This is a genomic window from Streptomyces sp. NPDC037401 (genome assembly GCF_055602345.1).
The window spans coordinates 124,622-165,703 of the sequence record NZ_JBVJWO010000007.1 but is presented as its reverse complement, the minus strand read 5'-3'; the positions used below and the strand labels follow the sequence as shown (position 1 = coordinate 165,703).

Here is a 41,082-nt window from a genome sequence, read left to right as displayed (position 1 = left end):
CCTGCCGCAGCAGCGGACCCCCCCCCCCCCCCCCCCCCCCCCCCCCCACAACAACCCCCCCCCCCCCCCCCCGCTCCCCCCCCCCGCTTCTCGTTGTGCGGTCGTCCGAGCGGACGCCGGGAGCGCTGCGGTACCCTGGCGCCATGCGTGCCGTACGCCTTCTGCTTACCGAGCCGCGCTGATCAGTCCCGGCTGGCCACCGATGTGGTGAGCGCAGCCGGCATCGGCGCGGCGTCCCCTCCTGTGCGAGGGGTTTTTTCGTTTGGGCAGGCAGAGACGGCAGAGACGATCGATGGAGCTTCAGGAATCATGAGCGAGACGAACACCCCGGCCCCCGAGGCGGCCGAGGCGCACCGTTACACGGCTGCCATGGCCGCCGACATCGAGGCACGCTGGCAGGACGTCTGGGACGCGCAGGGGACGTACGAGGCCCCGAACCCGACCGGCGACCTGGCGGGCGACCCCGCGGTCGTCGCACGGCCCAAGAAGTTCATCATGGACATGTTCCCGTACCCGTCCGGTGCGGGACTGCACGTCGGTCACCCGCTCGGGTACATCGCCACCGACGTGTTCGCCCGCCACCAGCGGATGACCGGCCACAACGTCCTGCACACCCTGGGCTTCGACGCCTTCGGCCTGCCCGCCGAGCAGTACGCCGTGCAGACCGGCACGCACCCCCGCGTGTCGACCGAGGCGAACATCGAGAACATGAAGGTCCAGCTGCGCCGGCTGGGTCTGGGCCACGACCGCCGCCGCTCCTTCGCGACGATCGACCCGGACTACTACAAGTGGACGCAGTGGATCTTCCTGCAGATCTACAACTCCTGGTACGACGCGGACGCGAAGAAGGCCCGCCCCATCGCCGAGCTGGTGTCCGCCTTCGAGGCCGGCACCCGCGAGGTGCCGGGCGGCCGTGCCTGGGAGGCCCTGAGCGCCGCCGAGCGCGCCGAGGTCCTGGGCGCGTACCGCCTGGCCTACTCCTCCGACGCGCCCGTCAACTGGTGCCCCGGGCTGGGCACCGTACTGGCCAACGAGGAAGTCACCGCCGACGGCCGTTCCGAGCGCGGCAACTTCCCCGTCTTCAAGGCGCGGCTGAGCCAGTGGAACATGCGCATCACCGCGTACGCCGACCGGCTGCTGGACGACCTGGACGCGCTGGACTGGCCCGACGCCATCAAGCTGCAGCAGCGCAACTGGATCGGGCGCAGCGAAGGCGCCCGGGTCGACTTCGCCCTGGGCGACGAGGCCGTCACCGTATTCACCACCCGCCCGGACACGCTGTTCGGCGCGACCTACATGGTCCTGGCGCCGGAGCACCCGCTGGTGGAGAAGTTCATCCCGGCCGCCTGGCCCGAGGGCACCCACGAGGCGTGGACCGGCGGGCACGCCACCCCGGCCGAGGCCGTCGCGGCGTACCGCGCCTTCTCCGCCGCCAAGTCGGACGTCGAGCGGCAGGCCGACGCCAAGGAGAAGACGGGCGTCTTCACCGGCGAGTACGCCGTCAACCCGGTCAGCGGCGACAAGGTCCCCGTCTTCATCGCCGACTACGTCCTGATGGGCTACGGCACCGGCGCGATCATGGCGGTGCCGGCGCACGACAGCCGCGACTTCGAGTTCGCGCGCGCCTTCGAGCTGCCCATGCGCTGTGTCGTGCAGCCCTCCGACGACCGCGGCACCGACCCGTCGTCGTGGGACGAGGCATTCGTCTCGCACGACGCGAAGCTGGTGAACTCCACCGGCGCCGGGATCTCCCTGGACGGCCTGGGCGTCGTCGACGCCAAGGCCGCCATCACCTCCTGGCTGGAGGAGCGGGGCATCGGCGCGGGCACGGTCAACTTCCGTCTGCGCGACTGGCTGTTCAGCCGCCAGCGCTACTGGGGCGAGCCCTTCCCGATCGTCTACGACGAGGACGGCGTCGCGCACCCGCTGCCCGAGTCGATGCTGCCCCTGGAGCTGCCGGAGGTCGACGACTACTCGCCGCGCACCTTCGAGCCCGACGACGCCACGTCCCAGCCGGAGACCCCGCTGTCGCGCCGTGAGGACTGGGTCAACGTCGACCTGGACCTGGGCGACGGGCGCGGTGTCCGCCGCTACCGCCGCGAGACCAACACCATGCCCAACTGGGCGGGTTCCTGCTGGTACGAGCTGCGCTACCTGGACCCGCACAACGCGGACCGCCTGGTGGACCCGGAGATCGAGCAGTACTGGATGGGGCCGCGCGAGGGCGCGCCGCACGGCGGCGTCGACCTGTACGTCGGCGGCGCCGAGCACGCGGTGCTGCACCTGCTGTACGCGCGCTTCTGGTCGAAGGTGCTGTTCGACCTGGGCCACGTCTCCTCGGCGGAGCCGTTCCACAAGCTGTTCAACCAGGGCATGATCCAGGCCTACGCCTACACCGACGAGCGGGGCGTGTACGTCCCGGCCGCCGAGGTCGAGGAGCGCGACGGCGCGTACTTCTACGAGGACAAGCCGGTCAAGCGCGAGCACGGCAAGATGGGCAAGTCCCTGAAGAACGCCGTCACGCCGGACGAGATCTGCTCGGAGTACGGCGCCGACACGCTGCGCCTGTACGAGATGGCGATGGGTCCGCTGGACGTCTCGCGCCCGTGGGACACCCGGGCCGTGGTCGGCCAGTACCGGCTGCTGCAGCGCCTGTGGCGCAACATCGTCGACGAGGAGACCGGCGCGGTCACCGTCGTGGACGCGGAGCCGGGCGAGGACACGCTGCGCGCCCTGCACAAGGCGATCGACGGGGCCGGCGCGGACCTGGCCGCCCTGCGCTTCAACACGGCGATCGCGAAGATCACCGAGCTGAACAACTTCCTGACGAAGGCGGGCCGGCCGCTGGAGCGCTCGGTGGCGGAGCGGCTGGTGCTGCTGGTCGCGCCGCTAGCCCCGCACATCGCGGAGGAGCTGTGGCACCGGCTGGGCCACACCGACTCGGTGGTCCACCAGGACTTCCCCGTCGCGGACCCGGCGTACGTCGTCGACGAGACCGTCACCTGCGTGGTGCAGGTCAAGGGCAAGGTGAAGGCCCGCCTGGAGGTGTCGCCGTCGATCTCGGAGGGTGACCTGGAGAAGCTGGCGGTGTCCGACCCGGGAGTGGTCGCGGCACTGGGCGGCGCGGAGATCCGCAAGGTGATCGTGCGCGCGCCGAAGCTGGTCAACATCGTCATCTGACGGCCGCGGCGCGAGTAGGGGACATCCCGTACGGGCAGGTTGGGGGTTCGATTGGAACCCTCGGCCTGCCCGCGCCGTTTACGGTTGAGGTATGCCGAGCAGGCAGAGCACGTAGGGAAGCACCGGGGAAGGGGCTCTCATGGAGGCCGCGTTGATCATCTTCGCGCTGATGCTGTTCGCCTTCTTGGGCCTGGGGGTGTACGTGACGGCCAAGGTGATCGGGGCAGCGAAGCGCGGCGTCGACCGGACGATCACGCAGGCGCGCAGGACCGTCGAGGACACCACGCTGAAGGCCAAGAGCTTCGGCCAGATCGGTGTCGGCAGCACGCTCGCCCAGCTGCGGCTGGACCTGCGGACGTCGATGAGGGCGACCCAGGAGGCGCTTCAGCAGGGCGTTCAGCAGGACGCCTCGCTGCGGGAGACCATCGGGCTGTTCGAGCGGCTCAGCGCCCACGGCCACGAGCTGGACGGGGACCTCAAGCGCCTGGAGACCGAGCCCGACAAGGCCAGGGTCACGGCGCTGCTCCCGGAGCTCAAGGAGCGCACCGAGCGCATCACGCAGGCCGCGGACTCGCTGCGCTGGGCGGCCCGCGACCGGGCCCGCACCTTCGCCGCCGACGACCTGGACGGCCTGACGGCCGAGATCGAGATGGAATCGGGCGCACTGCGCGACTGGTCCAAGGACCGCCTGGACGACCTCGGCACCTGGGAGCCCCAGCCCGCCGCCCCGTCTGCGCCGCCGGCATCTCCTTCCCCGACCCCGCCGAAGGCCGTGACCCCCCCGACCCAGCAGTGGACCACCACCTACCCCTGGGAAAAGTCCCCCCGCCCCGAAAACACCCCTTGATCCGGGTACAACCCGGCCTGGCCGGGCTCGTGACCCCGGTACGGAGCAGCCTCGCCGGCGTTTGAGGCGCGGGGTCCGGGGCGGAGCCCCGGGGTGCGGGGGCGGAGCCCCTGCGAGCCGGTCCGGGGCGCAGCCCCGACGGGGTCCGGGCCGGGCCCGGTTCCGGGAAGGTGCGGGGTGGGGAGACACTCCCCGAGCCCCGCGCAGCGGACCGGGCTGCCGCGAACGCCCCGCTCCCGGTAACCTCCCGCTCATGTCCCGCCATGTCGCGATCGTCACCGATTCCACGGCCTACCTGCCCCAACCGGCGATCCGGCGGCACGGAATCACCTCCGTCCCCCTCACCGTCGTCCTCGGCGACGAGGCCCTCGAAGAAGGCACCGAGATCTCGGCGCGCTCCCTGGCCCTCGCCCTCCAGAAGCGCCGCCCCGTGACGACGTCCCGCCCCAGCCCCGAGGATTTCGTCCGCGCCTACCAGGCGGCCGCCGACGCCGGAGCCGCCGGAATCGTCTCCCTCCACCTGTCCGCCGAGTTCTCCGGGACCTACGACGCCGCCTGCGTCGCGGCCAGGACGGCCCCCGTGCCCGTACGGGTCGTGGACACCGGCATGGTCGCCATGGCGCTCGGCTTCTGCGCACTGGCCGCGGCCGAGGCCGCGGAGGCCGGCGGCTCCGTGGACGAGACGGTGGCCGCCGCCGAGAAGCGGGCCTCGGGCATGTCCGCCTTCTTCTACGTCGATACGCTCGACTACCTCCGCCGCGGCGGCCGCATCGGCGCCGCGCAGGCCCTCCTCGGCTCTGCCCTCGCCGTGAAGCCGCTGCTCCAGCTGGAGGGCGGCCGGATCGAGATGCTCGAGAAGGTGCGGACCGCTTCCAAGGCCATCGCGCGGCTGGAAGAGCTCGCCGTGGAGCGGGCAGGGGCCGCCGCCGTGGACATCGCGGTGCACCACCTGGCGGCTCCGGAACGTGCCGAGCGGCTGGCCGAGCGGCTGCGCGAGCGCGTACCCGGACTGGTCGAGCTGCACGTCAGCGAGGTGGGCGCGGTCATCGGTGCGCACACCGGTCCCGGTCTGCTCGCCGCCGTCATCTCGCCGCGGTAGCCGGAACGGGTGACCGAGTTGTCCACAACGGCTCCGTCATCCACGGAAATCGTGCGGTTGAAGCAGTAACTTTCCCGGCTGCCTACCGTCTGGGGCATGACTCTCCGACAGCCCCGCACCTCGCGTACGTCCCGCACCTCGCGTACGTCCCGCACCTCGCGCAGGCCCGCCACGAGCGGGCCGGGCCGTGGTCCCGCCTCCGACGGCCGGCTCCGGCACCGGCGCGGTCCGGATCCCGTCGCCGTCAGGCTGCGGGCCCAGGCCCTGCTGGCCGGTACGCCCCCGGGCGCGCACGGGTCGGGACCGCCCGCAGCACTCCAGGCCGCCCCGCCCGCCCTTCCCTCGCCTCCGTCCGGCCCGTCGCCTTCGGCTGCGCCGCCCGACCAGCCTCCGGAGCCTCCTGCGGCGCCTCCCCCGTCCTCCGCCCGGCTGGCCTTGCAGGAACGGCTGCCGGTGTGGCTCCAGCCGAGCTGCGGATTCGAGCTGCGGACCGTGGCAGCCGTCGTGGTCGTCCTCGTCATCGCCGTCGGCTTCGCGGTACAGCACTTCTGGTCGGGGCGGCCGCGGCCCGTCACCGCGCCCGAGGTGGTGGTAGCGGGAGCTGCGGCCACGCCACCGGCAGCCGCGCGGATCGTCGTGGACGTGTCCGGAAAGGTCCGCGACCCGGGTGTCCGGCGACTGCCCGCGGGGTCGCGGGTGGAGGACGCGCTGGCGGCGGCGGGCGGGGTACGGCCGGGGGCGGACACCAGCGGGCTCAACCGGGCCCGGGTGCTCGTGGACGGCGAACACGTGGTGGTCGGCGTCCCGGCACCCGCACCGGGGGCAGCCGGGGTGGGCGGCGTACCCGTCGCACCTGGCGCACCCGGCGGGCCGCCGGGCCGGACCGCGCCGCTGAGCCTCAGCGCCGCCACGGTGGAACAGCTCGACGCCCTCCCCGGCGTCGGACCGGTCCTCGCCCGTCACATCGTCGAGTTCCGCACCGCGCGCGGCGGCTTCCGCTCCGTCGAGGACCTGCGGCAGGTCGACGGCATCGGTGAGCGCAGATTCGCCGAACTCCGCCCTCTGGTACTGCCGTGAGCCGGGCTCGGGGCCCGGCTGGGGCGGCGGGTCCGCCGACCGGCTCGACCGGCTCGACCGGGTCCAGCGGTCCCGCCGGGCCGGACGGCGCGGGACCGGCCGACCTGCGGCTGGTCCCGCCCGCCCTCGCGGCCTGGGGCGCGGCCGCCCTCGCCCTCGCTATCCCGGGAGGCTGGACCGCGGCCGGGGCGGCAGGGTGCACGCTCCTCGCCGGAGGGCTCCTGGCCCTGGCCGCCGCCGGGCGGGCCCGCAGACTCGGGATCGCCGCGGCCGCCGCCCTGCTGTGCGCCGCTGCGGGAGCCGGGGTCGCCGGCCTCCATGCGGCGCAGGCCCGCGGCGGGCCGGTGGCGGCGCTCGCCGACGAGCACGCCCGGGTGACCGCGGAGCTGACCGTGGCCTCGGACCCCCGGCGCACCCGCAGCGGCCCCCCGGCCGTACTGGTCGACGCCGTGGTGACGCGGGTGACCGCACCCGGCGGTGCCGCGACCGCCACCCGCACCCCGGTCCTGGTGCTGGCGCGGCACGAGGACTGGGCGCGGCTGCTGCCGTCGGCCCGGGTCCGGGTGACCGCCCGGCTCGCCCCGCCCCGGCACGCGGCGGACCGGGCCGCGGCCGTGGTCAAGGTCGCGGGCAGCCGCCCGCCCGAGGTGCTCGCCGGACCCGACGGGCTCCAGCGCATCGCGGGCGGCCTGCGCGCGGGGCTGCGGGAGGCCACCGAAGGGCTGGCGCCCGACGCCCGCGCCCTGTTGCCGGGACTGGTGGTCGGGGACACCTCCCGGGTGCCCGCGGACCTGCACGAGGCCTTCCTCGCCACCGACCTGGTGCATCTGCTGGCCGTGTCCGGGTCCAACCTGACGATCGTGCTGTTCCTGCTCATCGGGCCGCCGGGCACGGCGCTGCGCGCGGAGCGGGGCGGGCTGGCACCGCGCGTGGGGCTGTCGCTGCGGGGCACCGCGCTGTGCGGAGCCGCCCTGATCCTCGCGTTCGTCCTCGTGTGCAGGCCCGAGCCGAGCGTGCTGCGCGCCGCCGCGTGCGGGGCCGTCACCCTCCTGGCGATCGGCACGGGCCGCCGCCGATCCCTGATCCCGGCCCTCGCGGCAGCCGTCCTGATGCTGGTGCTCTACGACCCGTGGCTCGCCCGGAGCCACGGATTCCTGCTGTCGGTCCTCGCCACGGGCGCGCTGCTCACCCTCGGCCCGCGGTGGAGCGCCGCGCTCCAGCGCCGCGGGATGCGGCCCCGGCTCGCCGAGCCGCTGGCCGCGGCCGCTGCGGCGCAGGCCGTGTGCGCGCCGGTGGTGGCGGTACTGGCCGCCCGGGTGAGCCTGGTGGCCGTGCCGTGCAACCTGCTGGCCGAGCTGGCCGCGGGCCCCGCGACGGTGCTCGGGTTCGCCGCGCTCGCCGCGGCCGCGGTGTGGATGCCGGCCGCCCAGGTCCTGGCCTGGTGCGCCGGGGTGCCCGCGGGCTGGATCGCGTCCGTGGCCCGCACCGGGGCCGGGCTGCCCGGAGCGGAGGTGCACTGGCCGGGCGGGCCGGCCGGCGGGCTGCTGCTGGCCCTGGCCACCCTCGGTTCCGTCCTGCTGACCGCCCGGCTGGCCCGGCACCGCACGGCGTTCGCGGCGGTGGCCCTGGCCGTGGCGCTCGTACTGGTCCTCGCCGTGCTGCGTCCGGCGCCGCTGACCCGGGTCCTGGCGGGCTGGCCGCCCCCGGACTGGCGGTACGTGCAGTGTGCGGTGGGCCAGGGCGACGCGGGGGTGCTGGCCGCGGGCCCCGGTACGGCGGTCGTGGTCGACGCGGGACCCGAGCCCGGTCCGGTCGACCGCTGTCTGAGCCTCCTGGGGGTCTCGCGCGTTCCGCTGCTCCTGCTGACGCACTTTCACCAGGACCACGTCGGCGGGCTCGCCGGGGTGCTGCGGGGCCGTTCGGTCGGGCTGATCCAGACCAGCCCCCTCGAAGAGCCCCGGGGACAGGCCCGGTCGGTCCGGCGCACGGCAGCCGCAGCGGGAGTGCCGCTCGTGCCGGCCGTGGCGGGGGAGCGGCGCCGGAGCGGACCGCTGGAGTGGCAGGTCCTGTGGCCGCAGGCGGACCGGCTGCTGCCGGGCGGCGGGCCGAACGACGCCAGTGTCGCCTTGCTCGCCCGGGTGGCGGGGCTGAGCCTGCTGCTCCTCGGGGACCTCGAACCGCCCGCCCAGGAAGCGCTGCTGAGGGAACGTCCGGAACTGGGCCCGGTGGACGTGCTCAAGGTCGCCCACCACGGCTCCCCGCACCAGGACCCGGGGCTGTCCGCCCGGGTCCGCCCCCGGCTCGCCCTGATCCCGGTCGGCGCGGAGAACCGCTACGGCCATCCGGCGCCGCGAACGGTCCGCCTGCTGAAGGGAGTCGGGGCGGTGGTGCTGCGCACGGACACCGACGGGTCGGTCGCCGTCACGGGGGCGGGGCCGCAGCTGCGGGCGTTCCCGGCGGGACGGCGCAGGCCGCCCTCACGGGCACCCGGGCAGGGCGGTCCTTACAAAGGACGTCGGGTACCTGCCCGGCCATTCCGGGTTCGACCATTCTGTTTGCCCCGAACCCGACAGCATGATCGAATGCGTCTTCGCCAGAGGGGCCCGATTACAGACAGCACGGGGGTGCATCAACCATGTTCGGTCGCCGGCGGGGGAATGAGACGGCCGGAAGTTCGCATACCGACCAGACACCGGCCGTTCCGCCCGAAGCGGGAGTGCTGAGCTGTCGGGTCCTGGACCAGTTCCACCAGCCCGTCCGCCAGGCGCGGTTCGAGGTCACGGACCTGATCGGCCGCCGCATCGTCAGCGGTGAGACCGATCCGTACGGCGGGTTCACCGTGACGGTGCCGGAGGGCGAGTACCGCTTCGCCGTCACGGCCGAGGGCTTCGCGCCGTACCACGCGGCCACCCACGTCTCGGCGGACTCCGGTCCGGCGTCCGGGGACATCCTGCTGGAGGCCGTCGACCCGCCACTGCTGCCCGCACCGGGCCACTGGGAGGTGGAACCGACGCACTCCTCCATCGCCTTCACGGCACGTCACATCGGACTGGCCCGGATCCGCGGCCGGTTCAACACCTTCGCCGGGGCCGTCCGGATCGCCGACCGCATGGAGGACTCCTCCATGCACGTGATCATCGACGCCGGGAGCATCGACACCGGTGTGCGGATGCGGGACGACCACCTGCGCTCCGGCGACTTCCTGGACGCGGCCCGCCACCCGACGATCGAGTTCTACAGCGAGCGGTTCATCCACCGCGGCGGCAGCCGCTGGGCGGTGGCGGGCGCCCTGACCCTGCACGGCGTGAGCCGGTCCGTCACCCTCGACACCCAGTACCTGGGCACCGGCACCGGGCTGGAGGGCGAGGCGCGGGCCGCCTGCCGGGCGACCACCGAGCTGCACCGCGAGGACTTCACCCTGACCTGGCAGTCCCTGCTGGCCCACGGCATCGCCGCCATCGGGTCGAGCATCGACGTGACGCTCGACGTACAGATAGTCCACAAGAACTGAACGGGCAGCCGGCCGCCGCTACGGGGCCTCCAGCCAGCCCTCGTGCTCCGCGGCGAGAGCGTCCAGCGCCGCGGGGTCCAGGCGGGCCTCCGGGTCCTCCACGACGACCAGCCACTGGGCGTCCTCGGCATCGTCCTCGCCGGCCAGGGCGTCCCTGACGAGCTGGGGTTCCTCGGCGACCGCGAAGCTGTCCGAGAGCTCCTGCGCCACGTCTTCCGCGGCATCGCGGTCCGGCAGTACCAGTACATGTCGTGCGTTCACGGCGCCCATTCTCGTGCATGGCCGCGACGGCGTTTTCTTGCGCTGTCAGTGGGGCGTGGGATGCTGGACCGCGATGGCCACCAGGAAGAACCCCACCGACGATCCGCTCGCCCCGCTCACCCTCGCGGTGGGTCAGGAGGAGCTGCTGCTCGACCGCGTCGTACGGGAGGTGGTGGCGGCCGCCCGGGCCGCCGACGCCGACACCGACGTGCGCGACCTCGCCCCCGAGCAGCTCCAGCCCGGCACGATGGCCGAGCTGACCAGTCCCTCGCTCTTCGCCGAGCGCAAGGTCGTCGTCGTCCGCAATGCCCAGGACCTCTCCGCCGACACGATCAAGGACGTCAAGGCGTACCTCGACGCCCCGGTGGAGGAGATCACGCTCGTCCTGCTGCACGCGGGCGGGGCCAAGGGCAAGGGCCTGCTGGACGCCGCCCGCAAGGCGGGTGCGCGCGAGGTGGCCTGCCCGAAGATGACGAAGGCGGCCGACCGGCTGGCCTTCGTGCGGGGCGAATTCCGCGTCCTCGGCCGTTCCGCGACCCCCGCGGCGACCGAGGCGCTCGTGGACGCCATCGGCAGCGACCTGCGCGAGCTCGCCAGCGCGGTGACCCAGCTGTGCGCCGACGTCGAGGGCACCATCGACGAGACCGTGGTGGGCCGCTACTACACCGGCCGCGCCGAGGCCTCCAGCTTCACCGTGGCCGACCGGGCCGTCGAGGGCCGGGCCGCGGACGCCCTCGAGGCGCTGCGCCTGTCCCTCTCCACGGGAGTCGCGCCGGTGCTGATCACCAGCGCGCTGGCGCAGGGAGTACGGGCCATCGGCAAGCTCGCCTCCGCCCCGCGCGGCGCCCGGCCGGGCGATCTGGCCCGGGACCTCGGCATGCCGCCGTGGAAGATCGACCGGGTCCGGCAGCAGATGCGCGGCTGGTCCGCGGACGGGGTGTCCGAGGCCCTGCGCGCGATCGCGGAGGCCGACGCCGGGGTCAAGGGCGGCGGAGACGACCCCGAGTACGCACTGGAGAAGGCCGTCGTGGCCGTGGCCCGCGCCGCCCGCCCGGCCCGCCGCGACCAGTACTGACCTGCTGCGACCAGTGACCCGCCGCGACGAGTACCGACCCGCCGCGACGGGCACGGCACCGCGTCCGGGCCCGCCGACGGTCAGCCCTGGGTGTCCTGGGGGCGGGCGTCGACCTCGCGGAGACGGCGGTCGGTGAGCTGCTCACGGGCCTCCGTGCGGTGGGCCCGGGCGATGTAGTCCCGCACGACGGCCTCGACCGCGTCCTGCGGGGATCCGACCCCCGCCAGGACCATCACCTCCACCACCAGCTCCGCGTCCAGGCTGATGTTCACCTTGGCCTGCTTGGCCTGCTTGGCAGACTCGCTCATGCGTCCCCCTCTCGTCCGGGCCTGGACTCTAGCTGCCCGGTGATCAGGGCGCCGGGAAACGCCGAAGGCCCCGGTCCCGTCCTGGGGAAGGACGGGACCGGGGCCTTCGGTGCACGCTTTGTGCCCCACACCCGCGTGGCGAACGCAGGCCGCGTGTGGGGCGGGGTGCCGGTCAGGAGCGGAAGAGAGGGCCCGCTGGGTCCTTCCCGGCTTTCACATCGAGTAGCTCAGCCCTGAAGGGGGGCAACCTTGGCAGCCAGCGCCGACTTCTTGTTGGCGGCGGCGTTCTTGTGGATGACACCCTTGGAAACGGCCTTGTCCAGCTTCCGCGCGGCGGCACGAGTCGCCTCGGTGGCCTTGGCGGCGTCACCGGCGGCGATGGCCTCGTTGGCCTTGCGGATGAAGGTCTTGAGCTCGGACTTGACGGACTTGTTGCGAAGGCGGGCCTTCTCGTTCGTCTTGTTCCGCTTGATCTGGGACTTGATGTTCGCCACGAAAGAGCCTTTTCAGGTTCAGAGGTTGATCTTCGGATTGTGTCCCGCAGCTGAGAGGGCACACGAGACACAGCTGCCCAGGCTACCAGGCGCGCTCGGACCGGCCCAAACCGAGCACAGTCGCGCAGCCATGGGACCATGGGAGCCTGCGTATCCATGCGACATCGCCCGAGAATCAGGAACTTGCGTGCCCGCGATCCCCAGCCACGTGCCCGAGCCGAGCCGTACCGACCCGGCGCTGATCCGCAATTTCTGCATCATCGCGCACATCGACCACGGTAAGTCGACGCTCGCCGACCGGATGCTCCAGCTCACCGGTGTCGTCGACCAGCGGCAGATGCGAGCCCAGTATCTCGACCGTATGGACATCGAGCGCGAGCGCGGCATCACGATCAAGTCCCAGGCGGTCCGGCTGCCCTGGGCCCCGACCGAGGGGGAGGGGCAGGGCAAGACCCACATCCTCAACATGATCGACACCCCGGGCCACGTCGACTTCACCTACGAGGTGTCCCGGTCGCTCGCGGCCTGCGAGGGCACCATCCTGCTGGTCGACGCGGCCCAGGGCATCGAGGCCCAGACCCTCGCCAACCTGTACCTGGCGATGGAGAACGACCTCGCGATCGTCCCCGTCCTGAACAAGATCGACCTGCCGGCCGCCCAGCCGGAGAAGTTCGCCGAGGAGCTGGCGAACCTGGTCGGCTGCCAGCCCGAGGACGTCCTGCGCGTCTCCGCGAAGACCGGTCTCGGCGTCGACGCCCTGCTCGACAAGGTCGTCGCCACCGTCCCGGCCCCGGTCGGCGTCAAGGACGCCCCGGCCCGCGCGATGATCTTCGACTCGGTCTACGACTCGTACCGCGGTGTCGTGACGTACGTACGTGTGGTCGACGGCCAGCTCAACAAGCGCGAGCGCATCCGCATGATGTCCACCGGCGCGACCCACGAGCTGCTGGAGATCGGCGTCTCCTCCCCGGAGATGACCCCGGCCGACGGCATCGGCGTCGGCGAGGTGGGCTACATCATCACCGGCGTGAAGGACGTCCGTCAGTCCAAGGTCGGTGACACCATCACCAGCCTGCACAACGGCGCGACCGAGGCCCTCGGCGGCTACAAGGACCCGAAGCCGATGGTCTTCTCCGGTCTGTACCCGCTCGACGGCTCGGACTACCCGGACCTGCGCGAGGCCCTGGACAAGCTGCAGCTCAACGACGCCGCGCTGGTCTACGAGCCGGAAACCTCGGCCGCGCTCGGCTTCGGCTTCCGCGTCGGCTTCCTCGGCCTGCTCCACCTGGACGTGGTGCGCGAGCGCCTGGAGCGCGAGTTCGGCCTCGACCTGATCGCCACCGCGCCGAACGTCGTCTACCGCGTCGTGATGGAAGACGGCAAGGAAGTCACCGTCACCAATCCGAGCGAGTTCCCCGAGGGCAAGATCTCGGACGTGTTTGAGCCGGTCGTGCGCGCCACGATCCTCGCGCCCAGCGAGTTCATCGGCTCGATCATGGAGCTCTGCCAGACCCGCCGCGGCACCCTCCTCGGGATGGACTACCTCTCCGAGGACCGCGTCGAGATCCGCTACACCCTCCCGCTCGCCGAGATCGTCTTCGACTTCTTCGACCAGCTGAAGTCCAAGACCCGCGGCTACGCCTCCCTCGACTACGAGCCCACCGGCGAGCAGGCCTCCAGCCTGGTCAAGGTCGACATCCTGCTGCACGGCGACAAGGTCGACGCCTTCTCCGCCGTCACGCACAAGGACGCCGCCTACGCCTACGGCGTCCGCCTGGTCGCCAAGCTGCGCGAGCTCATCCCGCGGCAGGCCTTCGAGGTGCCCATCCAGGCGGCCATCGGCTCCCGCGTCATCGCCCGCGAGACCATCCGCGCCATCCGCAAGGACGTCCTCGCCAAGTGCTACGGCGGTGACATCTCCCGTAAGCGGAAGCTGCTGGAGAAGCAGAAGGAAGGCAAGAAGCGCATGAAGATGGTCGGCTCCGTGGAGGTCCCGCAGGAGGCCTTCATCGCGGTGCTGTCCAGCGACGAATCCGGCGGCGCCAAGGGCAAGAAGTAGCCAGAACCAGCCTCCGGACAAGCAGTGACGTACGGGCCCCCATGCCGCAGCATGGGGGCCCGTTCGTTATAAAGCGGCCGCTCGCGGCCTCTTACGCACCGGGCGGACAGCCTCTAGCCTGATCACTGCTCGATGGTTACTCGCCAGTTAACCCACGTCTCACCGCGTGGTCCGGAGGATGTCGTGAGCGACACACAGACCTTGATCGAGAACCGCCCGCCCTCCGTGGCGGCCCTCTTCCTTGAGCGCGTCGCCGCCACCCCGGACGCGGAGGCATACCGGTTCCCCGTCCCCTCGGCCTCGGGCCAGGGGCCGGACGACTGGAAGTCGCTGAGCTGGGGACAGGCCGCGGAGCGCGTGTTCGCCGTCGCCGCCGGCCTGATCGACCTCGGCCTCGGGTCCGAGGACCGGGTCGCGCTGGCGTCCAACACGCGGGTGGAGTGGATCCTCGCCGACCTCGGCGTCATGTGCGCGGGCGGGGCGGTGACGACGATCTACCCGAGCACCAACGCCGAGGAGTCGGCGTTCATCCTCTCCGACTCCGCGAGCAGGGTGCTCATCGCCGAGGACGCCGCACAGCTCGCCAAGGCGCGCGAGCGCCGCGCCGACCTGCCGGGCCTCACCCACGTCGTGGTCATGGACCCGGCCGGTGCCGAGCCCGCCGAGGGCGACCCCGAGGGCTGGGTGCTCACCCTCGCCGACCTGGAGGCCCGCGGCAAGGAGTACCTCGCCAAGCACCCGGAGAGCGTGAAGGAGCGCATCGCCGGCATCACCTCCGGCCAGCTCGCCACCCTGATCTACACCTCCGGTACGACGGGCCGCCCCAAGGGCGTCCGCCTCCCGCACGACAACTGGTCGTACATGGCAAAGGCCATGGCCGCCACCGGCCTGATCGGTCCGGACGACGTCCAGTACCTGTGGCTGCCGCTCGCGCACGTCTTCGGCAAGGTCCTGACCTCCGGCCAGATCGAGGTCGGGCACGTCACCGCCGTCGACGGCCGCGTCGACAAGATCATCGAGAACCTGCCGGTGGTCCAGCCGACCTACATGGCCTCCGTCCCGCGCATCTTCGAGAAGGTCTACAACGGCGTCGCGGCCAAGGCGCGCGCCGCCGGCGGCGCCAAGTACAAGATCTTCCAGTGGGCCGCCGGGGTCGCCCGCGAGTACGCGAAGGTCTCGCAGGACAACTTCCGACGCACCGGCACCGCCTCGGCGCCCTTCGGCCTGACCGCCAAGCACAAGGTCGCCGACGCCCTCGTCTACTCCAAGCTGCGGGCGGCCTTCGGCGGCCGGCTGCGCGCCGCCGTCTCGGGCGCCTCGGGCCTGTCCCCCGAGATCGGCTACTTCTTCTCCGGCGCGGGCATCCACATCCTCGAGGGCTACGGCCTGACCGAGTCCAGCGCCGCCAGCTTCGTCAACCCGGGCGAGGCGTACCGCACCGGCACCGTCGGCAAGCCGCTCCCCGGCTGCGAGGTCCGCATCGCCGACGACGGCGAGATCCTGCTGCGCGGCCCCGGCATCATGGAGGGCTACCACGGCCTGCCGGAGAAGACCGCCGAGGTGCTGGAGTCCGACGGCTGGCTCCACACGGGCGACATCGGCGAGCTGTCCGCCGACGGCTACCTGAAGATCACCGACCGCAAGAAGGACCTGATCAAGACGTCGGGCGGCAAGTACGTCGCACCGGCCGAGGTCGAGGGCCAGTTCAAGGCGGTGTGCCCGTTCGTCTCGAACATCCTGGTGCACGGCGCCGACCGGAACTTCTGCACGGCCCTGATCGCGCTCGACGAGCCCGCCCTGCTGGCCTGGGCGAAGGACAACGGGCTCGAGGGCAAGTCGTACGCCGAGGTCGTGGCCGCCCCGCAGACCCGCGAGCTGATCCAGGGCTACGTCGACACCCTGAACGCCGGTCTCCAGCGCTGGCAGACGATCAAGAAGTTCGCGCTGCTGCCGCGTGACCTGGACGTCGAGCACGGCGAGCTGACCCCCAGCCTCAAGCTGAAGCGGCCGGCGGTCGAGCGCGAGTACAAGGCCCTCATCGACGAGATGTACACGGGCACCCGCGAGGCCTAGCCACCGCGGACGGTCCGGTGCCGCCGGGCAGTGCGGGAGAATGGCCCCATGCCTTCCGTACTGCCCGATGGTGAGCCCATGCCCGACGACGGGGCACTGCCCGCACACGCCCTGGCGGGCGCGGGGGACCGGCCGCTCGGGTTCTACCTGCACGTCCCGTACTGCGCCACGCGCTGCGGGTACTGCGACTTCAACACCTACACCGCGACCGAGCTGCGCGGTACGGGCGGCGTCCTGGCCTCCCGGGACAACTACGCCGAGACGCTCGTCGACGAGATCCGGCTGGCCCGCAAGGTGCTCGGCGACGACCCCCGCGAGGTCCGCACGGTCTTCGTCGGCGGCGGCACGCCCACCCTCCTGCCCGCGGCCGACCTGGTGCGGATGCTGGCCGCCGTGCGGGACGAATTCGGGCTGGCGCCCGACGCCGAGGTGACCACCGAGGCCAATCCGGAGTCGGTCGACCCGGCGTACCTGGCGGAGCTGCGCGCCGGCGGCTTCAACCGGATCTCCTTCGGCATGCAGAGCGCCCGGCAGCACGTCCTGAAGGTCCTGGACCGCACGCACACCCCCGGGCGCCCCGAGGCGTGCGTCGGCGAGGCCCGTGCGGCGGGCTTCGAGCACGTGAACCTCGACCTGATCTACGGCACCCCGGGCGAGTCCGACGACGACTGGCGGGCCTCCCTCGACGCCGCGCTGGGCGCCGGCCCCGACCACGTCTCGGCGTACGCGCTGATCGTGGAGGAGGGCACGCAGCTGGCCCGCCGGATCCGGCGCGGCGAGGTCCCGATGACGGACGACGACGTCCACGCGGACCGTTACCTGATCGCCGACTCGGTGCTCGCGGAGGCGGGGTACCACTGGTACGAGGTCTCGAACTGGGCCACCTCCGAGGCCGGCCGCTGCCTGCACAACGAGCTGTACTGGCGCGGGGCGGACTGGTGGGGCGCCGGCCCCGGCGCCCACAGCCACGTGGGCGGCGTGCGGTGGTGGAACGTGAAGCACCCCGGCGCGTACGCCGCCGCGCTCGCCGAGGGCCGCTCGCCCGGCGCGGGCCGCGAGCTGCTGGCGGCGGAGGACCGGCGCGTCGAGCGGATCCTGCTGGAGCTGCGGCTGCTGGAGGGCTGCCCGCTGTCCCTGCTGGCGCCGGCCGGACTCGACGCGTCACGGCGCGCGCTGGCCGACGGGCTGCTGGAGGCGGGGCCGTACGAGGACGGGCGGGCCGTGCTGACGCTGCGCGGGCGGCTGCTGGCGGACGCGGTGGTCCGGGACCTGGTGGACTGAGGGGGCTCCGCCGCCGCGCCCCCTTCCCCGGGGCTCCGCCCCGGACCCCGCGCCTCAAACGCCGGCGGGGCTGGGGGGTACCGGGCCGGCGTCCGGCGGCGCCTCAAACGCCGGCGGGGCTGGGGGTGCGCCGGGCGGGGCCGGGCCGGCCTCCGGGGCGGGCCTGGGTTGTCTCAGGACGGGGCCGTGACGAAGTCGATCAGTTCTTCCACACGGCCCAGGAGGGACGGCTCCAGGTCCTGGTACGTGTGGACGCGGGACAGGACGTGCTGCCAGGCCGCGCCCGTGTTCTCCGGCCAGCCCAGGGCCCGGCAGACGCCCGTCTTCCAGTCCGTGCCGCGGGGGACGGACGGCCAGGCGGCGATGCCCAGCGAGGACGGCTTCACGGCCTGCCAGACGTCGATGTAGGGGTGGCCCACGACCAGGACCTCGGGGTGCACCACCGAGGCCGCGATGCGGGACTCCTTCGAGCCCGGGACCAGGTGGTCGACCAGCACGCCCAGGCGCGCGTCCGGGCCGGGGGCGAACTCCGCGACGATCTTCGGGAGGTCGTCGACGCCCTCCAGGTACTCCACGACCACGCCCTCGATGCGCAGGTCGTCGCCCCACACCCGCTCGACCAGTTCCGCGTCGTGGCGGCCTTCCACGTAGATCCGGCCCGCGCGGGCCACCCGGGCCCGGGCGCCGGGCACGGCCACCGAGCCCGAGGCCGTGCGCAGCGGCGCGGCCGGGGCGCGGGACGGGCGGACCAGGGTCACCACCGCGCCCTCCAGCAGGAAGCCCCGCGGTTCCAGGGGGAAGACGCGGCGCTTGCCGAAGCGGTCCTCCAGGGTCACGGTGCCGCCCTCGCAGGCCACCACCGCCCCGCAGAAGCCGGTGCCCGCCTCCTCGACGACCAGGTCGGTGTCCGCCGGCACCTGCGGCACCGGCCGGGCGGCGCTGCGCTTCCAGGGCGGGGTCAGGTCGGGTGAATACTCGCGCATTCGGACGACACTAAGGAGGGCCGCCGGTTCAGGAAGGCGACACGCCGAAGCGCTCGGCCAGTGTGGCGCGTTGCGCACGGACGAAAGTCGCATCCACCACCGCACCGTGCCCCGGCACGTAGACGGCGTCCTCGCCGCCCAGCGAGAGCAGCCGGTCGAGGGCGGCCGGCCACTGCCTCTTCACGGCGTCCAGCCCCGCTTGCGGCTCGCCGGACTCCTCCACGAGGTCGCCGCAGAACACCACCTCGCGGCTGCCCGGTACGAACACCGCCAGATCGTGCCGGGTGTGCCCGGGGCCGACGTTCGCCAGCAGCACCTGCACGCCGCCCAGCTCCAGCGTCCACTCGCCCGAGACCAGGTGGCGGGGCGGGATCAGCAGCTCCGTCGACTCGGCGGCCTCCTCGGCCGCCAGCCCGTGCCGGACCGCGCTCTCGCGGAGCAGCTCGCGGCCCGTCATCAAGGAGGAGTCCAGGCCCACCGCGCCGAACACCTCGGCCCCCGAGAAGGCCGCGGCACCCAGAACGTGGTCGAAATGTCCGTGCGTGAATGCGATATGGGTCACGCGCCGACCCGCCATCCGCTCCGCCTGGGCGCGGATCTCGGCGCCCTCGCGGACGCACGATCCCGGGTCGATCAGGAGCACGGAGTCGTCTCCCACCACCAGTCCCACCGTGCAGTCCCACACCGGGAGCCGTCGCCGGCCGGTGCGACCGGTCAGCCCTTCCCAGCCTGCCTCTTCCCAACGGACGTCCATGCGGCGACGCTACCCTGACGGGCCGCCCTTGCTAGGGGCGTACCTCCCCGCCGTACACTGACCGGGGGATCTCTGGCACTCGTACGCCCCGAGTGCCAGTCGGAACCGGATCCGGTACGGCAGCGGAAAACGAACAGGCATCACAGCTGGAGGTGTGCGCGGGTGCTCAGCGAACGCAGACTCGAGGTGCTGCGCGCCATCGTCCAGGACTACGTCGGGACGGAGGAGCCGGTCGGCTCCAAGGCGCTCACCGAGCGCCACAAGCTCGGCGTGTCGCCCGCCACCGTGCGCAACGACATGGCGGTGCTGGAGGACGAGGGCTACATCGCCCAGCCGCACACCAGCGCCGGACGCATCCCGACCGACAAGGGCTACCGGCTCTTCGTCGACAAGCTCGCGGGCGTCAAGCCGCTGTCCACTCCCGAGCGCCGGGCCATCCAGAACTTCCTGGACGGCGCCGTCGACCTCGACGACGTGGTCGGGCGCACGGTGCGGCTGCTCGCGCAGCTGACCCGGCAGGTGGCCGTGGTGCAGTACCCGTCGCTGACCCGTTCCACGGTCCGCCACGTGGAGCTGCTCGCGCTCGCGCCCGCCCGGCTGATGCTCGTCCTGATCACGGACACGGGCCGGGTCGAGCAGCGGATGGTCGACGCGCCTGCGCCGTTCGGCGAGACCTCCCTCGCCGACCTGCGGGCCCGGCTCAACAGCCGGATCGTCGGCCGCCGGTTCGCGGACGTGCCGCAGCTCGTCCAGGACCTGTCGGAGTCGTTCGAGCCGGAGGACCGGGCGACCGTCCAGGTCGTGCTCGCCACGCTCCTGGAGACCCTGGTCGAGGAGACCGAGGAGCGGCTGATGATCGGCGGTACCGCCAATCTCACCCGCTTCGGACACGACTTCCCCCTGACGATCAGGCCGGTGCTGGAGGCCCTGGAGGAGCACGTCGTGCTGCTCAGGCTGCTCGGCGAGGCCAACGAATCGGGCATGACCGTACGCATCGGGCATGAGAATGCCTACGAAGGACTGAACTCCACGTCCGTCGTCTCGGTCGGCTACGGTTCGGGCGGCGAGGCAGTCGCCAAACTCGGCGTGGTCGGACCGACCCGCATGGACTACCCCGGAACGATGGGAGCGGTACGCGCAGTGGCACGTTACGTCGGACAGATCCTGGCGGAGTCGTAAGTGGCCACGGACTACTACGCCGTACTCGGCGTGCGCCGCGACGCATCGCAGGACGAGATCAAGAAGGCCTTCCGGAAGCTCGCGCGCGAGCTGCACCCGGACGTGAACCCCGATCCCAAGACGCAGGAGCGTTTCAAGGAGATCAACGCCGCGTACGAGGTGCTGTCGGACCCGCAGAAGAAGCAGGTCTACGACCTCGGCGGCGACCCGCTCTCGGCCTCCGGCGGCGGGGGCGGCGCGGGCGGCTTCGGAGCCGGCGGCTTCGGTAACTTCTCGGACATCATGGACGCCTTCTTCGGACAGGCCTCCCAGCGCGGTCCGCGCTCGCGCACCCGCCGCGGCCAGGACGCGATGATCCGGCTCGAGCTGGAGCTCGACGAGGCGGCCTTCGGGACCACCAAGGACCTCCAGGTCGACACCGCGATCGTGTGTACGACCTGTTCCGGCGAGGGCGCCGCGCCCGGCACCTCCGCCCAGACCTGTGACATGTGCCGCGGCCGCGGCGAGGTCTCCCAAGTCACCCGCTCGTTCCTGGGCCAGGTCATGACCTCGCGCCCGTGCCCGCAGTGCCAGGGCTTCGGCACCGTCGTCCCGACCCCGTGCCCCGAGTGCGCGGGCGACGGCCGGGTCCGCTCCCGCCGCACCCTCACGGTCAAGATCCCGGCCGGTGTGGAGAACGGCACCCGGATCCAGCTCGCGGGCGAGGGCGAGGTCGGCCCCGGCGGCGGCCCCGCCGGCGACCTGTACGTCGAGATCCACGAGCTGCCGCACCCCACCTTCCAGCGGCGCGGCGACGACCTGCACTGCACGGTGACCATCCCGATGACAGCGGCTGCGCTGGGCACGAAGTGCCCGCTGGAGACGCTGGACGGGATGGAAGAGGTCGACATCCGGCCCGGCACCCAGTCCGGCCAGTCGATCCCGCTGCACGGGCGGGGCGTCACGCACCTGCGCGGCGGCGGCCGCGGAGACCTCATCGTGCACGTCGAGGTGCAGACGCCGAACAAGCTGGACCCGCAGCAGGAGGACCTGCTGCGCCAGCTCGCGAAGCTGCGCGGCGAGGAGCGCCCGCTGGGGCAGTTCCAGCCCGGTCAGCAGGGGCTGTTCTCCCGGCTGAAGGACGCGTTCAACGGCCGCTGACGGAGCCGCCGGAAGCCTCTGATCCGGCGGTGGCGGGTTCCGTCCGGCGGACTATGCCAGACGAATGCCCCGATTCGGCCTGGTGCGGGGGACATGGCACGATGCGGTCATGTCCTCCGCGCTGAACGGTCTCTACCAGTGCCCGATCGTGCAGGCTCCCATGGCAGGCGGCGGTTCCTGCCCCGAACTCGCCGCCGCCGTCTCGGGCGCGGGCGGACTCGGCTTCCTCGCCGGCGGCTACAAAACTGCCGACGGCATGTACCAGGAGATCAAGCGGCTGCGCGCGCTCACCGGCCGCCCCTTCGGCGTCAACCTCTTCATGCCACAGCAGGCACAGGTGGACCCCGCCGCGGTCGAGGCGTACCGCGGACAGCTCGCCGGCGAGGCCAGCTGGTACGAGACCCCGCTCAGCACGGACGTGTTCGCCTGCAGCGACGACGGCTACGACGCCAAGATCGCGATCCTGCTCGACGACCCCGTGCCCCTGGTCTCGTTCACCTTCGGCTGCCCGGACCCCGCGACGCTCGCCGCGCTCGGGCGGGCGGGCACCCGTACCGTCGTCACGGTCACCTCGGCCGAGGAGGCGCGCGCCGCGCAGGCCGCCGGGGCGCACGCCGTGTGCGTGCAGGGGATCGAGGCGGGCGGCCACCAGGGCACCCACCGCGACGACCCCCAGGCCGACGGCACCGGTTTTGGACTGCTTCCGCTCGTGGCGCAGGTACGCGAGGCCGTCGCGCTCCCGATCATGGCGGCGGGCGGGCTGATGCGCGGCGCGCAGATCGCCGCCGTGCTCGCCGCGGGCGCCGAGGCCGCCCAGCTGGGCACGGCCTTCCTCGTCTGCCCCGAGTCCGGCGCCAACTCCCTGCACAAGCAGGCGATGACGGACCCGCTGTTCGTCCGCACGGAGCTGACCCGGGCCTTCTCGGGCCGCCCGGCGCGCGGACTGGTCAACCGCTTCATGCGCGAACACGGCCCCTATGCTCCGGCCGCCTACCCGCAGGTGCATCATCTGACCACCGGGCTGCGCAAGGCCGCGGCCGAGGCGGGCGACCCGCAGGGAATGGCCCTGTGGGCCGGACAGGGCCACCGGCTGGCCCGCGCCCTGCCCGCCGGGCAGCTGGTGGAGGTGCTCGCGGCCGAACTGGCCGAGGCACAGAGTGCGTTGCAGATGAGGAGTGCGTCATGACCGCCCCCGTGTTCGTGGTCGAGAAGGTGCCCGTTGCCGGGCCCGGATTCGTCCTGGACGGTCCCGAAGGCCGGCATGCCGTTGCCGTGAAGCGGCTGGAGCCGGGCGAGGAGGTCGTCCTCACGGACGGCCTGGGCGACTGGGCGGAAGGCGTCGTGACGGCGGCCGAGGGCAAGGACCGGCTGGTCGTCGACGTCCGGGCGGCCGGCACCGAACCGGAGCCCGCGCCCCGGATCACGGTCGTGCAGGCCCTGCCGAAGGGCGACCGGGGCGAACTGGCCGTCGAGACCATGACGGAGACCGGCGTCGACGCCATCGTGCCCTGGCAGGCCTCGCGCTGCATCACGCAGTGGCGCGGCGACCGGGGCGCCAAGTCCCTGGCCAAGTGGCGCAACACCGCCCGCGAGGCCGGGAAGCAGTCGCGGCGCGTCCGCTTCCCCGAGGTCGCGGAGGCGATGTCCACCAAGCAGGTCGCCGCGCTGCTCGCCACCGCCGACCTCGCCGTGGTGCTGCACGAGGACCGAGACCTGGACAGCGGCGCGCTCGCCGCCGCCGAGCTGCCGCGGACCGGCTCGATCGTCGTGGTCGTCGGACCGGAGGGCGGTGTGTCGCCCGAGGAGCTGGCGGTGTTCGCGGAGGCCGGGGCGGGCCCGTACCGCCTGGGGCGCTCCGTCCTGCGCACCTCCACGGCCGGCACGGCCGCAGCCGCCGTCCTGCTCGCCCGCACCGGCCGCTGGTCGTAGGTCGTCGTCGGACCGGTTCCGGCCGGGCCGCAGTCGCACTCGAGAGCGGCCTGAGGCGGACCCCGTCGACCGCCGGGCGCGGGTGGGCGGGCGGCTACGATGCCCGTAGCCGATCAACGCTACGGGAGGCGAAGCCAATGGCAGGCGAACCGCAGGCAGACTGCCTGTTCTGCAAGATCGTCAAGGGGGACATCCCGGCGACCGTCGTGCGCGAGACGGAGACCACGGTCGCGTTCCGCGACATCAACCCGCAAGCCCCCACCCACGTCCTCGTGATCCCCCGGGCGCACTACCCGGACGCCGCCTCGCTCGCGGCCGCCGAGCCCGCCCTCGCCGCGGACGTGCTGCGCGAGGCCGGCGAGATCGCCGCCGCGGAGAAGGTCGACGGCAGCGGGTACCGCGTCGTCTTCAACACCGGCGCCGGCGCCGGCCAGACCGTCTTCCACGCCCACGCCCACGTCCTCGGCGGACGCGGCCTCGAGTGGCCGCCCGGATAAGCAGCCGTGTCCGTACGCGAATTCGTGGTGCTCGGGACCGCCAGCCAGGTCCCGACCCGGCACCGCAACCACAACGGCTACCTCCTGCGCTGGGACGGGGAGGGCATCCTCTTCGATCCCGGCGAGGGCACCCAGCGGCAGATGCTGCGCGCCGGAGTGGCCGCGCACGACATCAACCGGATCTGCATCACGCACTTCCACGGCGACCACTCCCTCGGCCTCGCCGGGGTGATCCAGCGGATCAACCTCGACCGGGTCCCGCACCCCGTCACGTCCCACTTCCCGGCAAGCGGGCAGAAGTTCTACGACCGGCTGCGCCACGCCACCGCGTACCGCGAGACCGTGGTGATCGACGAGGAGCCGGTCGCCGCGGACGGGGTGCTCGCGGACGGCCCCTCGTACCGGCTGGAGGCCCGGCGGCTGAGCCACCCCGTCGAATCCTTCGGGTACCGCATCACCGAGCCCGACGGCCGGCGCATGATCCCCGAGCTGCTCGCCCGGCACGGGATCGCGGGCCCGGACGTCGGCCGCATCCAGCGCGAGGGAGAGCTCGGCGGCGTCACGCTCGCCCAGGTCAGCGAGGCCCGGCCCGGCCAGAGCTTCGCGTTCGTCATGGACACCAGGCTCTGCGAGGGCGTGGACGCCCTCGCCCAGGGCTGCGACATGCTGGTGATCGAGTCCACCTTCCTCGACGCGGACGAACGGCTCGCCACCGAGCACGGCCACCTGACCGCGGGGCAGGCCGCCCGGGTCGCGCGGGAGGCGGGCGTACGGCACCTCGTACTGACCCACTTCTCGCAGCGCTACCCGGAACCGGACGAGTTCGAGCGGCAGGCCCGCGCGGCCGGCTTCGAGGGCGAACTGACCGTCGCCCAGGACCTCCTGCGGGTCCCGCTGCCCAAGCGGAGCTGAGCGCCTCCCGACGGCCGGGGCCGGCGGGAGGTGGATGAAAAGCGGGGAGACGAGAGATTCGGGAGTGATCTGAGCCACACTGTGTTTGGGTCGGTCTTGTGAGGGAAAGGCCGACGGTCTTCCTGGCGCATTTCTGGCCCTGCAGAAACGACCCCTCAGGACGGGGAACACAACGTGACCAGTCGGAACGGACAGCACCACCCGCCCCGCGTGCCCGTGGACCCGCTGAGACGGCTGCGCGCCCCGCAGGACCCCGGCTGCGACGTCTTCCTCACCGGCACGGTCTTCCTGGACATCATCTTCACCGGCCTGGACTCCGCCCCGGTGCGCGGTACGGAGTCCTGGGCCCGCGGCATGGGCTCCAGCCCCGGCGGCGTCGCCAACATGGCCACCGCACTGGCCCGCCTGGGCCTGCGCACCTCACTCGCCGCCGCCTTCGGGGACGACCACTACGGCGAGTACTGCTGGGACGCCCTGGAGCAGGGCGAGGGCATCGACCTCTCGATGTCCCGGACCATCCCCGGCTGGCACTCCCCGGTCACCGTCTCGATGGCCTACGAGGGCGAGCGCACGATGGTCTCCCACGGCCACGAGGCACCCCCGCCCGCCGGGCCGGGCCCCTTCCCGGACTGCCCGCCCCGGGCCCGCGCCGCCGTCGCCTCCCTCGAGCCCGGCCGCCAGGAGGAATGGCTCGCCTCCGCCGCCGGCCGGGGCGCCCGGATCTTCGCCGACGTCGGCTGGGACGACAGCGGGCGCTGGGACCTCGACGCGCTGCGCGGCCTGGAGCACTGCGAGGCCTTCCTGCCGAACGCCGGCGAGGCGATGCGCTACACCCGCACCGACTGCCCCCGCGCGGCCGCCCGCGCCCTGGCCGAGCGGGTGCCGGTCGCCGTCGTGACCATGGGCGCCGAGGGCTCGTACGCCGTGGACGGGCGCACCGGCGAGACGGCCGAGGTCCCCGGGATCACCGTCGAGGCCCTCGACCCCACCGGCGCCGGTGACGTCTACGTGGCCGGTTTCGTCACCGGCACGCTCGCGGGCTGGCCGCTCGCCGAGCGGCTCGCCTTCGCCGGGCTGACGGCCGCCCTGTCGGTCCAGGAGTTCGGCGGCTCCCTGTCGGCCCCCGGCTGGGAGGAGGTCGCGGCCTGGTGGCGGCAGGTGCCGCCCGAGCTGCGCGGCCGGTACGCCTTCCTGGAGGACCTGCTGCCCTCGGAGAGCCCCTGCTCGCCGCGCCCCCGCGCGGTCCCGACCATCGGCTTCCGCCACTCCGCGTGACCGCGGTCCCCGCCCCTCCGGGGGGCGGGAAAACCCCTCGGGATCGGTCCGGCGGCGTCGTACGCTTGGAAGTCACAGAGGTCGTCGAACGGCGAGACCTCATGACGGGAGGTATGTGCAGGCCACAGAGCCGGCCCATGACTCAGACACCCACGGACAGGATCCCCGCGCCGGGACAGGCACGAGCCCACTTCACCGTTCCCGCGAAGCACCCGATGGTGATGGTGCTCGGCTCGGGTGACGCCCTGTTGCGCGTGATCGAGAGGGCGTTCCCCGCCGCCGACATCCACGTGCGGGGCAACCAGGTCAGCGCGATCGGCGACGCGGCGGAAGTCGCACTGATCCAGCGCTTGTTCGACGAGATGATGCTGGTGCTCCGCACCGGGCAGCCGATGACGGAGGACGCAGTGGAACGCTCGATCGCCATGCTCCGGGCCAATGGCAGCGACGGCGGCGAGGCGGTGCAGGAAACCCCGGCCGAGGTGCTCACCCAGAACATCCTCTCCAGCCGCGGCCGCACCATCCGCCCCAAGACCCTCAACCAGAAGCGGTACGTCGACGCGATCGACAAGCACACGATCGTGTTCGGCATCGGTCCCGCCGGTACCGGCAAGACCTACCTCGCCATGGCCAAGGCGGTCCAGGCCCTGCAGTCCAAGCAGATCAGCCGGATCATCCTGACCCGGCCCGCCGTCGAGGCGGGGGAGCGGCTCGGCTTCCTGCCGGGCACGCTCTACGAGAAGATCGACCCGTACCTGCGCCCGCTGTACGACGCCCTCCACGACATGCTCGACCCCGACTCCATCCCGCGCCTGATGGCGGCGGGCACGATCGAGGTCGCGCCCCTGGCTTATATGAGGGGCAGAACGCTCAATGACGCCTTCATCATCCTGGACGAGGCGCAGAACACGAACCCCGAGCAGATGAAGATGTTCCTGACCCGGCTGGGCTTCGATTCGAAGATCGTCATCACCGGTGACGTGACCCAGATCGACCTGCCCGGCGGGACCAAGTCCGGGCTCAAGCAGGTCCAGGAGATCCTCGAGGGCGTCCCGGACGTCCACTTCTCGCGGCTCACGTCCCAGGATGTCGTCCGGCACAAGCTCGTCGGCCGTATTGTCGACGCGTACGAGCAGTACGACAGCCGCAACGGGAAGTAGTACGAGAAGCACATGTCGATCGACGTCAACAACGAGTCCGGAACCGAGGTCGACGAGCAGGCGATCCTGGACATCGCCCGCTACGCGCTCACCCGCATGCGGATCCACCCGCTGTCCGAGCTGTCCGTGATCGTGGTCGACGCGGCGGCGATGGAGCAGCTCCACATCCAGTGGATGGACCTGCCCGGACCGACGGACGTCATGTCCTTCCCGATGGACGAGCTCCGGCCGCCGGCGAAGGACGATGACGCCGCGGAGCCCCCGCAGGGGCTCCTCGGCGACATCGTGCTCTGCCCCGAGGTCGCGAAGAAGCAGGGCGAGGACGCGCCCACGCAGCACTCCATGGACGAGGAGCTCCAGCTCCTGACCGTCCACGGGGTGCTGCACCTGCTCGGGTACGACCACGAGGAGCCGGACGAGAAGGCCGAGATGTTCGGCCTCCAGGCGGCGATCGTGGACGGGTGGCGCGGCGAGCGCGGGATCACCGGTCCGTCCCCCGCCCCCACCGTGTCGTGAACGCCGCCCAGCTGATCACCGGGGCGGTCCTGCTGGTCGTCGTGGCCTGGCTCGCGGCCTGCGCGGAGGCGGGCATCGCCCGCGTCTCCGTCTTCCGGGCCGAGGAGGCAGTACGGTCCGGCCGGCGCGGCAGCGCCAAGCTCCGGCAGGTCGCCTCCGACCCGACGCGCTACCTGAACGTCGCCCTGCTGGTGCGGGTCTTCTGCGAGATGGCGGCGGGCGTCCTCGTCACGTACGTGTGCCTGGACGAGTTCGGGGACAACTGGAAAGCGCTGCTCATCGCGATCGCGGTGATGGTGCTGGTCAGTTACGTCGCCGTGGGCGTCTCCCCGCGCACCATCGGCCGCCAGCACCCGCTGAACACCGCGACGGCCTCGGCGTACGTGCTGCTGCCGCTCGCCCGCATCATGGGGCCGGTGCCGCAGCTGCTGATCCTCCTCGGCAATGCCCTCACGCCCGGAAAGGGCTTCCGCAAGGGGCCGTTCGCCTCCGAGGCGGAGCTGCGGGCGATGGTGGACCTCGCGGAGAAGGAGTCCCTGATCGAGGACGACGAGCGCCGGATGGTGCACTCGGTCTTCGAGCTGGGCGACACCCTCGTGCGCGAGGTCATGGTCCCGCGCACCGATCTCGTCTGCATCGAGCGGTACAAGACGATCCGTCAGGCGACCACGCTCGCCCTGCGGTCCGGCTTCTCGCGGATCCCGGTCACGGGGGAGAACGAGGACGACATCGTCGGGATCGTCTACCTGAAGGACCTGGTCCGCAAGACCCACATCAACCGGGACGCCGAGGCCGACCTGGTCTCGACCGCCATGCGCCCGGCGGCGTTCGTGCCCGACACGAAGAACGCCGGTGACCTGCTGCGGGAGATGCAGCAGGACCGCAACCACGTCGCCGTCGTCATCGACGAGTACGGCGGCACGGCGGGCATCGTCACCATCGAGGACATCCTCGAGGAGATCGTCGGGGAGATCACCGACGAGTACGACCGCGAGCTGCCGCCGGTGGAGGAACTGGACGGCGGGCGCTTCCGGGTGACGGCCCGTCTGGACATCGGCGACCTGGGGGAGCTGTTCGGGCTCGACGAGTTCGACGACGAGGACGTCGAGACGGTCGGCGGTCTGCTCGCCAAGGCGCTGGGGAGGGTTCCGATTGCGGGTGCGACGTCCGTGGTCGATCTCCCGGACGGGCGGCGGCTGCGGCTGACCGCCGAGTCGCCCGCGGGCCGCCGGAACAAGATCGTCACCGTGCTGGTGGAACCGGAATCCGACGGCGCGACCCGGGAGGCGGCCTCGTGACCCCTGCCGGGCTCCGGGAGTTCTGCCTTGGCTTCAACGCCGCCGTGGAGGAGTTCCCCTTCGACGACCGCACCTCGGTCTTCAAGGTGCTGGGGAAGATGTTCGCGCTGTCGGCGCTGGACGGCACCCCGCTGACGGTGAACCTCAAGTGCGACCCGGAGATCGCGGTTCAGCTGCGGGCGGAGCACGAGGCCGTCGTACCGGGCTGGCACATGAACAAGCGGCACTGGAACACCGTCACCGTGGGCGGGCTGCCCGAGTCGATGGTCCGGGAGCTGATCGAGGACTCGTACGACCTCGTGGTCGCGGGGCTCCCGAAAGCGGAGCGCCTGCGACTGGACCGCCCGTAGCGGCTGCCGCGGAGTGTGATCCGTTCGAAGGTCACGATTCCGACAGGACCCGGTAAGCGCAGGAGATCTTTACCTTAGGCTTGGTTTGCTTCTGCCAAGCAAGATCTTTTGTATGGGGTTCCCTGATGCGTGTCCGTCATGTCCGTTTTTCTGCCGCTGTGCTGATGGCGTCGTCGCTCCTGACGGCCACGGCGTGCGGTGGCGGCGCGACGCCCGCCGAGGGGAAGGCCGGCCAGGGGACGACCGCCGCTGCGAAGCCGGCGCCGAAGGAGTCCGTGGCGCCGAAGCTGACCCAGCGGGAGGCCGAGGGCGTACTCGTCGCCGACTCGGTGCTGGCCGACGGCTGGAAGCTCCAGAAGGACGTGCTCGTCGACGTCGGCGACCGCACCCAGGACTCGTACGGCCCGGCCAAGCCCGCGCGCTGCCAGGTCTTCACGGACGTCCTCAACACCGCCCGGCCGCTGTCGGACTACTCCATCACCATGCAGCGCGTCTTCTACAGCGCCTCCGGCGGCAGCGTGATCGCCCAGGACGTGTCCGGCTACCCGCAGGTGGCCCTGGCCTCCCGGGCGCTGGACGGCATCGCCGCGGGCGTCCGCGAGTGCGCCTCCTTCGACACGACGTACGACGGCAAGGCCGCCCGGGTGAAGGCGCGTTCCTTCAAGGTCCCCGCGCTCGGCGAGCAGTCGGTGGGCTTCCACCTGACCGTCACGGCCGGCGACGACCTGCTCGACTACGACGTGGCGGCCGTCCGGGTCGGTCCGAACATCACCACGCTCTTCAACAACTACGGCGACGGCAGCAAGGGCGCCGAGCGCGGCGAGAAGGCCTTCGAACGGGCCGTGACGAAGGCCGCCGAAGGACTCCGGGCCGTGGCCACCGGCTGACGCCGGCCACAGACAGGGGGATGGAGGGGAGAGCGCCTCGGCGGCTCCGCGCGAGCGGGTCCGCCGAGGCGCTCCGTTTTCCGGCTCCTTATGCTTCGGACATGACCGACAGCACCGGGATCGACCCCGAGGACAGCAAGATCATCACGCTGGCGCGGAGCGCGCGGGCGCGCAACGACGTGCCCGAGGGCGCGGCGGTACGGGACGAGACCGGCCGCACGTACGTCGCCGGCACCGTCGACCTCGCCTCGCTCAAGCTGAGCGCGCTCCAGACCGCGGTGGCGATGGCCGTCGCTAGCGGCGCCCGGTCCCTTGAGGCGGCGGCCGTGGTCAGCGCCGCCGACGAACCGGCCGAGGCCGACCGCGCCGCCGTCCGCGACCTGGGCGGCCCCGCCACCCCGGTCCTGCTCGCGGGCCCGGACGGCACCCTGAAGTCCACCACCCCGGCGGGCTGACCCGCCCCTTCCGGGATCGCCTCCGGACCGTCAGGCCAGTGCCGGGCGGCGGCGGATGACCATGGACATCAGCGCCGCCGCCGCGCACAGGGCGCCGGCCGCGTACCAGACCACGTCGTACGAGCCGAAGACGTCCCGCGCCACGCCGCCGAGGAAGGCCACCACGGCCGCCCCGACCTGGTGCGAGGCCAGTACCCAGCCGAAGACGATCGCGCTGTCCTCGCCGTACTGCTCGCGGCACAGCGCGATCGTCGGCGGCACGGTCGCCACCCAGTCCAGTCCGTAGAAGACGATGAAGAACAGCATCGGCGGGTGGACCGAGGGCGCGAGCAGCAGCGGCAGGAAGAGCAGCGAGACGCCGCGCAGGGCGTAGTAGACGGCCAGCAGCCGGCGCGAGTCGAAGCGGTCCGTGAGCCAGCCCGAGAACACCGTGCCGACCACATCGAAGACCCCGATCACCGCGAGCAGCCCGGCGGCTGCCGTGATCGGCATGCCGTGGTCGTGGGCCGCGGGCACGAAGTGTGTCCTGACCAGGCCGTTCGTGGAGGCGCCGCAGATGGCGAAGGTCCCGGCCAACAGCCAGAACGGACCGGTGCGGGCGGCCTTGAAGAGCACGGTCACGGCCCGCCGGGCGGCCCCCGGCGCGGGCGCGGGCTTCTCGACGTACTCCGGGGAGCCGTAGGGCGCGAGCCCCACGTCGGCCGGGTGGTCGCGCAGCAGCAACCACACGAAGGGGACCACGGCCAGCGCGGTCAGGGCCACGGTGACTGCGGCGGGGCGCCAGCCGTGCGCTTCGACCAGCCAGGACAGCAGCGGCAGGAAGATGAGCTGGCCGGAGGCGCCGGCGGCGGTCAGCACGCCGGTCACCAGGCCGCGGCGGGCGCTGAACCAGCGGTTGGTGACGGTGGCGCCGAAGGCCAGCGCCATCGAGCCGCTGCCGAGCCCGACCAGGACGCCCCAGAGCAGCACCAGCTGCCAGGCGGACGTCATCCAGACGGTCAGGAGCGAGCCCACGGAGATGATGCCGAGCGCCGTGGCGACCACCTTGCGGATGCCGAAGCGGTCCATGAGCGCGGCGGCGAAGGGGGCCGTCAGCCCGTACAGGGCGAGGTTCACGGAGACGGCGAAGGCGATCGTGCCGCGCGACCAGTCGAACTCCTCGTGCAGGGGCTCGATCAGGAGGCCGGGCAGGGAGGCGAAGGCGGCCGCGCCGATGATCGTCACGAAGGTCACGGCCGCGACGTACCAGGCGCGGTGGATCCTGCCGGGCCGGGCGCCCGCCGTGCGGAGGGGCTGGGGAGTGCTGGTCTGCGTCACGCAGACAGCTTCGCCGCGGCCGCCGGAGCCATCGAGTGGCCCGGGGGACAGCATTCGCTACGATCGGGCCAGAGCGGGCACTAGGATCCGTGCATGGCCGAAACCGCTGCTCCGCACCGCGTCGTCGTGCTCGCCCTGCCCGGGCTGCTCCCCTTCGAGCTGGGCATCCCGCACCGGATCTTCGGCCGGGCCGAGGACCCGTCCGGGCGGCCCCTGTACGAGATCCTCACCTGCGGGCTCGCCCCCGGACCGGTCCCCACGGACGCCGACTTCGCCGTCGAGGTCGGGCACGGCCCGGAGCTGCTGGCCACCGCGGACACGGTCGTCGTCCCCGCGTCGTACGAGCTGGGGCCCGTCTACGAGGAAGGCCGGCTCACCCCCGAACTGGCCGCCGCCCTCGCGGGCGTGCGGCCCGGCACCCGCCTCGTCGCCATCTGCACGGGCGGCTACGTGCTCGCCGCCGCCGGGTGGCTCGACGGCCGCCGCGCCACCACCCACTGGGCCTCGGCCGGGCACTTCCAGCGGCTGTTCCCGGCCGTCGAGGTGGACGCCGACGTGCTGTTCGTGGACGACGGGAACGTCCTGACCTCGGCCGGGGTCGCGGCCGGCATCGACCTGTGCCTGCACATCGTCCGCAGCGACCACGGCGCGGCCGTCGCCAACGACGTCGCCCGGCGGACCGTCGTACCGCCGCACCGCGACGGCGGTCAGGCGCAGTTCATCGAGCGCCCGCTGCCGCAGCCGCAGCTCGCCAGCACCGCCGCCGCCCGCGACCGGCTCCTCGGGCGGCTCCACGAACCGCTGCGGCTGAGCGAGATGGCCCGCCAGGAGGCCATGTCGGTACGGACCTTCACCCGGCGCTTCCGGGAGGAGTCGGGACTCAGCCCCGGCCAGTGGCTCACCCGTCAGCGCATCGACCGGGCCCGGCAGCTCCTGGAGACCACGGACCTGCCGATGGACCGGGTGGCGCGGGAGGCCGGCTTCGGCACGGCGCAGTCGATGCGCAAGCACCTGCACGCGGCGCTCGGCGTCACACCGACCGGGTACCGCCGCACCTTCCGGGACGCGACCGCGCCAATATCTGATGGGTCATCAGTTGATGGGGGTCGACGCCATTGACTTCTGCCGCCGTCCGCTCGTGAATGGCCACCGGCGCGGACCGGGCCGACCGGTGACCGGGCGGACCGCGCCGGCCGGCCGACCGAGGGGGATGCGATGGGTGCAGGCACGCGCGGGGCCCGCCGGGCCGCCGCACGGGGCAGACGCCGGGCGGCCGCCCTCGGCGTGGCCGTGCTCGCGGTCGCAAGCGGAGGACTCGGCAGTCCGGCCGGCGCGGCCGATGCGCCCGCCGGCCCAGGGGGCGCGGGAGCCGCCGGCGCCGGGGGAGCCGTGGAGTTCCCCACCCACTGCGTGCCGCCACAGGAAGCCGGGCTGCCGCCGGTGGACGGGACCACCTCCGCCGTCCTGACCGTGGACAACCCGGCGCCGCAGGTCGGCGACACGGTCACCGTCACCTACCAGGTCGTACGGACCGAGGCCGGCAACCCGCTGGAGGCCGAGCTGCCCGCGGACGTCCTCACCCCCACCGGGAAGATCGTCCTCGGCGGCGCCCAGAGCGGCGTCGTCACCGTCGCAGGACCCAAGCGGAACGACCCGGTACCCGGCCGGGCGGCCTTTCCCGCCTTCGCCATGACCGGCACCTTCACCGTCACCGAGCCCGGCGAGATCACCCTCGCGCCCGGCGACTACACCCTCCACACCAGCCACCTCATGGAGCTGGACACCCCCTGCACCACGGACCCCGCCACCCCGCCGCCGGTCTCCGGCCGGATCGCCGCCACCGCCGTACCGGGCGCCAACCTGCGCGCCGTCGCCCTCGGCACCGCCGCCGGGACCCCGGGCGCGAAGGTACGCGTCACCGGCGCGGGCTTCACCCCGGGCGCCGCGGTCACCGTGACCGGCCGGGCGGGAGCCGCCGAGACCGCGGACCGGATCACCGCCACCGCCGACGGCCTCGGGGTCTTCACCGCCGACCTGCCCGTCCGGGACCCCGCGACCACCGCCGTGGTGGCCTACGAAGGCACCGCCTGGACGGCCGGGAGCGGCTCGGGCCCGGCGACGTACTCCGTCATCGACGCCACCCCGCTGCCGCCCGGCACCCAGAAGGTGACCGTCGACGTGACCCCGGGCGCCCTGTCCATGCTCCAGGCGGGCGAGGAGATCGCGCTGACCGCCGTGCCCTACGGCGAAGGCGGCCGCTCCACCGGCCGGATCCGGACCGTCACGGTCAAGGACCTGCGCGGCGGCCCCGCCGGATGGTCCCTCACCGGCAAGCTCACCGACTTCACCGGCCCCGGCGGCGTACGCATCAACGGCGCCAACCTGAGCTGGACGCCCGTCTGCCGGACCGGCGAGGGCAGCCCGAGCACCTGCGCGCCGGGCACCCCCGGGCCGGTCGGCGCCGACGGCGCGACGCTGGCGAGCACCCCGGACGCGGCGCTGGTGGGCGGCGAGTTCACGGTCGACGCCGAGGTGACCCTCGACGTACCGCCGTACACCGCCCCGGGCGCCTACACCGCGGTCCTGACCCTGACCCTGTCGTGAACCGGGCCCGCCGCCCCGGCGCCGCCCTGGCCGCCGTCCTCCTCGGACCGGCAGCCGTCCTGGCGGGTGCCGGGGCCGCGCGGGCCGCCGACAACGGCCAGTGGGCCGTGCAGCCCGCCGCCAACCGGATCGCGCAGCGCCCGTACTTCCACCTGGCCACCACCGCCGGCGGGACCGTCACCGACCGGGTCACCGTCACCAACCGCACCGGGCGCCCGCTCTCCTTCCACCTGTACGCCGCCGACGCGTACAACACCCCGCGCGACGGAGGCTTCGCCGTACGCGGTCCCGACGAGCTCCGCCGCGGCGTCGGCGCCTGGGCGCGGCCCGCCCGGGACCGGATCACCGTGCCGCCGCGCTCCGCGGTCAGCGTCCCCTTCACCCTGACCGTGCCCGACCGCGCCGAGCCCGGTGACCATCCGGGCGCGATCGTCGCCCTCGCCGACCGGGTCGAGCCGGCCGGGACGGGCGCCGCCGACCGGGGCATCGGGGTGCAGCGGGCCGTCGCCGCGCGGGTCCTGCTGCGCGTCGCCGGGCCCACCGCGCCGATGCTCGCCGTGGAGCGGCTCGACGTGACCCGCACGGGCGCGGACACGGCCGTGGTGTCGTACACGCTCCACAACCTCGGCAACGTGACCCTGCACCCCGAGGCCGTCCTGCGGGCCGAGGGGCTCTTCGGCCGGGAGCTGCTGAGGCGTCCGCTCGCCGGGGTCCCCACCGACCTGCTGCCCGGGCAGCAGGTCCGGCTCACCGCCCGCTGGCGCGGGCTGCCCGCCTTCGACCGGGTCGAGGTCAGCGTCTCGGCCACGGCCCGCGAGAGCGGCGACCGGGCCGCCGCGGCCCTGGCCACCGGGCCCTGGGGCGCCGCCCGGACCGCGGCGGCCGTCCTCCTGTCGGCCGCCCTCGGAGCCGTTGCCAGGCGGTACTGGTCGGCGCGCGCGGCCGCATCGGGGAGAATGGCCCGCATGAGCGATCGTTCCCCCTCGGCCACCACCCCGCACCGCGCGGGCTTCGCCTGCTTCGTCGGCCGCCCCAACGCGGGCAAGTCGACCCTGACCAACGCACTCGTGGGCACGAAGGTCGCGATCACCTCCAACCGGCCGCAGACCACCCGCCACACCGTCCGCGGCATCGTGCACCGCCCGGACGCCCAGCTGGTCCTGGTCGACACGCCCGGCCTGCACAAGCCGCGCACCCTGCTGGGCGAGCGGCTCAACGACGTGGTGCGCACCACCTGGGCCGAGGTCGACGTCATCGGCTTCTGCCTGCCCGCCGACCAGAAGCTCGGCCCCGGCGACAAGTTCATCGCCAAGGAGCTCGCGGGGATCAAGAAGACCCCGAAGATCGCCATCGTGACCAAGACGGACCTGGTCGACTCGAAGGCGCTCGCGGAGCAGCTGATCGCCATCCAGCAGCTCGCCGGCGAGCTGGGCTTCGAGTGGGCCGAGATCGTCCCCGTCTCGGCGGTCGGCGACAGCCAGGTGCAGCTGCTGGCGGACCTGATCGCCCCGCTGCTGCCGGAGAGCCCCCCGCTGTACCCGGAGGGCGACCTCACGGACGAGCCCGAGATGGTCATGGTCGCGGAGCTGATCCGCGAGGCCGCGCTCGAAGGCGTCCGCGACGAGCTGCCGCACTCGATCGCCGTCGTGGTCGAGGAGATGATCCCGCGGGAGAACCGCCCGGCCGACCGGCCGCTGCTGGACATCCACGCGAACGTCTACATCGAGCGGCCCAGCCAGAAGGGCATCATCATCGGCCCGAAGGGCTCGCGCCTGAAGGAGGTCGGCATGAAGTCGCGCAAGCACATCGAGGCGCTCCTCGGCACGCCGGTCTTCCTCGACCTGCACGTGAAGGTCGCCAAGGACTGGCAGCGGGACCCGAAGCAGCTGCGCAAGCTGGGCTTCTGACCCGCCGCCCCATCCTGTGACTCCGCCTCCGCCCCCGGCTCGCCACGAGCCGGGGACGGAGCCGCAGGAGATCCACGACCGCTCTCAGGCGGGCGGTTCCGCGATCAGGGCGGTGGCCACCCGGCGGAAGCCCGCCCGGGCGTAGATCCGGGCCACGTCGTCGTCGCCCGCCGACAGGAACACCAGCTCCGAGCCCTTCGCCCGCGCGTCCGCGACCAGCGCCGCGGTCACCGCGAGCGCCAGCCCGCGCCGCCGGGCGGCCGGCAGCGTGCCCACGGCCACCACCTCGGCGACCCCGCCCACCGGGTTGTACTGGCCCGCGCACAGCGCGACGCCGTCCTCGACCGCCGCGGCGAGCGCCGTCCGCCCGTCCGTGAGCTTCTGCACGACGTGCGCCCACCGCGCGCTCCGGACGCCTTCGGGCTCCCCGGCCATCGCCGCGGCCAGTTCCGCCGGGCCCGCCTCGCCGGGCGCCGTACCGGGCGCCGAGAAGGCCAGCAGCGGCACGGTCACCGCCGCGTGCAGGTCAGGGTCGTCGGGACCCAGCAGCCGTACGGCCGGATGGGCGGGCGGCAGCCCGGACCCGGCGTCCGGGTCCAGCACCATCAGCGGGTGGGCGTGCACGTGCAGCCCGGCGGCCTCGGCCGCCGCCCGCAGCCCCGGGGTGGTCTCGGCGACCCACTCGAAGGCCTCCGGGACCTGGAGTTCCCGCTGCCGCTCCCGCACGCGCAGCACGTCCGCCGCCGTCACCGGGGTGTTCGAGCCGAGCGCCGGGCGGGCGTAGTACGGCCATCCCTGCCCCTCCTGGACGAAGAGGGTCAGCGGTCCGAAGTCCTCGGCCCGTGCACCGCCGACGCGCGGGACGGTGTCGTAGTACTGCTCGATCTCGAGAAGGTTCACCCCGGCATCCAAACAAAGAGGCCCAGCTCAGGCACCCTCTTTTAGGATGCGGGTGATCAGCTGGCGCTGGGCGTCCGTGAGGTCGGGGTCGGAGCAGTGGACCGTCCGGCCGTCGACCGTGATCCGGTACGAGAACCCGTCCCGGATCCGGTGCGGCTGCCCGGCCGGGCCCGGCGGCCCTGGGCGCAGCGCCAGCTCCGCCAGTGCCTGCCACTCCTCCGCATCGGGCCGGTCCGAGGTGTCCACCTCGGCCCGGCGCTCGATGCCCGCGAAACCGCCCGTGCGCTGTACTTCGATCCGCATGGGACCTGTCTACCTCGGCCCGGGCGCCGGTACACCCGCGGCCGGGCCGCCGTACCCGCCGGGGCGGCTCGGCCGGGAGGCCGGCCGGCAGGTCGGCTAGGAGGTCGGCACGCCCACCTGTGACCAGGCCTTCAGCAGGGCCTGCTGCTCCTCGCCCTCGCCGTACCGGGCCACGGCCGCGGCGAGGGACAGCCGGGCGAACTCGGCGAAGTTCGACTTCTTGCCGAGCCGGCCGCCGGTCAGGGTGTCGTACCAGATCTGACCGGCCCGCTCCCAGGCGTTGCCGCCGAGCGCGGTCGCCACCAGGTAGAAGGCGTGGTTGGGGATGCCGGAGTTGATGTGCACGCCGCCGTTGTCGCGACCGGTGCTGACGTAGTCGTCCATCGTCGCGGGCTGCGGGTCCTTGCCGAGCACGTCGTCGTCGTACGCCGTGCCCGGGGCCTTCATCGAGCGCAGGGCCGTGCCCTCGACGGCGGGCGCGAACAGGCCGGCGCCGATCAGCCAGTCCGCCTCGGAGGCCGTCTGGCCCAGGGTGTACTGCTTGATCAGCGAGCCGAACACGTCCGACATGGATTCGTTCAGCGCGCCGGGCTGGCCGAAGTAGGTGAGGTTCGCGGTGTACTGCGTGACGCCGTGGGCCAGCTCGTGCCCGATGACGTCCACCGGCAGCGTGAAGTCGAGGAAGATCTCCCCGTCCCCGTCGCCGAACACCATCTGCTCGCCGTTCCAGAAGGCGTTGCCGTAGTTCTCGTCGTAGTGCACGGTCGCGGTCAGCGGCATGCCCTCGCCGTCGATCGAGTTCCGCCCGAATGCCTTGAGGAACAGGTCGAAGGTGGCGCCGAGCCCGGCGTAGGCGCGGTTGACCGTGGCGTCCCCGCCGGCCTCGGAGCCCTCGCGGCGGACGATCTCGCCGGGCAGGTCGAGGCCGTTGCGGGCGTCGTGGATGGTGCGGTTCGGCTGGTCGCCGGCCGAGGCCGGCAGCTCGAGGACGGAGGGGACGCCGATGACGGTGTTCAGCCGTCGGGTGGTGCGCAGGGAGGCGTCGGCGATGAGGGTGCGCCGTGCGGGGGCGGCGATCCGGTGGTTCTCGGACTGTGCCAGCCGGTCGAGAAGGTGCGGCGGCACGATGGTGCAGAAGGCGGGGTGGAAGGCAGCGGCCAAGTCATCCATGCGACAGCAATGTGGCACCGGGTAATGCCCCTGTCACTAGCTGCGACCATGATTCATTCGCTTGTCTGAAACGGGTCGCGGCTCGTTGACGGATCCGCCGGACCTCGAGGTGAGCTGTAGCGGCATACATCACATTCCGGACATTCCGGAAATGCGGTCCCGCATACTGGAACAGCCACTCGCCCACGGCGCGGCTCGGTTAGGCTCGGCCCATCATGCGTTTCGGGCTGCTTCTCCTTAGCTGCCGCGGCGAGGGCCTGTAGTCGTAGGCCGACCCCCTCCCCGCGGAGTCTGGTGTTGCGGATTTACGACCTGTCGGCCGTTCCAGCGAAAGACACGCGGACACGCGAGGAGCCCTACGCAATGTCGAACCAGCCCTTCGGTCGCCCCACGCCCATCACCAACGCGACCCACCTGCAGAAGCCCTCCGGGATGCCGATCCACAAGTACGGCGCCTACGAGCAGGTCGACATCCCCGACCGCACGTGGCCCGACCAGCGGATCACCAAGGCGCCCCGCTGGCTGTCGACCGACCTGCGCGACGGCAACCAGGCGCTGATCGACCCCATGAGCCCCGCGCGCAAGCGCGAGATGTTCGACCTGCTGGTGCGCATGGGCTTCAAGGAGATCGAGGTCGGGTTCCCGTCCTCCGGCGAGACCGACTTCGCGTTCGTGCGCTCCATCATCGAAGAGGGCGCGATCCCGGACGACGTCACGATCTCCGTGCTGACCCAGGCCCGCGAGGACCTGATCGAGCGCACCGTCGAGTCCCTGCGCGGCGCCAAGCGCGCCACCGTGCACCTGTACAACGCCACCGCGCCGACCTTCCGCCGGGTCGTCTTCCGCGGCTCCAAGGAGCAGATCAAGCAGATCGCCGTCGACGGCACCCGCCTGGTCATGGAGTACGCCGAGAAGATCCTGGGCGACGAGACCGTCTTCGGGTACCAGTACAGCCCCGAGATCTTCACGGACACCGAGCTGGACTTCGCGCTGGAGGTCTGTGAGGCCGTCTGCGACGTCTGGCAGCCGGAAGAGGGCCGCGAGATCATCCTGAACCTGCCGGCGACGGTGGAGCGCTCCACGCCCTCCACGCACGCCGACCGGTTCGAGTGGATGGCCCGCAACCTGACCCGCCGCGAGCACGTCTGCATCTCCGTACACCCGCACAACGACCGCGGTACGGCCGTCGCCGCCGCCGAACTGGCCGTCATGGCCGGTGCGGACCGCATCGAGGGCTGCCTGTTCGGCCAGGGCGAGCGCACCGGCAACGTCGACCTGGTCACCCTGGGCATGAACCTGTTCTCGCAGGGCGTGGACCCGCAGATCGACTTCTCGCAGATCGACGAGATCCGCCGGACGTCCGAGTACTGCAACCAGATGGAGGTCCACCCGCGCCACCCCTACGCGGGCGACCTGGTCTACACCGCCTTCTCCGGCTCCCACCAGGACGCCATCAAGAAGGGCTTCGACGCCATGGAGGCCGACGCGGCCGCCCAGGGCAAGACCGTGGACGAGATCGAGTGGGCGGTCCCGTACCTGCCCATCGACCCGAAGGACGTCGGCCGCTCGTACGAGGCCGTCATCCGCGTCAACTCGCAGTCCGGCAAGGGCGGCATCGCGTACGTCCTGAAGAACGACCACAAGCTGGACCTGCCGCGCCGCATGCAGATCGAGTTCTCCCGGATCATCCAGGCCAAGACCGACGCCGAGGGCGGCGAGGTCACGCCGAAGGCCATCTGGGACGTCTTCGCGGACGAGTACCTGCCCAACCCGGAGAACACCGGGGCCCAGTGGGGCCGCATCCAGCTGCGTTCCGGCCAGACCACCACCGACAAGGACGGCACGGACACGCTGAACGTCGAGGCGGTCGTGGACGGCATCGAGACCGTGCTGTCCGGTACCGGCAACGGTCCGATCTCGGCCTTCTTCGACGCGCTGGCCGTCATGGGCATCGACGCCCGCCTGCTGGACTACACGGAGCACACCATGAGCGAGGGCGCCTCCGCGCAGGCCGCCTCGTACATCGAGTGCGTGATCGACGACCGGGTGCTGTGGGGCATCGGCATCGACGCCAACACCACGCGCTCCTCGCTGAAGGCCGTCGTCTCCGCGGTCAACCGCGCGTTCCGCTGACCCGGCCGCAGGCCCGCACGGGGCCCCGCACCTCCCCCGGGAGGGGGGGGGGACCACGCTCTTTTTCCCCACATCCCCCCTCGCCCGGGGGAACCCCCCCCGTGAGGAAGGAGGGCACCTCCCCAGCCAAGAAGGAGACCTCCCCCTC

At 72.6% G+C, this 41,082-nt stretch carries 36 protein-coding genes; 27 read left to right on the top strand and 9 right to left on the bottom strand.

What is annotated here, in order from left to right:
• Positions 1 to 309: 309 nt before the first annotated feature.
• The 6 genes from leuS to ACZ7H1_RS09055 all read left to right on the top strand — a co-directional run bounded on the left by leuS (position 310) and on the right by ACZ7H1_RS09055 (position 9,714).
• The gene (gene leuS, locus ACZ7H1_RS09080; protein WP_470785000.1) at positions 310 to 3,180 is read left to right on the top strand and encodes a leucine--tRNA ligase; all 2,871 of its coding nucleotides are present in this window, start codon (positions 310 to 312) and stop codon (positions 3,178 to 3,180) included.
• A gap of 139 nt (positions 3,181 to 3,319) precedes the next feature.
• Positions 3,320 to 4,027 carry a hypothetical protein gene (locus ACZ7H1_RS09075; RefSeq protein ID WP_470784999.1) on the top strand — a complete coding sequence of 236 codons (708 nt, stop codon included), beginning with the start codon at positions 3,320 to 3,322 and terminating at the stop codon, positions 4,025 to 4,027.
• Positions 4,028 to 4,280: 253 nt separating this feature from the next.
• Positions 4,281 to 5,126, top strand: coding sequence for a DegV family protein (locus ACZ7H1_RS09070; protein ID WP_470784997.1), 846 nt, complete (start codon positions 4,281 to 4,283; stop codon positions 5,124 to 5,126).
• Between the two features lie 96 nt (positions 5,127 to 5,222).
• Positions 5,223 to 6,203: a ComEA family DNA-binding protein gene (locus ACZ7H1_RS09065; protein ID WP_470784996.1), complete on the top strand. Its 981-nt coding sequence runs from the start codon at positions 5,223 to 5,225 to the stop codon at positions 6,201 to 6,203.
• Positions 6,200 to 8,926, top strand: a complete 2,727-nt coding sequence (locus ACZ7H1_RS09060) for a ComEC/Rec2 family competence protein (protein ID WP_470784994.1) — start codon at positions 6,200 to 6,202, stop codon at positions 8,924 to 8,926. Before ACZ7H1_RS09065 ends, ACZ7H1_RS09060 begins: the two co-directional genes overlap by 4 nt.
• A complete protein-coding gene (locus tag ACZ7H1_RS09055; RefSeq protein ID WP_470784992.1) occupies positions 8,839 to 9,714 on the top strand; it encodes a YceI family protein in 876 nt (291 codons plus the stop codon). The genes ACZ7H1_RS09060 and ACZ7H1_RS09055 overlap by 88 nt, the downstream gene beginning before the upstream one ends.
• Positions 9,715 to 9,732: 18 nt before the next feature.
• Here the strand turns inward: ACZ7H1_RS09055 and ACZ7H1_RS09050 are convergent, their stop codons facing one another.
• A complete protein-coding gene (locus ACZ7H1_RS09050) occupies positions 9,733 to 9,984 on the bottom strand; it encodes a hypothetical protein (RefSeq protein ID WP_470784991.1) in 252 nt (83 codons plus the stop codon).
• Positions 9,985 to 10,048: 64 nt separating this feature from the next.
• Here ACZ7H1_RS09050 and holA point away from each other — a divergent pair, with 64 nt between their 5' ends.
• Positions 10,049 to 11,050, top strand: a complete 1,002-nt coding sequence (gene holA / locus ACZ7H1_RS09045) for a DNA polymerase III subunit delta (protein WP_470784989.1) — start codon at positions 10,049 to 10,051, stop codon at positions 11,048 to 11,050.
• 80 nt (positions 11,051 to 11,130) lie between these two features.
• On the opposite strand, the gene ACZ7H1_RS09040 is transcribed toward holA, so the two are convergent.
• Positions 11,131 to 11,358, bottom strand: a complete 228-nt coding sequence (locus ACZ7H1_RS09040; RefSeq protein WP_470784987.1) for a type II toxin-antitoxin system VapB family antitoxin — start codon at positions 11,356 to 11,358, stop codon at positions 11,131 to 11,133.
• A gap of 227 nt (positions 11,359 to 11,585) precedes the next feature.
• The gene (gene rpsT, locus ACZ7H1_RS09035) at positions 11,586 to 11,852 is read right to left on the bottom strand and encodes a 30S ribosomal protein S20 (RefSeq protein ID WP_470784985.1); all 267 of its coding nucleotides are present in this window, start codon (positions 11,850 to 11,852) and stop codon (positions 11,586 to 11,588) included.
• 187 nt (positions 11,853 to 12,039) lie between these two features.
• On the opposite strand from rpsT, the gene lepA reads away from it, so the two are divergent.
• The 3 genes from lepA (at position 12,040) to hemW (ending at position 17,265) form a co-directional block, all read left to right on the top strand.
• Positions 12,040 to 13,911, top strand: a complete 1,872-nt coding sequence (gene lepA, locus ACZ7H1_RS09030) for a translation elongation factor 4 (RefSeq protein ID WP_470784983.1) — start codon at positions 12,040 to 12,042, stop codon at positions 13,909 to 13,911.
• Between the two features lie 183 nt (positions 13,912 to 14,094).
• On the top strand, positions 14,095 to 15,984 hold the full coding sequence (locus ACZ7H1_RS09025; RefSeq protein WP_470784981.1) for an AMP-dependent synthetase/ligase: 1,890 nt from the start codon (positions 14,095 to 14,097) through the stop codon (positions 15,982 to 15,984).
• A 48-nt stretch (positions 15,985 to 16,032) separates the two neighbouring features.
• On the top strand, positions 16,033 to 17,265 hold the full coding sequence (hemW, locus tag ACZ7H1_RS09020) for a radical SAM family heme chaperone HemW (protein WP_470784979.1): 1,233 nt from the start codon (positions 16,033 to 16,035) through the stop codon (positions 17,263 to 17,265).
• Positions 17,266 to 17,438: 173 nt separating this feature from the next.
• Here hemW and ACZ7H1_RS09015 read toward each other — a convergent pair whose 3' ends face one another.
• Complete coding sequence (locus ACZ7H1_RS09015; protein ID WP_470784977.1) at positions 17,439 to 18,248, bottom strand: DUF3097 domain-containing protein; 810 nt, start codon at positions 18,246 to 18,248, stop codon at positions 17,439 to 17,441.
• 28 nt (positions 18,249 to 18,276) lie between these two features.
• Positions 18,277 to 19,002 carry an MBL fold metallo-hydrolase gene (locus tag ACZ7H1_RS09010; RefSeq protein WP_470784975.1) on the bottom strand — a complete coding sequence of 242 codons (726 nt, stop codon included), beginning with the start codon at positions 19,000 to 19,002 and terminating at the stop codon, positions 18,277 to 18,279.
• A gap of 162 nt (positions 19,003 to 19,164) precedes the next feature.
• Between ACZ7H1_RS09010 and hrcA the strand changes: the two genes are divergently transcribed.
• From hrcA to ACZ7H1_RS08945, 13 genes are all read left to right on the top strand, one after another.
• The gene (gene hrcA / locus ACZ7H1_RS09005; protein ID WP_470784973.1) at positions 19,165 to 20,181 is read left to right on the top strand and encodes a heat-inducible transcriptional repressor HrcA; all 1,017 of its coding nucleotides are present in this window, start codon (positions 19,165 to 19,167) and stop codon (positions 20,179 to 20,181) included.
• Positions 20,182 to 21,321 (top strand): molecular chaperone DnaJ, encoded by a 1,140-nt coding sequence (dnaJ, locus tag ACZ7H1_RS09000; protein ID WP_470784972.1) that lies wholly within the window; start codon positions 20,182 to 20,184, stop codon positions 21,319 to 21,321.
• A 109-nt stretch (positions 21,322 to 21,430) separates the two neighbouring features.
• The gene (locus ACZ7H1_RS08995) at positions 21,431 to 22,507 is read left to right on the top strand and encodes a nitronate monooxygenase (protein WP_470784970.1); all 1,077 of its coding nucleotides are present in this window, start codon (positions 21,431 to 21,433) and stop codon (positions 22,505 to 22,507) included.
• Complete coding sequence (locus ACZ7H1_RS08990) at positions 22,504 to 23,250, top strand: 16S rRNA (uracil(1498)-N(3))-methyltransferase (protein ID WP_470784969.1); 747 nt, start codon at positions 22,504 to 22,506, stop codon at positions 23,248 to 23,250. Before ACZ7H1_RS08995 ends, ACZ7H1_RS08990 begins: the two co-directional genes overlap by 4 nt.
• Positions 23,251 to 23,387: 137 nt before the next feature.
• The gene (locus ACZ7H1_RS08985) at positions 23,388 to 23,747 is read left to right on the top strand and encodes a histidine triad nucleotide-binding protein (protein WP_470784967.1); all 360 of its coding nucleotides are present in this window, start codon (positions 23,388 to 23,390) and stop codon (positions 23,745 to 23,747) included.
• Between the two features lie 6 nt (positions 23,748 to 23,753).
• A complete protein-coding gene (locus ACZ7H1_RS08980; RefSeq protein WP_470784966.1) occupies positions 23,754 to 24,659 on the top strand; it encodes a ribonuclease Z in 906 nt (301 codons plus the stop codon).
• Between the two features lie 210 nt (positions 24,660 to 24,869).
• The gene (locus ACZ7H1_RS08975; protein WP_470785162.1) at positions 24,870 to 25,934 is read left to right on the top strand and encodes a PfkB family carbohydrate kinase; all 1,065 of its coding nucleotides are present in this window, start codon (positions 24,870 to 24,872) and stop codon (positions 25,932 to 25,934) included.
• A gap of 137 nt (positions 25,935 to 26,071) precedes the next feature.
• Complete coding sequence (locus tag ACZ7H1_RS08970) at positions 26,072 to 27,094, top strand: PhoH family protein (protein WP_470784964.1); 1,023 nt, start codon at positions 26,072 to 26,074, stop codon at positions 27,092 to 27,094.
• Between the two features lie 12 nt (positions 27,095 to 27,106).
• Entirely contained in the window at positions 27,107 to 27,610 is a 504-nt protein-coding gene (ybeY, locus tag ACZ7H1_RS08965) for an rRNA maturation RNase YbeY (RefSeq protein WP_470784963.1), read from the top strand.
• Positions 27,607 to 28,908: a hemolysin family protein gene (locus tag ACZ7H1_RS08960; RefSeq protein ID WP_470784961.1), complete on the top strand. Its 1,302-nt coding sequence runs from the start codon at positions 27,607 to 27,609 to the stop codon at positions 28,906 to 28,908. The genes ybeY and ACZ7H1_RS08960 overlap by 4 nt, the downstream gene beginning before the upstream one ends.
• Positions 28,905 to 29,258, top strand: coding sequence for an MmcQ/YjbR family DNA-binding protein (locus ACZ7H1_RS08955; protein ID WP_470784959.1), 354 nt, complete (start codon positions 28,905 to 28,907; stop codon positions 29,256 to 29,258). The genes ACZ7H1_RS08960 and ACZ7H1_RS08955 overlap by 4 nt, the downstream gene beginning before the upstream one ends.
• 164 nt (positions 29,259 to 29,422) lie before the next feature.
• On the top strand, positions 29,423 to 30,145 hold the full coding sequence (locus ACZ7H1_RS08950; protein ID WP_470784958.1) for a hypothetical protein: 723 nt from the start codon (positions 29,423 to 29,425) through the stop codon (positions 30,143 to 30,145).
• A gap of 101 nt (positions 30,146 to 30,246) precedes the next feature.
• Positions 30,247 to 30,600, top strand: a complete 354-nt coding sequence (locus ACZ7H1_RS08945; protein WP_470784956.1) for a cytidine deaminase — start codon at positions 30,247 to 30,249, stop codon at positions 30,598 to 30,600.
• Between the two features lie 30 nt (positions 30,601 to 30,630).
• On the opposite strand, the gene ACZ7H1_RS08940 is transcribed toward ACZ7H1_RS08945, so the two are convergent.
• Positions 30,631 to 31,917: an MFS transporter gene (locus tag ACZ7H1_RS08940; RefSeq protein ID WP_470784955.1), complete on the bottom strand. Its 1,287-nt coding sequence runs from the start codon at positions 31,915 to 31,917 to the stop codon at positions 30,631 to 30,633.
• 93 nt (positions 31,918 to 32,010) lie between these two features.
• Here ACZ7H1_RS08940 and ACZ7H1_RS08935 point away from each other — a divergent pair, with 93 nt between their 5' ends.
• From ACZ7H1_RS08935 to era, 3 genes are all read left to right on the top strand, one after another.
• Entirely contained in the window at positions 32,011 to 33,036 is a 1,026-nt protein-coding gene (locus tag ACZ7H1_RS08935; protein ID WP_470784954.1) for a GlxA family transcriptional regulator, read from the top strand.
• Positions 33,037 to 33,132: 96 nt separating this feature from the next.
• Entirely contained in the window at positions 33,133 to 34,521 is a 1,389-nt protein-coding gene (locus ACZ7H1_RS08930; protein WP_470784953.1) for a WxL domain-containing protein, read from the top strand.
• Positions 34,522 to 35,477: 956 nt separating this feature from the next.
• Positions 35,478 to 36,428, top strand: coding sequence for a GTPase Era (gene era, locus ACZ7H1_RS08925; protein ID WP_470785160.1), 951 nt, complete (start codon positions 35,478 to 35,480; stop codon positions 36,426 to 36,428).
• An 84-nt stretch (positions 36,429 to 36,512) separates the two neighbouring features.
• Here the strand turns inward: era and ACZ7H1_RS08920 are convergent, their stop codons facing one another.
• From ACZ7H1_RS08920 to ACZ7H1_RS08910, 3 genes are all read right to left on the bottom strand, one after another.
• Positions 36,513 to 37,328: a GNAT family N-acetyltransferase gene (locus ACZ7H1_RS08920; protein ID WP_470784952.1), complete on the bottom strand. Its 816-nt coding sequence runs from the start codon at positions 37,326 to 37,328 to the stop codon at positions 36,513 to 36,515.
• Between the two features lie 27 nt (positions 37,329 to 37,355).
• Positions 37,356 to 37,631: a protealysin inhibitor emfourin gene (locus ACZ7H1_RS08915; RefSeq protein WP_470784950.1), complete on the bottom strand. Its 276-nt coding sequence runs from the start codon at positions 37,629 to 37,631 to the stop codon at positions 37,356 to 37,358.
• Between the two features lie 96 nt (positions 37,632 to 37,727).
• A complete protein-coding gene (locus ACZ7H1_RS08910) occupies positions 37,728 to 38,801 on the bottom strand; it encodes a M4 family metallopeptidase (RefSeq protein WP_470784948.1) in 1,074 nt (357 codons plus the stop codon).
• A gap of 363 nt (positions 38,802 to 39,164) precedes the next feature.
• On the opposite strand from ACZ7H1_RS08910, the gene leuA reads away from it, so the two are divergent.
• Positions 39,165 to 40,934 carry a 2-isopropylmalate synthase gene (leuA, locus tag ACZ7H1_RS08905; protein ID WP_470784946.1) on the top strand — a complete coding sequence of 590 codons (1,770 nt, stop codon included), beginning with the start codon at positions 39,165 to 39,167 and terminating at the stop codon, positions 40,932 to 40,934.
• The last annotated feature ends 148 nt before the right edge of the window (positions 40,935 to 41,082 follow it).

What these genes read in the sequence shown, in the direction of transcription:
- leuS (WP_470785000.1), top strand. Translation starts at nt 310, where the DNA reads ATGAGCGAGACGAACACCCCGGCCCCCGAGGCGGCCGAGGCGCACCGT.
- ACZ7H1_RS09075 (WP_470784999.1), top strand. Translation starts at nt 3,320, where the DNA reads ATGGAGGCCGCGTTGATCATCTTCGCGCTGATGCTGTTCGCCTTCTTG.
- ACZ7H1_RS09070 (WP_470784997.1), top strand. Translation starts at nt 4,281, where the DNA reads ATGTCCCGCCATGTCGCGATCGTCACCGATTCCACGGCCTACCTGCCC.
- ACZ7H1_RS09065 (WP_470784996.1), top strand. Translation starts at nt 5,223, where the DNA reads ATGACTCTCCGACAGCCCCGCACCTCGCGTACGTCCCGCACCTCGCGT.
- ACZ7H1_RS09055 (WP_470784992.1), top strand. Translation starts at nt 8,839, where the DNA reads ATGTTCGGTCGCCGGCGGGGGAATGAGACGGCCGGAAGTTCGCATACC.
- ACZ7H1_RS09050 (WP_470784991.1), bottom strand. Translation starts at nt 9,984, where the DNA reads ATGGGCGCCGTGAACGCACGACATGTACTGGTACTGCCGGACCGCGAT.
- holA (WP_470784989.1), top strand. Translation starts at nt 10,049, where the DNA reads ATGGCCACCAGGAAGAACCCCACCGACGATCCGCTCGCCCCGCTCACC.
- ACZ7H1_RS09040 (WP_470784987.1), bottom strand. Translation starts at nt 11,358, where the DNA reads ATGAGCGAGTCTGCCAAGCAGGCCAAGCAGGCCAAGGTGAACATCAGC.
- hemW (WP_470784979.1), top strand. Translation starts at nt 16,033, where the DNA reads ATGCCTTCCGTACTGCCCGATGGTGAGCCCATGCCCGACGACGGGGCA.
- ACZ7H1_RS09015 (WP_470784977.1), bottom strand. Translation starts at nt 18,248, where the DNA reads ATGCGCGAGTATTCACCCGACCTGACCCCGCCCTGGAAGCGCAGCGCC.
- ACZ7H1_RS09010 (WP_470784975.1), bottom strand. Translation starts at nt 19,002, where the DNA reads ATGGACGTCCGTTGGGAAGAGGCAGGCTGGGAAGGGCTGACCGGTCGC.
- ACZ7H1_RS08995 (WP_470784970.1), top strand. Translation starts at nt 21,431, where the DNA reads ATGTCCTCCGCGCTGAACGGTCTCTACCAGTGCCCGATCGTGCAGGCT.
- ACZ7H1_RS08990 (WP_470784969.1), top strand. Translation starts at nt 22,504, where the DNA reads ATGACCGCCCCCGTGTTCGTGGTCGAGAAGGTGCCCGTTGCCGGGCCC.
- ACZ7H1_RS08985 (WP_470784967.1), top strand. Translation starts at nt 23,388, where the DNA reads ATGGCAGGCGAACCGCAGGCAGACTGCCTGTTCTGCAAGATCGTCAAG.
- ACZ7H1_RS08970 (WP_470784964.1), top strand. Translation starts at nt 26,072, where the DNA reads ATGACTCAGACACCCACGGACAGGATCCCCGCGCCGGGACAGGCACGA.
- ybeY (WP_470784963.1), top strand. Translation starts at nt 27,107, where the DNA reads ATGTCGATCGACGTCAACAACGAGTCCGGAACCGAGGTCGACGAGCAG.
- ACZ7H1_RS08950 (WP_470784958.1), top strand. Translation starts at nt 29,423, where the DNA reads ATGGCGTCGTCGCTCCTGACGGCCACGGCGTGCGGTGGCGGCGCGACG.
- ACZ7H1_RS08945 (WP_470784956.1), top strand. Translation starts at nt 30,247, where the DNA reads ATGACCGACAGCACCGGGATCGACCCCGAGGACAGCAAGATCATCACG.
- ACZ7H1_RS08935 (WP_470784954.1), top strand. Translation starts at nt 32,011, where the DNA reads ATGGCCGAAACCGCTGCTCCGCACCGCGTCGTCGTGCTCGCCCTGCCC.
- ACZ7H1_RS08930 (WP_470784953.1), top strand. Translation starts at nt 33,133, where the DNA reads ATGGGTGCAGGCACGCGCGGGGCCCGCCGGGCCGCCGCACGGGGCAGA.
- era (WP_470785160.1), top strand. Translation starts at nt 35,478, where the DNA reads ATGGCCCGCATGAGCGATCGTTCCCCCTCGGCCACCACCCCGCACCGC.
- ACZ7H1_RS08915 (WP_470784950.1), bottom strand. Translation starts at nt 37,631, where the DNA reads ATGCGGATCGAAGTACAGCGCACGGGCGGTTTCGCGGGCATCGAGCGC.
- ACZ7H1_RS08910 (WP_470784948.1), bottom strand. Translation starts at nt 38,801, where the DNA reads ATGGATGACTTGGCCGCTGCCTTCCACCCCGCCTTCTGCACCATCGTG.
- leuA (WP_470784946.1), top strand. Translation starts at nt 39,165, where the DNA reads ATGTCGAACCAGCCCTTCGGTCGCCCCACGCCCATCACCAACGCGACC.